Source organism: Albidovulum aestuarii (assembly GCF_029961185.1).
In the GTDB taxonomy this organism is placed as follows: domain Bacteria; phylum Pseudomonadota; class Alphaproteobacteria; order Rhodobacterales; family Rhodobacteraceae; genus Albidovulum; species Albidovulum aestuarii.
The window spans coordinates 1-56,307 of sequence record NZ_JASBQQ010000004.1 but is presented as its reverse complement, the minus strand read 5'-3'; the positions used below and the strand labels follow the sequence as shown (position 1 = coordinate 56,307).

The window sequence follows — 56,307 nt, the reverse complement described above, 5'->3', positions numbered from 1 at the left end:
CGACCGGCGCGAATACGAGCCTCGTCTTCGTGCCGCCCCCCTTTGCGGCGGACAGCATCATGGAAGCGGCCGATGGCGGCATCCGCTACGCGGTCTGCGTGACCGACGGCATCCCGGCACAGGACATGATCCGGGTGAAGCGTTACATGTACCGCTACCCGAAAGAGCGCCGCATGGTGCTGACCGGGCCGAACTGCGCGGGCACGATCAGCCCGGGCAAGGCGCTTTGCGGCATCATGCCGGGCCATATCTACCTGCCCGGCCATGTCGGTATCGTTGGCCGTTCAGGCACGCTTGGCTATGAGGCTGCCCAGCAGCTCAAGGATCGCGGCATCGGGGTTTCGACCTCCGTCGGCATCGGTGGCGACCCGATCAACGGCTCTTCGTTCCGCGATATCCTGGAGCAGTTCGAAGCCGATCCCGACACCCATGTCATCTGCATGATCGGCGAGATCGGCGGACCGCAGGAAGCCGAGGCGGCGGAATACATCCAGAACCACATGACCAAACCGGTCATCGCCTATATCGCGGGTCTGACCGCGCCGAAGGGCCGCACGATGGGCCATGCCGGTGCGATCATCTCGGCCTTTGGCGAAAGCGCGTCAGAAAAGGTGGAAATCCTTTCGGCGGCGGGTGTAACCGTGGCAGAGCATCCCTCGATCATCGGCGAGACGATCGCGCGGGTAATGAAGAAAGAAGCGGCCTGAGGAGACTTCACGATGACGAAACCCAGAGTGCTTGTCACGCGGCGCTGGCCCGAAGCGGTCGAGGCAAAGATGGCCGAGGTCTTTGACCTGACCATCAATCGCGACGACCGGCCTCTGGGGCCGGATGACATAAGGGCGGCGATGGCCGATTACGACGCGGTTCTGCCGACCGTGACCGACCGTCTGCCCGCCCCGGTCTTCGATCTGCCCAAGACCCGGACCCGCATCCTTGCCAATTATGGTGTGGGCTTTGCCCATATCGACACCGAGGCCGCGAAATCGCACGGCATCGCGGTGACGAACACGCCCGACGTGCTGTCGGAATGCACCGCCGATATCGCCATGACGCTGATGCTGATGGTGGCCCGGCGGGCGGGCGAGGGTGAACGGGAACTGCGCGAGGGGCGCTGGACCGGCTGGCGGCCCACGCATCTCATCGGCACCAAGGTGTCGGGCGCGACTTTGGGCATCATCGGTTTTGGCCGCATCGGTCAGGCGATGGCGCAGCGCGCCCATCATGGGTTCGGCATGAAGATCCTGGTCCAGAACCGGTCCAAGGTCGCACCAGAAATCCTGGCCCGCTACAACGCGGTGCAGGTCGACACGGTCGAGGACCTCTTGCCGCAATGCGATTTCGTCTCGCTCCACTGCCCCGGCGGTGCTGCGAACCGGCACCTGATCAATGCGCGCAGGCTGGACCTGATGAAGCCGACGGCCTTCCTGATCAACACCGCGCGCGGTGAGGTCGTGGCCGAACACGCGCTGGCGCAGGCCCTTTGGTTCGGTACCATCGGCGGCGCGGGGCTTGATGTCTTTGAACGCGAGCCGCTGATCCACCCCGACCTCAAGGATGCCGACAACCTCGTCATGTTGCCGCATCTGGGGTCCGCCACGCGCGAGACGCGCGAGGGGATGGGAATGCGTGTGCTGCAGAACCTTCAGGACTTCTTCGAAGGCCGGGAGCCGCAGGACCGGGTGGCCTGAGCGATGGGCGCCGCACCGGACCTGCAGCGGGCAGAAGACGGGCGCGGCGAGCCGGACTATGCGGCAGAGCTGCGCCGTGAACTCGGGGCGCTGTGGCGGAATGTCATCCGCCGCCGCGCGCCACAGATCGCCGACCTGATCGACACGGGCGAAGCGCCGCTTCCCATGGGCGAGGACAGTATTCCCTGCCTTCAGGCGATCAATATCTGGTTCCAGCTGCTGAAGATCATCGACGAGAATGCCGCCATGCGCGACCGCCGCCAGACCGAGGCGCGCGACGGTGCGGCCGCGGTCGAGGGCAGTTTCGCCAAGGTGCTGGCCGAGAATGCGGCGGGGCTGAATGCCGCGAGTTTCACCGCGCTCGCCGACCGGCTGTCGGTCGGCCCGACGCTGACCGCCCACCCGACCGAGGCGAAACGGGTCACGGTACTGGAAATCCACCGGCGCATCTACCGGCTGCTGGTGGCGCTTGAAACCCAGCGCTGGACCCCGCGCGAGCGCGAGGACCTGCTGTTAGATATCGAGGGCGAAATCGACCTTCTGTGGATGACCGGCGAATTGCGCCGCGAGCGGCCGAGCCTGAAGGACGAGATCGAATGGGGCCTGCAGTTTTTCCGCGACAGCGTCTTTGACGCGGTGCCGCAACTCTTCGAACGTTTTGCCACCGCTAAGGAAAGCCATTTCGGCAAGGCGGGCGAGGTAAAGCCCTGCATCCGGTTTCATTCCTGGATCGGCGGCGACCGCGACGGCAATCCGAATGTGACGACGGACATGACGCGTCTGGCTGTCGGACAGGCGCGGAAAGCTGTGTTGGAACGCTATCTTGCCGGGCTGGGCGCGGCGTCGGCACGGATCAGCATCAGTTCGCTGATCGTAAAGATCCCACCCGCGACCGAGGCCCGCATCCGCGCAGTCATCGCGCGGGGGGCATCGCCCGAAGCCTCTGAAAAGCGCAATCCGGGCGAGGTCTTTCGTCAGGCCCTGACCGCCATGGCGGACCGTATCCGGGCGACCCTTTCCACCGCGCCGGGCGCTTATCGCGCCGCCACGGATTTCGTCGCCGACCTCGCCACGGTCGAGGCGGCGCTGATCGAGATCGGCGCGGCCCGGGCGGCGGAGCGGCATGTGCGCCCGATCCGATGGCAGGCCGAGGCCTTCGGCTTCCGCACCATGACGCTCGACATCCGCCAGAACTCGACAGTGACGACCGCCGTTCTGGCCGAGATCTGGGGGCTGAGCGGCCCGGCGCCGGATTATGGCAGTGCCGACTGGTCGGCGCGGCTGAGGCGCGAGATTGCCCTGCCCGACCTTGCATGGCCCGACCGCGCGCGTCTCAGCGCCAATGCCAATGAGTTGCTGAACCTCCTTGGTCTCATGCGCGAGATCCGCCATGGCGACGACCCTGATGCGGTGGGCCCGTTCATCCTGTCGATGACAAGGTCCAGCGACGATATCCTCGGCGTTTACCTGCTGGCACGCTATGCCGGGTTTGGGGCCGAAAAGATCGACCTCGCCGTGGTGCCGCTGTTCGAGACGATCGACGACCTGCGCGCAGCCCCTGCGGTCTTTGACGACCTCCTTTCGGTTCCGGTCGCCCGCCGCTCGATCCGCAGCAATGCGGGGACGGTCGAGGTCATGCTCGGCTATTCCGACAGCAACAAGGATGGCGGTTTCGTCTGTTCGACATGGGAATTGGAAAAGGCGCAAAGGCGGATATCGCAAACGCTGGCGCGGCACGATCTGCAACCGGTCTTCTTCCATGGCCGTGGCGGATCGGTCAGCCGGGGCGGGGCGCCCACCGAACGTGCAATTGCCGCCCAGCCCTTCGGCACCATCAATGGCCGCCTGCGGCTGACCGAACAGGGTGAGGTCGTGTCGTCGAAATATGCCAATCGCGGCACCGCGCTCAATCAACTGGAGCTTCTGGCCGCCTCGGTCCTGTCGCATTCGCTGGCCACGGTGAAACCGGTTCCGAACCCCGAACATGACGACGCGCTGGAGGCGCTGGCCGGCATGTCCCAGGCGGCGTATTCGAACCTGCTGCACCGGCCGGAATTCATGCAGTATTTCCTGCAGGCGAGCCCGGTCGAGGAACTGGCGATGCTGCGCATCGGCTCGCGCCCCGCGCGGCGGTTCGGCGCGGGTGGGCTTTCGGACCTTCGCGCTATTCCCTGGGTCTTTGCCTGGTCGCAGAACCGGCATCTTCTGACCGGCTGGTACGGGTTCGGCAGTGCCATCGCCTCATTCCGGCAGGTGCGCGGGGCCGAGGGCGACCGGCTTCTGGCCGAGATGTTCACGCGCCACAAGCTCTTCCGGCTGATTGTGGACGAGGTGGAGAAGTCGCTGTTGCTGACGGATATGGAGGTCGCGGCGCGCTACGCTTCACTTGTGGAAAAGGACGCTGTCCGCGATGCGATCTTTGGGGCCGTCGGGGCGGAATACGACCGGTCCATCGCCGCGATCCGGTTCCTGACCGGCAGCAAGGAGGTCGGTGCACGGTTCCCGATGATGCTCGGCCGGTTCGAACGGGTCCGGCCGCAGCTGGACCGGATCAACCGGATGCAGGTGGCATTGCTGGGCGAGGCACGGTCAGGTCATGCCGCGCGAACCACGGTGCCCCTGATGCAATCGATGAACTGCATCGCCGCCGGTCTCGGCTGGACCGGCTGACCGGCTGCCGGTCAAGGGCGCGGCTTGCCCTTCCACGTCCCGAGCCAGGCCCTGAACCGGCCCCAGACTCCCCGCGCGCGGCCAGCGGCGGCGTCGGCACGGTCCTCGACCCCATCCCAGGCTTCGCTCACATCTTCCAGCACCGGGTCGATGGAGCGTTCGCGGAACTGCAGCCACATGCGGCGCAGCACCAGAAGGATCACAGCAAGGAAAACGAAGAAGAAGATGTTGAACCACGGGATGATGGTCGCATCCGGCCCGTCGACCGGCTTGATCGAGATCGCATTAGGAAAGGCCGAGAAGTAGACGATGCGCCAGCCGTAATGGGTGACAGAGACCCATTGTGGGGCGGCGGCGGTTGATTTCAGATCCTCCGCCTCGGTCTGCAGGTTGGCGGTGTCGAACTTGAAGTAAGGCGGCCAGGACCAGCTTGTATCCTCATTGCGGTAGACCATCGGCTTGCCGTTGGCCTTGACCGTCTGGATGAACTGCACATCGCGGTTGACGAGCGTGCCGGACTGATCATCCGGGCTCGACCAGAAAATGCGGGTCCAGTCGTTCAGGTCCTGCCGTTCCTGATAGGTGTTCACCACCCGCACGATGTCATGCTGCGGCAGCGTGTAGTGGAAGAACCCGATCACGGTCAGCGCCAGAAGCGTCAGGATCGTCCATTTCGCGTATTTCATAACCGCCACCCCCGGGCTCAGTTCGTCAGATAGATCAGCACCAGCACGGCGAGCGTGGGCACCACATAGACCAGCCAGATCAGCTTGGCCCGCAGGCTTTTCTCGTAACTCTTCATACCGGCCTCGATATAGGCATCGCGGGTAGCGGATTCACCCCCGCCCTGCTCGGCGTCCCATTCCTTTTCCAGCCGTTCGCGTTCCACCGATCGAGAATAGACCGACAGGAGCCAGTACATGATCGTCATGGCGATGAGGCCGAAGACGGCGAGGCGGACAAAGGCGATCATCTGCGGTCCTTCCTGACAGACCCCCAGGGGCCGACGGCATCGACGATATCCTTTTTGCGGCTGGTCCGTCGACTCCACGGTCCGGCTTCGACCACCACCCCGGTATCGGCCATGCCCGGCTCGGGCCCGAAGAGGTCACGCCGCGCGCCAGCCTTGTCGATCTGGTATTCCCGTTCGAGGTAGTCGGCGACGAAGGCCTTCTTCGCCTCGGGCCAGGACCGGTAGAGGTCGTAGAAAAGCTCCTTGTGGCAGATGTAAAGCTGGCGCACGTCCAAGGGCGAAAGCTCTGCCAGAAGCATGTTCACCAGATCGCGGTCGGCATGGGGCTTGGCGCGGAGCGTGTAGAAATAGGCCGGATGCATCGCGGTGATGCGCGGGAAGCGGCCGCCGGTTTCGACCCATCTGAGCAGTTCCGCGAGCCCCCGGAACTCCTCGGGCAGCCGCGACCCCATGCTGGCCGCCGCCTGCCTCAGATCGCGGCGCGAGCCATGGCCGATATCGAGGCCAAGCTCCGCCGCCGCCGCGACCACGATGAAATCCATCTTCTGACGCAGAATCGCAGCGGCATCGGCGCCGCGCGCCTCGTGGATCGGCTCCACAAGGTCGTTGATGTCGAGAAGCTTCGCCACCTGATTGCGGTCGGACAGGTCAAAGACATAGGTGACCGGCAGCGCACCGAGCTTCTCCTTCGGCCCGACGGAAAGTGCTGCCGGATGCTCCACATCGCGGAAGATATAAAGCCCGCCGAAATGCGCGGTCCAGAAGTTGCCCTGATCAAAGCTGGTGGCCTTCAGCGACACGGGGTTCCGCGTCACATCGCCGGTCTTTTCGGCGAGCTGGATCATCTCGCCGATCAGCACGTCATCCCACCAGGCGTCTTCCTCGGTCCGGAAGCGGTCGATGAGGCCCGAGAGCTTCTGCCCCTCGGCCACATGATTACCGGTCGTATCGGCGACAACGGTGATGCGGCGGATGTCGAACAGCCGCTTCGGCTCGTTCAGGTCGTAGACGGTGTTCTCCAATTCCCCCGCCACCGCATCGCGGGCGGTCAGGGTGAAAAGCTGCGCCTCGTTCTCCTCGATGAAGCGGGTGAGGATGCCGCGCGAGGTGGAGAATTTCGCGTTGAGAAGCGGCGCGGTCTTCTGGTCGGTGGTCAGGAGGATGAACTGCCGGTTGCAGCCATTGGCGTTGAGGTAAAGGTGATCGCCCAGTTCATCCCCCACCTCGGGCGAATAGCCCGAGATGTCGATGTGGAAATCGGCAAGCTTCGTCTCCTTCCCCGTCAGTGCCTTCAGCGCGCGGTTATAGCGCTCGACCAGCGCCGGGCTCTCGACGGGCACGAGATTGCCGAACATCAGGCCCTTTTCGATAAGGCGTTTCAATGTTCCGCATCCTTTCCAAATGGCGCACCAAAAGCTCCTCCGCGCCTCCCCTCCCCCTCGTGGGGAGGGGATGGGGGTGGGGGGCACGCCTCCAGCGCATCCAGAACCACCTGCATCACACCGTCCATGTTTCCGTCAATCTCGTTGTTCCAGAACCGCAGGACCGTGAAGCCCTGCGCCTCGAACCAAGCATCCCGCGCCTGATCCCTCGGTCCACCATGCCCACCGCCATCGACCTCGATAACCAGCCGCCTGCCGAACTCGGCGAAATCCGCGATGTAAGGTTCGACCGGCGCCTGTCTGCGAAAATGGGTGCCAAGCATCCGGTTCACCTCACGCAGTTTCGGCCAGAGTCGCCGCTCCTGTGGGGTCATGTTCTTCCGAAGCTCACGGGCGTTTGCACGGGTATGTGCGGCAATGCGAGTCACGACGTAGCCCCCCACCCCCATCCCCTCCCCACAAGGGGGAGGGGAGGTGCAAGACTAGCCGCGCCGTGGGGTACTACCCTCATCATTATCTACCTGAAGACGAGGCGATGCGCGTTGCCACCCATTTCACCAACAAACTGGCCAGTATCCCAAGCAAACCAAGTGTTGATATTTCTACTCCTGTTTCAAAGAAGTATGCCGCACCTCCGGATGGGTTTGCGGCCAACGCGGAAAGCACCCCTGCTTGTTGAGATATGTGGAACGCAAGCGAGACTAGGGCAGCAAACACCCACAGCACTACGGCGCTCAGGATCGTAGCTAGAAAATACTTTGAGTAAAACCTCCCAAGCAAGCGAAGCGCGACTCTCGCCATCCACCAACCAGATGCCAAGAATGCCAAGCTGAACAAGAGAAAGTTCGTCGGTTCCTGATACCAGCTTTCTATCACCCCTTCCCCTCCAGATACCGCCTTTTGGCCTCCTCCATCCGGCCCATCTCGCGCACCGCATTCTCGATTGCGACCTCGTCGGACTTGTCGGCATAGCGGAATTCCGAATCCGCGTAGCGGTTGATCTCCTGCACCACCATCTCGACCGTGATGGGCTTGCGCAGTTCGGAAATCATCGCCTTCTTCTCGTCGTAGGGTTTGAAGAGGAAGAGGTCCGGTTCCTCCATCCACTCATCCGGCAGTTCGAAATCCATCGCCCGCACCTTCACGGCGTCGGTGATGTTCTTGATCGCGCGGCCGGTGAAACGTTCGTCGGCCTCCTGAATGGCCTTGAGATAGGTGCCCAACTTGGCAATCGTATCCAAGGCACCGATCCGCCCCTCGACCTCGCGCCAGACCGCCTTCAGCCCGTCCTCATGCGGCACCGAATGGCCGTCGAAACTGGCCGCTACCGCCTTCTTGATCTCCTGCGCGGCATAAAGCTCATGCTCGCCCATCGGGATCGCATGGTTCTTGCCCAAAAGGAGCGCGAGGATGTCGATGTAATCCTCACGCGTCTGGGGGCCATCGACGAGGAACCGCGCCCCGGCCCGCTGGCGAAGCGCGTCATCGACGTTCTCGGGGTAGTTCGAGAACATGCCGAAGGTGCAGTTGCCGCGCACAACGGTGTTCGCCCCGGCAAAGGCCTCCATCAGCACCGCCGTGATTTCCTGCTGCCCGGCGCTCGACTGCCGGTCGCCGCGCTTGCCCGCCACCTGGTCGATATCGTCGACCGTGCCGAAGCCGATCACGGCAGGGTCCATCACCCCGTTGATGAAGGCCTTGGCATTCTGCCCCGACTTGCCCTGATAGCTATCGACATTGTCGATGGAGAGGTTGGCGTAGCGGAACGGGTAATTCGCGACCTTGCAGTAATCGTTCAAAAGCCCCGCCATCATCTGAATGAGCGTCGTCTTGCCCGTCCCCGGCTTGCCGTCGCCCATGAAGGTGAAGATGAAGCCGCCCATCTCGGCGAAGGGGTTCAGCTTGCGGCTGAAATCATAGGCCATCAGCATCTTGGCAAGCCGCAAAGCCTGATACTTGGCGATATGGTTGCCCACGACCTCATGCGGCTTCTTGAAGGTCATGACGAGGGTGGAACCCCGCGCTTTTCGCGCCGGTTCAAAGCCCGAGATCGGGAAATCGTCCGCCTCGACCCGGTAATTGGCGCCGATGAACGCCTCCAGCCGGGGGGCGGAGGCGGCGCGCAGCTTGACCTTCTGCATCAGCTGTTCGGCATAGGCGAGGATCGTGGCGATCAGCGTCGCCTCATCCTTGGCAAAGACCGCGATATCCTGATCCAGTTCCCAGAGCGCGCCATGCAGCGCCAGTTGCGCGTTGTCGGTCAGCACCTCCTCCACCGCGCCGATTTCGACCGAGACCTCGCTGGCCTTCTCGGCCAGAAGAAACGCTGTCGCATTGGCGAAGACCGACAGTACGACCAAAGCTTCGGCGGTCAGCAATTCGGTGAATTCATTCGCCCGCGATGCAGGCAGGCGGTTCTCGAGATTGGCCTTCTTCAGTTCGACGAGGCCGGTCTGACCCGAAAACGCCTCGCCCATCGCCAGCGCGATCGACAAGGACCGGCGAAGCGCATGGGCCGCCGCCGCCTGCAGGGGGGATGTCAGCGGATCATCGTCATCGGTCGTCGCCATCCGGTCGATCAGCCGCACGCCCTCGGTCCGGGCCATCGACCGGGTCACGAGGCCGGGCGTCGTGGACCGGAAGCGCCGCTGCATCGCCGCCACGTCGGGCGATTTTTCCGGCCCCGTCACCGTCAGCTTCGGCTGCGCCAGACGCGGGGCGTGATCGACGCCCATCAGCATCTCGGTCGCCGCCATGTAGTGCGCCCGGATTTCCTCTTCCTTCAATTCCATCTCATTCTGCGGCGCGCTCATCGAATTCCCTTATGCTTCTTCATTGCAAAAATACTCCACGGGGGTCCGGGGGTGTGAAACCCCCGGCCGCTATCCGTAAACCAGCACCCTGCCCTCCTTGCCGACCACGAATTTCCGCATGTCGCGGAACCCGGCGGGGTCCTTCTCGGCCAGAACCTGAAATGGTCTTTGCGGCAGGATCAGCGACCGCGTCACCCGCGTCGCCCCCGTCTCCACCCCGCGGCCGGAGAACGGGTCGAGCTTGAAGACCTCGCGTTCGATATCGGTGAACCAGCCCTTCTCGACCTCGACACGTTCGCTTTCCAGCTCTTCCATGGTCCAGGCGAGCGCCCAGTCCTCGCCCTTGGGCGATTTCGCCTCTTCCAGTACCTCGCGGATCGGCCCGGTCTGGAGCGTGAAGGCGCTGGAATACATCGGTCCCAGATGCAGCCGCCTCAGCCGCTTGGGGTGCAGGTCGTCGAAATCGGTGTCAAACCCCTTGGCGATGGTGATCAGCTTCAGCCCCCCCACCGACTGCGCCATCAGATGCGCCTGTGCGGCGGGCCAGCGGCGTTCGTCGAGGGGCAGCGCCTTGCGGCCCGAATCCACCACCTCCATCAGATAGATGACGGGGACGTTCAACTGGCTGTCATAGACACCCCAATGCACCAGATATCCGCGCCGCCCGCCCGAGACATCGGCGATCCACTGCGCCTGCGGATGCATCTGGGGGAAGTAAAGCCCGCCCTTCTGCAGGGCCTCGTAATAAAGCCGCTGCGACATCGCATATTGCAGCCGCGTCGGCACAACGCGCTCGCCGACGATCTGGCGGATCATCTCGTCCTTCAGCTTTGCGGCGTCTGGCATGCCGTCGAGATGCCGCGCCGCCTGCGCGGTATCGTTGGCCATCGTCACCAGTTCCTGAAAGATCGGAAATCCGCTTTCATGCAGGTCGATGGTCAGATGCTTCTGCCCGATCCCGTCGAGCCGGCCCGAGACGAGGTATTTCAGGCTGAGCGCCTTGAAGGTCGCGGCAATGGCGCGGACGTAACCCTCCAGCACATCGCTGTCCATGGCGGAAAAGGCGCGGTCCTTCTCCATCTCCTCCGCGACCCCGGTCAGGCGGCGGGTGATCCCCTCGAACTTGGCGAAATAGCGCCGCGCGGCAAGGTCGTCATCGAGCGCCTTGTGGTCGGTGGTCAGGTCAAGTTCGGGCACTTACCCACCATACAGGTTCTTGTCATGCTTCTCGACGATCTCTTGGAACCGCCGGGCGAAGCGCTCGTCGGCCTTGGCCTTCTGCTCCAGCACCTTGCGGGCAAAGACCATCTGGTCCTCATGCGCCTCCATCATCTCGGCCATGCGGGTGTTGGTCGCGACCCCGATCCCGGCCATGGCCGCCTGAGCCTCCTGATCGGTCTTGACCCCGATCTCGTTGATCTTGTGGGCCACATCCTGCTGCTGCGCGGTCTTCAAGCTTTTCGTCAGCGCGTCATAAAGCACGACCCGCTGCTTGGTATCGGTCTGCAGCTTGTTGATCAGCACCATCTGGGTCGCGGCCTGATTTTGCAGGGAGTCCACCCAGGTCTTGCCCTTCTCGATATAGCGCTCCAGCGTCTGGGATTTGGCGAGCTTCACCTGCTCATCCTGCACCATCGCGTTGTAGCGCTTGTTCAACTCGGCTAGCTGGCTTTCCAGCTGCGTGCGCTTCGCCGCATCCTGTTCGACGCTGATCGCGTTTTCAATCTTGATGATCTCCGGGTCGAGTTTCTGGATATCGGCGCGCAAACCTTCCAGCGTGCTCACCGTCACCTCGCGCTCCGACAGGGTCTCGGTCAGGTTCGCCTCGACCTTGTCCTTGTGCTGGTTGAGGACGTTGAGCTGGCCTTCCAAGAGTTTCACGATCACGTCGGACTTGCCGATCAGATCCTGCAGCTTGTCGTCGATCGACGCGCCGCGCAGGCGTTCCTGCCGCATCGATTCCGACTTGCCCTTGGAGAAGATGCCGACGAAGCTTTCCCAGCCCGTCTTGTTGCGCATCTCGTCGAAATCTTTCGAGAAGCCAGCCGTGACATCGTCGAGCCCCATGATCAGTTCGGCGATATTCGCGTTCATGATCTCGGCATGGGCATGGACGTCATCGAGCGTCGCATTCTCGATATCTATGGACACGTCGTCGCCGGTCTTGAGCTTATTGCGCGCGGTTTCGATCCGGCTCGTCAGTTCCGAAATCTTGGCCTGCGCATCGGCGACCTGTTTCTGGCTTTCAAGAATCTGGGCATCGAAATCGGACATGGGCGCTCCCTGATGTTAAACCTATTTACAATGATGGGGATGCTCGGGTCTTTTGTCATCCCCCCGGTTGTCGAAATCGTTATCGCAAAAACCAAACGCGGCGTCATCCCGCAATATCTGTCCGCCGAATTGTCGTTGCGGCATGGGGGACAGCGGGGCTAGCCTTGCGTCATGCCCGCCGATCTGACCGCCCGCCTGTTCGCCGAGATCGCCGCCCGCCGCGGTGATCTGGTCCGGCTGACGCAGGACCTGATCCGCATCCCGACGGTCAATCCGCCGGGGCGGAATTATCTGGAGATCTGCGAATACCTTGCCGAGAGGCTCGGGCGCGCGGGATTCAGGGTGGACCTGGTCCGCGCCGAGGGTGCGCTTGGCGATGCGCCCGCGCATCCCCGCTGGAACCTCGTCGCAAGGGCCGAGGGCGGCGGCGCGGGGGACTGCGTGCATTTCAATTCGCATCATGACGTGGTCGAGGCAGGCCATGGCTGGACCCGCGATCCCTTCGGGGCGGAGCTGGAGGGCGACCGCATTTACGGGCGGGGGGACTGCGACATGAAGGGGGGCCTGGCCGCGTCGATCATCGCGGCCGAGGCCTTCATCGCCGCCTGCCCCAACTATCGCGGTGCGATAGAGATCAGCGCCACGGCGGATGAGGAATCGGGGGGCTTTGGCGGCGTCGCCTACCTTGCCGAACAGGGCTGGTTCGCGCCCGAACGCGTGCAGCATGTCATTATCCCCGAACCCCTGCACAAGGACCGCATCTGCCTTGGCCATCGCGGCGTCTGGTGGGCCGAGATCGAGACGAAGGGGCGGATCGCCCATGGCTCCATGCCCTTTCTCGGCGATTGCGCGGTCCGTCACATGTGGGCGGTTCTGGCCGAGATGGAGGCGGTGCTCTTCCCGCTTCTCGCCACGAAGCGCACCGAGATGCCGGTCATTCCGGGTGGCGCCCGGCAACCCTCGCTGAACATCAACGCGATCCATGGCGGCGCGGCCGAGCAGGCCGAGGACTATACCGGCCTGCCCGCGCCTTGCGTCCCTGACCGCTGCCGCATCACCATCGACCGGCGCTTCCTGATCGAGGAGGATCTGGCCGGGGTCAAACGCGAAGTCGCGGCGCTGATGGAGCGGGTGAAGGCCGCGCGCCCGTCCTTCGACTACGAGATCCGCGACCTGTTCGAAGTTCAGCCGGTGATGACGGAACGGGACGCGCCGGTTGTCAGCACGACGGCAGCGGCCATCGAGCGTGTTCTGGGGCGGCAGGCAGACTATGTCGTTTCTCCCGGCACCTATGACCAGAAACATATCGACCGGATCGGGCGTCTGAAGAACTGCATCGCCTATGGGCCCGGCATCCTCGACCTGGCCCATCAGCCCGACGAATGGATCGGCATTCAGGACATGGAAGACGCGGCCCGCGTCATGGCGCTGGTCCTTGCCGACCTTCTCGCGACCTGACTTCTTCTTGGCCAAAATACTCCGGGGGGTACGGGGGGCAGCGCCCCCCGCGGGTCCGGGCCGCAAGGCCCGGACATACTTTAAACCGCGATATTGTCGATAAGCCTGACCTCGCCCAGCATCGCCGCAGCGAGAAGCCGGGCCGGACGATCGAGGCTGGTCACGGTCTCCAACGTTTCGGCGTCGCGCAGGTCGAGATACTCGACCGAAGCGAACCCCGCCGCCAGGATCGCCTTCCGTGCCGCACCAAGCGCGGCATCGGCAGAGGCCCCACCCCGGATCGCCGCGGCTGCCGTCTGCATTTCCCGGTGAAGCGCCGGGGCGATGGCACGCTCTGCCGCCGTCAGCCGCACATTGCGCGAGGACATGGCGAGCCCGTCTTCCTCGCGGATCGTCGCGCAGGGAATGATCCGGGTCGGGATATTGAGGTCGCGCACAAGCCGTTGCACGACCTGCACCTGTTGCCAGTCCTTCTCGCCAAAGAACGCCCGCCCTGCCTGCGTCATGCCAAAAAGCTTGGTCACCACTGTCGCCACACCATCGAAATGGCCGGGGCGGAACGCGCCCTCCATCGGTTCGGATACGCCCGACACCGAGACCTTGGAGGCAAAGCCATTGGGATAGACCTCTTCCGGGCCGGGCGCGAAAAGCACATCGACCCCGTCCGCCTCCAAGAGCGCCAGATCGTGCGCCTCGTCACGCGGGTATTTCTTCAGGTCTTCGGGATTATTGAACTGCATCGGATTGACGAAGATCGTCACGATCACCCGGTCGGATTGCTTGCGCGCGGCGCGGGCGAGGCTCAGATGCCCATCATGCAATGCGCCCATCGTCGGCACAACACCCACCAGCGCGCCTGCGCGATTCCAGCCCGCCACCTTCTCGCGCAGAGCTTCTGCGCTCCGGATCACGTCGGTCATTTGCCAGGGGCCTTGTCGCCGAAGACATGTTCGGGCGCCGGGAAGGTCCGCGCCCGGACCTCGGCCGCATAGGCGGCGATGGCACGGTCGGCTTCTTCGCCGAGTTCGGCATAGCGTTTCACGAATTTCGGCCGGAAGGCGGTGAAGAGCCCCAGCATATCGTCGACCACCAGCACCTGACCGTCGCAATCTGCCGAGGCACCGATACCGATGGTCGGAATGTCGATGGCCTGCGTGATCTCACGCGCCAACGCGTCGGGCACCTTTTCCAGAACCACGGAAAACGCCCCGGCCCGCGTAACCGCCTCGGCATCACGGCGGATGCGTGCCGCATCCTCGCCGCGCCCCTGCACGCGATAACCGCCCAAAGTATTCACCGCCTGCGGCGTCAGTCCGATATGAGCCATGACCGGAATGCCGCGCGCGGTGAGGAAGGCGATGGTTTCCTCCATGTGCACGCCGCCCTCAAGCTTGACGGCCGCAGCGCCGGTTTCCACCATCAGCCGCGCAGCATTGCGGAAGGCCTGTTCCGGCCCTTCCTCATACGAGCCGAAAGGCATGTCGATGACGAGCATCGACTTCGACGTGCCGCGTGCGACCGCCTGACCATGCAGGATCATCATCTCCATCGTCACGCCCAGCGTCGAGGGCAGGCCATGGATCACCATTCCAAGGCTGTCGCCGACAAGGACGATATCGCAATGTGGATCGACAAGCCGGGCGACCGGCGTCGTATAGGCGGTCAGGACCACCAGTGGCGTGCCGCCCTTACGCGCCCTGATATCGGGCGGAACCGGCCGCTTCACTTCACCCGTCGCACTCATACCGCCCTCCTTCGCAGTCGCAGAAAAAGGATAGCCGCAACGCAGCATCATTTCCAGCTTCGTGTTCGCGCTACTATACGCCGCCCGTCGAGCGGGTCCAGCAAAGGCTTGTGCCCCATTGCCTTTGCAACGGGCAGAGGGCAGATCTTGCCACCGTGCCCCAACAGGAAAGACAATCATGCCCAATTTCCTCCGCCTGACCCCCGACGCCGCCGAGGCCGAACACGATGCCCCCGCACCAGAGAAACTGATTTCAGGCGATCCGCGGTTCACTACCTGGAACGCCGAGGAAATCGACGGTCTTTATTGCGGCATCTGGGAAGCAACGCCGGGTAAGTGGCGCATTTCGTATGACGAGTGGGAGTATTGCCGCATTCTCAAGGGGCGTTCGGTGATCACTTCGGATGACGGCACCGAATATCCGCTCACCGCCGGCGACAGCTTCATCCTGCGCCCGGGTTTTTCCGGCACCTGGGAAGTGATCGAAACGACGCGGAAGGATTACGTGATCCGGCTTTAACCCGCAGTGTCGTCCAGCGCGCCATAGATTGTCTCGGGCGAGACGATCTTGGGCGGCAGTTCCATACCGCGATTGGCCATCGCCTCCCCCTCGATCCGCACGGACTCCTCATACGTGCGGATCACCACGTGGGTGCCGAGCGGGATGCGGTCATAAAGGTCGATGATGTCCTGATTGAAGAGGCGGATGCAGCCCGCCGACCCGGAATTCCCGATCGAGCCGAGATCGTTGGTGCCGTGAATCCGGTAGTACGTGTCGCGTGAGCCGGAATAGAGATAGAGCCCGCGCGCGCCGAGAGGGCTCGCCAATCCGCCCGGGATGCCATTGGCGAAGGGGCCATAGACCTCGGGCTCACGCCGGAGCATGTTCGCCGTGGGCTGCCAGCCCGGCCATTCCTCCTTGCGGCGGATAGTGGTGCTGCTGCGCAGCGTCTTGCCCGCGCGCCCGACGGCGATCGGATAGCGCCAGGCGCTGCCGTCGTCGTTCACCAGAAAGAGGAACTTCGCAAAGGGGTCGATCTCGATCACCCCGGGGGCCTGATCGCCGGTATAGGCGACGAGCGCGCGGCGGTTCACGCCTTCAAGATACTCGGAGGGCACGCCGGGCAGGAGATACTCGCCGTCCGCCACCGGGCCATAACCTTCGACGAAGTTCGACTGGGTGACATCGGCGCCGATCTCCTCGAAGACTTCACCCGACCGGGCGCAGCCCGTGAGTGCGCCTGCTACGGCCAAAGCGGCAAAACCCCGCCGCGTCATCGTAATCCCGCCCATGTGCCGCCTCCCCGGACTGTTCGCGTGCCTATCGAGTAGCAGCGCCTGCACGTTCTGCCAACGCCGATACCGCTCACATGACCGAGGTGTTGCGATTCCGCCGCCAGGCAGATGTTCAGCCAATAGCAAACCGTGAATGTGCAGTGTGAGCCCAAGCAGGAAGCACTCAAACACGTCGGAATGAAAGAGGGAAGGCCCTGAACCTGTTCTCCCGCAAACTGACGGAGAATGGTATGTGTAACGTGATTGTGTAGTCTGTTGCGAGCAAACTGACCGCGCGTTGCCGAGAAGGGCCTATCAATGAACAAACCATCGGTCACTCCCGAAGAGATTATTGAGTTCTGGTTTCCCGAAGGCTCAGCGCCGGAGCTCAAGGAGCACCTTGACCTTTGGATGTGGCGCATGCGCGGCGGCGCGAACGAGGAAGTTATCAAGAGGTATTCGGACATCACACGGATGGCAGCGGAGGGAGAGTTCGATCATTGGGCTGAAACTGCTGTGGGTCGTTTTGCGTTGATAATTATCCTGGACCAGTTTCCACGAACTGTGTGGGCAGGCACGGCCAAAGCGTTCTCCCAGGATCCAAAGGCGCTGCGCCTTTGCCTCGACGGGTTCAAAAACGGGCATTTCGATGCGCTTGAACACGTATGGTACAAGACCGCCTACAAAATCCCGCTGGAGCATTGTGAATGCCCGGACCATCTTTCAAATCTGGATCGCGCGGTGGCCATTGCTGAGGCCCTTGCTGAAGAAGCGCCCGAAAATCTGAAGGAGGCATACCGAAGAGGTTCGCAGCAACCCAAACTCCACCGGGCGGTCATTGCAGCATTCGGCCGTCATCCACATCGGAACGACGTCTTGGGCCGGGAGTCTACCGATGCCGAGCGCGCCTACCTGGCAAACGGCGATTTTCCACATCAGACAGATCTCAGGAAACAGTACGGGGATCTGCTGTGAGGACCGCAGAAGCGCATGAGCCGCCTTCCCGAAAAAGGCGCCGCGAGAGCGGCGCCTTTCCAAAATGATCAGCCGACCACGTTGAAGTCCGGCCCGTAGGGATATTTGGTGATATCCTCGTTGCCGTCCTCGGTGATGACGAGGATGTCGTGCTCGCGGTAGCCGCCCGCGCCTGGCTGGCCTTCGGGGATGGTCAGCATCGGCTCCATCGAGATCACCATGCCGGGTTCCAGCACCGTGTCGATATCCTCGCGCAGTTCCAGCCCTGCCTCGCGACCATAGTAGTGGGAAAGCACGCCGAAGGAATGGCCATAGCCGAAGGTCCGGTATTGCAGAAGCTGACGCTCTTTAAAGAAGTCGTTGATCTTCGCCGTTACCTCGGCGCAGGAGACGCCGGGTTTCAGGAGGCTCATCCCGTATTCATGGGCGGCGACGTTGGCTTCCCAGATCTTCAGGGACGCCGCATCGACCTCGCGCACGAACATCGTGCGTTCAAGCGCGGTGTAGTAACCCGAGATCATCGGGAAGGTGTTCAGGCTGAGGATATCGCCGACCTGACATTCGCGCGACGTTACCGGGTTATGGGCGCCGTCGGTGTTGATGCCCGACTGGAACCAGACCCAGGTGTCACGGTATTCGGCATCCGGGAAGCGCTTGGCGATCTCCATTTCCATCGCGTCGCGGCCTGCCATGGCCACGTCGATCTCGCGCGCACCGACCTTGACCGCGTCGCGGATCGCATAGCCGCCGACATCGGCGACATTCGCGCCATGCTTGATGAGCGCGATTTCGGCCGCAGATTTGTGCATGCGCTGTTTCATCGTCGCGGGGGCGATATCGACCGTCTTGGCAGGTGTCAGGAAGGCTTTCAGCTTGTCGGACTGAAGAAGCGTCAGGTGGTCGGCCTCATAACCGATGGTCTTGCCCGGACCGGTCACCGACAGGATCGCGCGCCAGTAATTGTCGCGCTGCCAGTCGGTATAGGTGATGTTGTCGCCATGGCTGCGCCGCCAGGGCTGGGCCGCGTCGATGCCCGCCGAAATCGTCACATCCTCGGTCGCGGTGACGACGAGGGCGTAGGGCCGCCCGAAGGAGCAGTAGAGGAAGCCGGAGTAGTAGGCGATGTTGTGCATCGAGGTGAGCACGACCGCATCGACGCCTTCCGCGTCCATGATGGCGCGCAACCCGCCCAGCCGCTGATCGTATTCCGACGCGGCGAAGGGCAGGACCTTGTTGCCCTGATGAAACCGGTATTGCTGGGGACGTTCCGTCATTTGTTCAGACCTCACATAATGGGGTCCGGCCAGTGGCACGGGAACCCCGAAAGGTCCCGGCGTACAGGACTGCGGCGGATTTCTCCGCAAGCGGCGGGGCGGCTGCCCCTGCGGCGACGCCATCGCCACGGGCTCGGGCGCTGTCTAGCGCATCGCACGCCGTGGGGGCTAGTCCAAAAACGACCCCGGCTGGTGTCGCCTGTTGGACACCGCCCCGGTACTTGGTTTTGACGGACCAGATGAAATCATCCGCCAGAAGGGCTAACTGTAAGGAAGCCGGGGGCGCTGCCCCCGGACCCCCGGAGTATTTCAGGACAGAAAGTGAGGCTTTGATGAGGGTGGTCAATCTTGCAGAAAAGCTCGCCATGTTCGACACGCACTGGGACCCGAAGGTCGTGGCCGGATACAACGGCAATGACATCATGGTGGTGAAGTTTCAGGGCGCGTTTCCGTTTCACGACCATCCCGATACCGACGATTTCTTTCTGGTGATCGAGGGCGAGGTCATGCTGGATGTCGGGGACGAGACGCATGTGCTGAGGGCAGGCGAGTTGTTCGTGGTGCCGAAAGGCATCCGCCACCGGCCGCGCGCGGAGAAGGAGGCGAAGGTGATGCTGATCGAACCAAAGGGGACGCCGAATACCGGAGATGCGGCGACAGCCTCGGCCAAGGCGCATATCTGATGCGTCCGGGGCCGCGGAACCTGATCACCGATGTCGCCGGGCTGAGGGTCGGCAATGCCTCGGATGATCGCCTTCGATCGGGCGCGACCGTTCTGCTGGGCGACCGCCCCTTCGTTGCCGGGGTCCATGTCATGGGCGGCGCGCCCGGCACACGGGAAACCGATCTTCTGGCGCCGGACAAGCTGGTGGCCGAGGTCGACGCGCTGGTCCTGTCCGGTGGTTCAGCCTTTGGCCTCGACGCCTGTTCCGGCGTTGCCGATGGGCTCCGCGCGGCGGGGCGGGGATTTGCTGTCGGCGATCAAAAGGTGCCCATCGTGCCGGGGGCGATCCTTTTCGATCTGCTCAACGGCGGCGACAAAGGCTGGGCGGAGAACCCTTACCGCGCGCTCGGTCGCGCGGCCTTCGACGCGGCGGATGTGAGCTTCGGTGTAGGCACGGCTGGGGCCGGGACCGGGGCTGTGACGCATGACCTGAAGGGTGGGCTCGGCTCAGCCTCGGCTGTGCTGGAGAGCGGCATCACGGTGGGGGCACTGGTTGCTGTCAACGCCATCGGGTCGGTCACCGCAAACGGCGGCCCGCAGTTCTGGGCGGCCCCGTGGGAGATCGGAGCGGAGTTCGGCGGGCTCGGCCCTGCCGTGGCGTACGATCCCGCGGCCGAACCAGTTCTATCGAAACAACTGGGTGAGGCCACAACCATCGCCATCGTCGCCACCGATGCGGCGCTCGACAAGGCGCAGGTGACACGGATGGCCATTGCGGCGCATGACGGGATGTCCCGCGCCATCGTGCCCGCCCATACACCTTTCGACGGCGATCTGGTCTTTGCCGCGGCGACCGGCGCGCGCGCCCTGACCGATCCCCACACCGACGCGTTCCTGATCGGCCATGCCGCCGCCTGCTGCCTTGCCCGCGCCATCGCCCGCGCGGTCTTTGAGGCCAATGCCCGGCCGGGCGACCGCGTCCCGACATGGCAAACGCGGTTCGGGCGTAGCTGAAGCGGCAATGGCAGGGAGGGGGGCAGCCTATCCGATGAGCGCGGCCATCAGTGGCGTGTCCGGCCCTTCCAGCCCCTCGATAACGTCAAAATGGTGCCGCCCGGCATCGACCGTCACCGGACAGGCCCATGAATTGCCGAGCCTGCGGGCCTGATCTAGGAAGGACGGGCGTTCGGCGCCGCCGACCCAGACATGGACCGGCACGCCGGAACGGCGCGTGAGAAGTGCGGGGCTTTCAGCCGCCGCCTCGGCGCGATCCAGCCGGAAGTCGTCGTTCATTGAGGTCTCGATCAGCGGGCGCAGATCGGTCAGGGGGGAGATCGGCACGGAACGGGTGAGCCGTGCGGAGAGGGCGTCGGGCAGCGCGATATCGCGGCACACCATCCGCGCGGCCAGATGTCCACCCGCCGAATGCCCCGTCAGGACGATGGGACCCGCCACCTCTGCCGCCATGATGGGGAGGCTCGCGGCAATCTCGGCGGTGATGGCGCTGATCCGTGCGCCGGGGGCAAGCGTGTAGGCGGGTATCGCACAGGCCCAGCCACGCGCGATCGCTCCTGCCGCAAGATGCGAGAAATCGCGCGGGCCGAAGGCGCGCCAGTAGCCGCCATGGATGAAGACCAGAAGCCCCTCGGGCTTCCCCTTGGGCAGGAAGAGGTCGAACCAGTTCCGCTCACCCGTGCCATAGGGCAGGCCAAGCCGGGCCCGTGCGCCCAGCGCCGCACGGAACTGTGCAGCCTTTTCCGCCCAAAGCGGCGGATAGGCCTCGGCCCCCTCGATATATTTGCCATTCGCAAAGGCATCGTCATAGCGCATGGAAGGTCCTCCGCCGCCATGCATCGCGCGCTTTCGCGGTTTTTGCAATGTTGGCGGTGTTCCGGCCGGCTTACCTGCGGGTGATCAAAATTTTCTGCGGGCGCTGAATATTTTAAGTTTGCATTCCGCCCCCCGGCAGGCTTAACAACGATCGTCCCGGCCCGGCCGGCTCTAAGAAAGGAGATTCCCATGCTCGATTCCGTCACCGACCTCCGCGCCCTTCTGAAGGACCCGACGCTTCTGGCGACCAAGGCCTATGTCGCAGGCGAATGGATCGACGCCGATGACGGCGCGACGTTCGAGGTGATCAACCCCGCCCGTGGCGACGTGATCTGTTCCGTGCCCGATCTTGATCGTGCCGAGACCGCCCGCGCCATCGCCGCCGCTGACAAGGCGCGCCACGAATGGGCCGCCCGCACCGGTAAGGAGCGCGCCGCCGTGCTGCGCAAGTGGCATGACCTGATGGTCGAGAATGCCGATGACCTTGCCGCGATCCTGACCGCCGAGATGGGCAAACCTCTGGCCGAGGCGAAGGGCGAGGTCGTTTATGGCGCGTCATTCATCGAATGGTTCGCCGAAGAGGCCAAGCGCATCTACGGCGAGACGATCCCCGGCCATCAGCGCGACAAGCGCATCACCGTGATCAAGCAGCCGATCGGGGTGGCGGCCTCGATCACGCCGTGGAACTTCCCCAACGCGATGATCACCCGCAAGGCGGGTCCCGCGCTTGCCGTGGGCTGCGGTTTCGTGGCACGCCCCGCCGCCGAGACGCCCTTGTCGGCGCTCGCCATGGCGGTGCTGGCCGAACGTGCAGGTGTGCCCGCCGGCGTCTTCTCGGTCATCACCTCGAAGAAATCCTCGGCCATCGGCAAGGAGTTCTGCGAGAACCACGCAGTCCGCAAGCTGACCTTCACCGGTTCGACCGAGGTTGGCCGTATCCTGCTGCGTCAGGCCGCCGATCAGGTCATGAAATGCTCGATGGAGCTAGGCGGCAACGCGCCGTTCATCGTCTTTGATGACGCCGATCTCGACAAGGCGGTCGAAGGCGCGATGATCTCCAAGTTCCGCAACAACGGCCAGACCTGCGTCTGCGCCAACCGCATCTATGTGCAGGCGGGTGTCTATGACGCCTTTGCCGCGAAGCTGTCGGCCGCTGTCGCCAAGCTGAACGTGGGCGACGGTCTGAAGGACGGTGTCACCACCGGCCCGCTGATCAACGAAGCGGCCGTCGAGAAGGTTGAGGAGCACATCGCCGACGCGCTCGCTGGCGGCGGCAAGGTCGTCACCGGCGGCAAGCGCCACGCCCTTGGTGGTACCTTCTTCGAACCAACCGTCGTCACCGGCATCACGCCCGCGATGAAGGTTTCGACCGAAGAGACCTTCGGCCCCCTCGCCCCCCTCTTCAAGTTCGACACGGAAGAGGAAGTGATCGCGCTGGCCAACAACACGATCTTCGGCCTTGCTTCCTATTTCTACGCCCGTGACATCGGCCGCATCACGCGGGTTCAGGAAGGGCTGGAATACGGCATGGTCGGCGTGAATACCGGTCTGATCTCGACCGAGGTCGCGCCCTTCGGTGGCGTCAAGCAGTCGGGCCTTGGCCGTGAAGGCAGCCATCACGGCGTCGAGGACTATCTGGAGATGAAATACATCTGCCTGTCGGTCTGATACCGGCGGTGATATCCAGAATGGGCGGGGTTGTCCCCGCCCGTTTGCATTTCAGTGGCTCAGAACCAACCCGCCTTTCGGAGCGCTGGTTCGAACGAACGGCCGACCGGAATCTCGGCGCCTGATTTTGTCACGATTGTCCGCTTGCGGTTTTCCAGCCGCACGCTGTCGACCGCAGCGCGCGAAACCCACCATGACCTGTGAACCTGCATGCCGTCCGTACCGGCAAGATCCTCTGCCGCGTCGCTCATCCGGTACAGGACAAGTCCGCTGCCATCGTCAGTATGAACGCGCAGATAGTGGTCCTCCATTTGCAGGAAACGGATGACACCATTGACGCCTTCGGGCTGTCGACGGAGCAGGTTGACCGCGGGCAATTGCGGCGAGGCGGGTGGCGGCGTTCCGGGATGATCTGGAAACCGGGACACAGCTTCGGAAGCGGCGCGGCTCAGCAGCGGCCAACGTTCTATGAACACATACTGGATGAGCGAGAAGACCGTGTTGATGACAGTGACGTTCAGATAGGTCACCCAGGGTGGCGGCAAGCCCGCGCGCGGGGCGAGGATGCTTTCCATCAGCCAGCGCACTTCGAAGGTCAAAGGTACGGCTCCGATAAGGGATGAGGCGATGAGCAGGCTCCAGCCGGGGTAACGATCCGCCCCGAATGAGGCACGCACACCGCGCGCGATCAGGATCATCTGCAACCACCCGGCGGTCACCGAAACCGTCCAGAACAGGGTCAGGTCCGTCAGGTCGGCCCCCGCGCGCACTGCATCGCCCGCCTGCCAGACCATGAGGGCCGCAGTCGCCGCAATCGCAATCACATAGCGCAGCGCGACGCTTCCAAGCAGTCCTGCCGCGCCGGATCGCGGGGAGATCCCATCACGGTTCACGCTTCGCGAACCGTACCATCGCCTAGTTTCGCGAAACAACCTTCTCATCTGACGAACCCGTGCTCGAAATCCGAGCGGGTCCGCAGCAGTCATGTCGTCGCCACGACGCACTTGAAAGGACAACAGATGAATCAATCACTTATTCCGGGTCTGATACTGGCACTTGCGACCGCACTGCCGGTGACCGCGGGAGAAATCAGTCTGACCATCTCCGGTTTTGCGGACAGTTCCGGCATGGCCCGCATCGTCCTGATGGAGGGTGAAGCAGGCTATCGCGGTGAGATACCGGTGGTGCGCATCGTCTCGGTGCCGATCCACGATGGTCGCGCCGTCTGGGCTGCGGACGACATTCCGTCTGGCCGCTACGCGGTCATCGCGCACCATGACAAGGATGCGGATAGCGAGCTCAACCGTCCGTTCCTTGGCCTGCCGCAGGAACCTTACGGCTATTCGAACGGCACCTGGACGAGTCTTGGCCTGCCTCAATGGGAGGAGGTCGCGTTTGACATCGGTGAAGCGCCCGCCCGGCAGGACATCCATCTACGCATGAACGTTTTCGCGGCTGTTTCGCAGATGATGCTGATCGGACTCCCGGCTCTGGTGGCGATCTTCGGCGGGCTGGCGCTTTTCCGAAAGCTCCGTGGCCTTCGCCTGCCAATCTGATCCATCAATGAAAGGACCCACTATGAAACTCGCTTCCATCACACGCGCCGGCGCCGCCGGGCTGATCCTCTCCGGGGCCGCGCTCGGCTATTCCTATATCGCGCATCCCCATCACATGAGCGCCGGGACGATCGCGTCGTCGGGCTGGATATTCATTCACGCGCTTTTCGCGCTCTCGCTGGTGCTGGGCCTTCTTGGCACGACTGCCCTTTATGTCCCGACCGCCCTCAGGGCTGGAAAGCTCGGCCTGACCGGGTTCGTGATGCTGTTCGTCGGGATGATGATGATCTTCGGGCTGGATTACTACGAGGTGCTGATCGCGCCATTTCTCGCAATGAACTATCCGGAGGTCATTCAGGATCATGGCGCAGGCGATGCAATGGGGCCGGTGGCGGTTTTCTTCCCGCTGGCCGGGATTCTGACCGTTGCCGGTTACGCCATGCTCGGCATTGTTTGGCTGAGGATTGGCGTCGTCCCACGCTTTGTCGGGCTCGCGCTGGCGTTGACCGCAATGGCTTTCGGCGTCGGCTTGAGCCCGGCCGGCGGTCTGGCGCTGGCGCGTCTGACGGCGGCCGGTTTCGGTTTGGCGCTGATGGCGGTCGGTATTCACGCCATGCGGCGTGGTTGGTCAGTGGTGGCGGATGCGCAAGATGTGCTGCCCGGTTAACCGTTGTCGTTGGATCGGTGCGGCAAGTCGGCCCCCCTATGGCCGCGTGACATAATGGACCGCCGGGCCCCTCGCCCGGCGGTCATTCTTTGTGTACGGAGGTCCCATGACCCAACCGTCCCGCCGCACCCGTTACCTAAGCCTTGTGGCCCTTGCGGGCTTTGTCGTCCTGACACTTGGCACCACCGCCTGGGCCGCTGCGGCCTTGTCGGTTCACTTCGCGGGTGCCCTTCTGATTGCCTTTGAGGCTGCGCTGATCGCCGCCGCTTTGACCACGCTCGCCCTGCGCTTCCGGTCGCGAAGGGCGGGTTTGGCGGGCCTCGCGCTCATCGCGGTAATCATCGGCGGCTGGTACATGACCATCCAACCCTCAAACGACCGCGACTGGGCCGCCGATGTCGCCCGCGGCGTCACCGCCGAGATCGCGGGCGACCAGGTCACATTGCACAATGTCCGTGCCTTCGACTGGCAGGATCGCGACAGGGCCGAGGAACACTGGGTCACGCGGCACTACGAATTGACGAAGCTCGACAGTATCGACATGTTCACCTCGGTCTGGGACAATCCCGACATCGCCCACCTTCTGGTCAGCTTCGGCTTCAGCGATGGCCAGCATGTCGTCTTCTCGGTCGAGATACGGCGCGAAGCGGGTGAGGAGTTCGAAATTCTTGGTGGTTTCTTCCGCAAGTTCGAACTGGTGCTGATCGCGGCCGAGGAAAACGATATCGTCAAATTGCGCACGAACCACCGCAAGGAAGACGTGCGCCTCTATCCGGTCCGGCTGGATCAGGCGCGGATGCGCGAGATGTTCCTGACCTATACAAGTTTCGGCAACGCGCTGGCCGAGAGCCCGGAGTTTTACAACACGATTACCGACAATTGCACGACGACGGTCTATCAACTCGCGAAACTGGTCGCGCCCGAAATGCCGCTCGATATCCGGCTGGTGAAGTCAGGGCTGCTGCCAGAATACCTCGATGAGATCGGCGGGCTCCGCGATGAGATCGCGATGAGCGAGCGCCGCAGCCGCGGCGCGATTACTGCACGGGCGCAAGAGGTGCCAACAGGCGCCGATTTCTCGGACTGGATTCGCGCAGGACAGTGAATATCCGAAACGTGTCATGCGCAGGCGATATCTTCTGGCGTCATTCCCGCAATTCGTCGCGCGCCACGCCCCAGAGCGCGGTCTTCTCGACCCAGCCCTTGGTGCCGCCTGCCGCGATCCGGCACCAGTCGGGCCCGCATTCGCCAAGACGCCCGATCACGCCGGTCACGGCCTCGGCAACCACCGGCCCCTCGGGATCGGGGCGGCTGCGCAGCGCGGCCCGGTCTGTTGCGACGCTGACGGTGCGTGAACCGGAAAGCAGGCTGTAATAGATCCAGCCACCCTGCCCCTCCTGATCCTCGACCCGGCGCCAGTGTCCGAACTCGGCCGTCACGAGAAGCGGCATGTCGCGGTGGCGGAACACCCAATCAATGCGGTGGCTGAGGCTCGGTCCGCGCCGCACATTGCCCTCGGCTGCCTTCAGCGACACGAAACGCGGCAGCGGCAGATTGGTGACGGGGCCGCGGGCGCCATCGCCGTTCGGAGCCGTGAAACCGGGCGTCGCCAGCCCGGCGCAAAGCGCGATCTGGGCAAGGAACGCCCGAAACTTGTGTGACTTGGTCATGCCTGCCTGCATCGTCTGCCCGTTTTTCGCCCAAGCCTGAAGGGCGCTGTCATTCGGGGCTTGTGGCCCGCCCCGTTGCGCCCATACTTTGCCAAGAGAAACGCCGGTTTGGAAGAGAGGAGAGCATCCGATGGGATCACAGCGTCTGAGTGTTGTCGTCACGCGACGCTTGCCCGAGGTCGTCGAGACCCGGATGAAGGAATTGTTCGATGTCGAACTGCGCGACCCCGATACGCGGATGAGCCGGGATGAGCTTGCCGCCGCGATGCGACGGGCGGATGTGATCGTGCCCTGCGTGACCGACCATATCGACGCCAACCTTCTAGCGCAGGCGGGCGACAAGCTGAAGCTGATCGCAAACTACGGCGCGGGCATTGACCATGTCGACGTTCAATCCGCCCGTCAGCGCGGCGTTCTGGTGTCGAACACGCCGGGCGTTGTGACCGAAGATACCGCCGACATGACGATGGCGCTGATCCTCGCCGTGACGCGCCGCATCCCCGAGGGGCTGGCCGTGATGCAGTCGGGCAACTGGCAGGGCTGGGCCCCCACAGCCTTCATGGGCGGGCGCGTCGGCGGGCGGCGTCTGGGAATTCTCGGCATGGGCCGGATCGGCACGGCCGTGGCGCGGCGCGCCCATGCCTTCGGCATGCAGATCCACTATCACAACCGCAAACGCCTGCGCCCGGAACAGGAGGCCGAGGTTGAAGCCACCTATTGGGAAAGTCTCGATCAGATGGTCAGTCGGATGGATGTGCTGTCGATCAACTGCCCGCACACGCCTGCAACCTTCCACCTGATGAACGCCCGACGCCTGCGCCTGATGAAGGAAGGTGCGGTGATCGTGAACACCTCGCGCGGTGAGGTGATCGATGAAAATGCGCTGACCCGGATGCTGCGCGCGGGCGAGATTGCGGGCGCCGGTCTCGATGTGTTCGAGCACGGGCACGAGATCAATCCCCGCCTGCGGGCGCTGCCGAATGTCGTCCTGCTGCCGCATATGGGCTCGGCCACGCTCGAGGGCCGGACCGAGATGGGTGAGAAGGTAATCATCAACATCAAGACCTTCGCCGACGGTCACCGGCCGCCCGATCTGGTGGTGCCGTCGATGCTGTGACACACCCTCCGGCCCGCCGGATTCTCAGGTCCACACTTTCTTCAGGCGGAGGCCACATTTCGGTCGCGTTCGGCTGCGAAACCGTTGATTGAATTGATTTAACGGAGCAGCCTATGTCCAAGGTATTTCTTGGTGCGTTCGTCGCCATCGCAGGAATTGCCGTCGGTGCCGTGGACTATGTCAATCAGGCCCGCCGGGCGGAAAGCACATCGGGCGCTTTCGGGGCGACAGACTATCTGAAGACCATCACCGGTCGTTTCGGCGATCATCAGGCCGCACTCGCTGCCGAGACGGAACGCAACCGCCTGCGCGGCATGGACCCGCGCGACCATCTGCCCGAAGCCCCCGAGGGCTGGACGCGGACCGATTGGGACGCGGGGGCCGAGGCGTTGTTTGGCGGGCGGTACGACCTGCAGAAGGATGATTTCGCGCCTGACGAGCTGAAGAATGATCCCATGCTGAAGGCACTCACCTCCGCTGGAAAGGCGCTCGTCGATGCACAGGATGCGAGCGAGGTCTATGTCTATCAGAAACCCGGCGCTGTCATTGCGATGCGATTGACCCGTCTTTCGCCGGAACCCGGTGGTTTCAGCGGGATGGCGATGCAGATGGCGGCCAACAATATCGAGGCGATGTCCGGCAAGAATGGCTATGCGATTGTACAGGGCGTCACCTACCGCGAGGAACTCGGTCTTTTCGGCGCGCAAGCCATGGAGCGTGACCATATGGTTGTCACCGGCCAGATCGGAAAGGAACTGCGCATTTCGGTGCGGGCGCTGGCAGAGGACGAGGATGTCCTGACGCTGCTCAACCTGATCGACTATGACCGGCTGAATGCAATGCTGAGCGAACCGCTGCCGGGCATCGGGTCCAACGCCCCCGTGATCGCGGAAGAAGATCAGAAGGCAGAGGCACAGCGCCGGGTCGCCGAGGCTTCGCGGCAACAACGGATCAGGGCGCGCGCCGCCGATATCGACCTTCAGATGGCCGCGCTGGAGATCAACCGGCGGCACGGGCGGCTTGACGATGAGCAATACGAGGCCGCGAAGGCGCGCCTTGACGCGGCGAGCCAGGCGCTGCGTGACGAAGCTGCCGCTCCTCCTGTCGTGGTCGAGGAAAAGAAAGCCGAAGTCGAGCCAGAGGCACCGCAAGAGACCCAGCTGGCCGCAGCGGACGCTCCGGCAGCAGAAGCGCCTGCAGCGGGTGGTGGAGGCATCATGTCGATGCTGAGCGGCCTGTTCGGTGGCGGCGGGTCGAAAGCCGAAGCCGCGCGCCCGGCCGAGGTGAAGGTCAACCGGGGGGCATTCGGAAACTGCAGCGAACTTGGCTCCGCCAAGCGCTGCACGATCGGCGACTAGAGCGTCAGGATCGTCGATCCGGTGGTCTTGCGCGCCTCAAGCGCACGGTGCGCCTCGGCCACCTGATCGAGCCGGAAGTGCTGCCCGATCTCAATCCGCACCGACCCCGACGCGACCTTGGAAAAGAGCCTGCCGGCCATCTCCTGACAGGTCGCATGGTCGGCGATATGGGTGAAAAGCGTCGGACGGGTGATCTTCAGCGATCCGCGCGAGGCCAGCGCCAGGAGATCCACCGGCGGCACGGGCCCCGAGGCGTTGCCGAAGGAGATCATCATGCCAAGCGGGCGGAGCGAATTGAGCGAGCCTTCGAACGTGTCCTTGCCAACCGAATCCATCACCACATCCACGCCGCGCCCGTCGGTGATCTCACGCACCCGTTTGGCAAAATCCTCGGTCCGGTAGTTGATCGCGTGTAGGGCGCCGTGGTCGAGCGCCATCTGGCATTTCGCGTCCGATCCGGCGGTCGCGATCAGGTTGATCCCTTCCGACCGCGCCCATTGGCAGGCGATCAGCCCCACGCCGCCCGCGCCCGCGTGGAAAAGAACCCAGTCGCCATTCGCTATGGGTGTCGTGCGGTTGAAGAGGTAATCAACCGTCAGGCCCTTCAGCATCATTGCTGCGCCTTCCTCGAAGGAAATGCTGTCGGGCAGGGGACAGACCTGCGCGGCGGGCATGACGCGCGCCTCGCTATAGGCGCCGGGCGGTTGGCTGGAATAGGCGGCGCGGTCGCCGGGCTTGAGATGGATCACGCCCTCACCCACCGCTTCGACGACGCCGGCCGCCTCCATGCCGAGCGCGGCGGGCAAGGCAAGCTTGTAAAGCCCTTCGCGCTGATAGACGTCGATGAAGTTCAGCCCGCAAGCCTTATGCGCAATCCGGATCTCTCCGGGCCCCGGTTCGCCCACCGGACGGTCTACGATTTTCATCACTTCCGGCCCGCCATGAGCCTCGATCACAACCGTCCGCGCCATCCTGGCCCCCTCTTGTTGACACCGCACGACCCTAGGCAGGCGAGCGCCCGGGGTCGAGGGGTTTTGCGCCGGATTTGCGGTCAAGCACATCAGCGACAGGTCGGCATGTCGTTTTTCCGTCGCTTTAGGTCGGGCTGACATTTCCTCGTTTTTGCGGCTCTGGCAGATAGGGGCCAGAAAATACACCCGAGGAGTCGGCCCGATGAAAACCCATGTCAAAGCCCTTGTCGTCGGCGGCGGTGCCGTCGGAGCTGGGATCGCCTATCACCTGGCCAAGGCAGGCTGGGATACGATGCTTCTGGAGCGGGACGAGCTGACCTCGGGTTCCACCTGGCATGCTGCCGGGCTTCTGCCGCTGTTCAACATGAGCTATGCCACCACGCATATCCACAAATACTCGGTCGACTTCTACAAGTCGCTTGAGGCGGAGACCGGTCTCAATGCGGGCTTCTACGTCGTCGGCAACCTGCGCATGGCGCAGACGCAGGAACGCATGGACGAATACATGCTCTATTCCTCGGTGGCCGAGACCGCTGATGTCTACCACGAGTTCCTGACCCCCGCGCAGATCAAGGAGCGCTGGCCGCTGGTGCGGACCGAGGACCTGAAGGGCGCGATCTTCCATCCGCAGGACGGTTATATCAACCCGGCCGACGTCACCCAGGCGATGGCCAAGGGCGCGCGTCAGCTTGGCGTCACGATCGAGCGCAAGTGGCAGGTCGATGGCTATCAGTGGACCGGTTCCGAATGGAAGGTCACCTGCACCAAGATGGTGGAAAAGGGCGGCAACCTCGTGCCCAGCGAGGAGCAGGTGGTGATCACCGCCGAGCATGTCGTCACCGCGACCGGCAACCACGCCCAGCGCACTGCCCGGCTTCTGGGCATCAAGATCCCGGCGATCCCGGTCGAGCACCAGTATATCGTGACCGAGCCGGACCCGATGCTGCAGGAATACCGCAAGAACAACCCCGAGCACCCGGTGCTGCGCGATGCCGACGCCAAGTGGTATGTCCGCGAGGAACGAGGTGGCTGGATCCTCGGCCCCTATGAGCGCAATGCGCCCGCCCGCTTCCTCTACGACGTGCCGGAATCGTTCCGTGCCGACCTCTTCCCGCTCGATCTGGAGCGGATCGAGGAAGAATACATGTCGATGATCCACCGGATCCCGTCGTCCGAGACCGTCGGCCTCAAGGACGATTTCAACGGCCCGATCTGCTACACGCCGGACGGCAACCCGCTGGTCGGCCCCGCGCCGGGTTTGCGCAACATGTGGCTGGCCGAAGGCTTCTCTTTCGGGATCACCGCCGCGGGCGGCACCGGCTATTACCTTGCCCAGATGATGGTGAACGGAGAGGCCGAGATCGACATGGCCTCGCTCGATCCGAAGCGCTACGGCTCGTGGATGACGACCGAATATGCGGCGCGCAAGAACGAGGAATGCTATGAACATGTCTTCATCCTGCACCACCCGGACGAAGAGCGCGAAGCCTGCCGGCCCTTGCGCACCGCGCCGGTCTATGATCGCCAGAAGGCGCTTGGCGCGCAGTTCGGTCAGGTGAACGGCTGGGAACGCCCGAACTATTACGGCCCGAAGGACGCGCCCGAGTCGTTCGACCACGATTCGCGCAGCTTCCGCCGTGGTGGCTGGTGGCAATATGCCGTGGATGAGGCCAAGGCGATCCGCGAGACCGCGGGCCTGATCGACGCGACCGCCTTTACCAAGCACATCGTGCGCGGTCCGGGCGCGACCGCCTTCCTCGACTGGTTCACCTGCAACGCCCTGCCGAAGATCGGCCGCATCAACCTGACCTATGCGCTGACCCCCACCGGCACGACGCGGACCGAATACACGATCGTCCGCAACGGCGAGAACGACTATTACCTCGTCTCCGCCGGTGCCTGGACGGCCTATGACGCCGACTACCTGAAGAAGTCGATCGAGGATTTCATCGCGAATGGCGGTGCGCATGTGGATATGCATGACGTCACCACCCAATGGGGCGTCTTCGCCATCGCCGGTCCGAAGTCGCGCGACATCCTGAAAGAGATCATCAAGGATGCCGAGCCGGAGACCGCGCTGTCGAACAAGCGCTTCCCCTGGCTCTCGGCCCGCAAGATCGAACTTGGCATGTGCCCGGTGAACGCGATCCGCGTGGCCTATACCGGGGAGCTTGGCTGGGAACTGCACCACCCGATCGAGATGCAGCGCTACCTCTGGGATCTGCTCTTGGCGGCCGGTGAGAAGCACGGCATGAAGCTCGTCGGCGCCCGCGCGCAGAACTGGTTGCGTCAGGAAAAATCCTACCGCGCCTTCGGCACGGAACTCGGCCGCGATGCGACCCCTGCCGAGGCTGGCCTCGACCGGTTCATCGACCTCTCGAAGGACTTCCAGGGTAAGCAGGCGATGATCGACACCGGCGTGCGCTTCAAATGCGTCACCGTGCTGATCGACGGGCCGGAGGACACCGATCCGTGGGGCAAGGAGGCGCTTCTTGTCGATGGCAAGAAGGTCGGCCGTCTGACCTCGGGTGGCTACTCGGTCGCCTTCGGCAAGCAGATCGGCATGGGCTATGTCAGCCCGGAACTGGCCGAGGTCGGCACCAAGCTGAAGGTGCGGATGCTGCGTCAGGAATGGGATGCAATCGTCGTCGAGGACAGCCCGTTCGACCCGTCGAACGAACGCATCCGCGTCAACGGCTGATCGGACCATGTTTCCAAGTAAAGGCCCCGCTTCGGCGGGGTCTTTTCGTTACAGCCGGCCGGTAATCTTCCGCAGCCACCATCGTGTTCCGACGAACAGGAACCGCCAGTCGGAAAAGAACTCCGGCGGCTTGCACTCGATCGCGTGGCCGATGAACTGGAGGACCCATCCCAGTATGAACAGCCCCGCCGCCCATGGCCAAAGCATCGGCCATGCGAAGGCCAGAAGGCCCAGAATGATCGAGATGACGATCATCGGAATCCCGAAACTGTGCGTCAGCTGATTCCACCGGTTCTGGTGGCTCTGCTTGTACTGGTCGACCCAGTCGTCCCAGCTGCGCCCCTTCATCAGCGACATGGCGTCGATCTCCCGGTCTTGGCTTACCCGTCCCTGTCGAAACTAGGCTCCATCCCGCGATCTGATCAATCCAAGTTGCGGCTGACGTGGCGGCAGATTATTTCGCGGCCGATTCCAGTTCATCCCAGCAAGCAAGCGCCGCGGCCGAATACATCAGCGTTGGCCCGCCGCCCATCTGGATCGCCATCGCCAGTACGTCGCCAAGCTCCTCCCGTGTGGCTCCGGCCTTCATCAGCGCCTCGACATGGAAGTTGATGCAGGGTTCACAGCGCAAGGCCACCGCCATGCCGAGCGCCACGTATTCCTTTTCCTTGATGCTGAGCGGCCCGTTTTCCTTCACCGCGTTCGACAGCGTCGTGAAGCCCGCCGTCGCGGCGGGAATAGTCTTGTAGAGCGCGCGCAATTCGGTGCGCGTCTGGTCGATCTGGCCCTTGTAGCTCATGTCAGTCTCCGCATTGGTTTGGCGGCAGGTTTGACATGGGGCGAGCGCGGCCGACTTTGACTTCAGTCAAATTCATTCAGTATTTTGAATGTGACTCGACTTCAGAGCCGCCGACGCATCAGCCAGGCGGACCAGTCCGCCTCGGTCCCGGCAAAGGCGTTGAGGTCGGCTTGCCCGGAAATGCCCTGCACCACGCCGGTGCCGGTATATTGCCAGAAGGCCCAGCTTTGGCCGGGGAACTTCTGGCGCGGATGGCCGGCGACCGACCGCAGCCAGAATTCCTCACCCCTCAGTTTCCACAGCTCATTGTCCTGCCAGAAATCCACCGCTGTATAGATCAGCGGGCGCTGGCCGTAGCGCGCGCCGACGATACGCTGGAAGGTCAGGATCTCGGCCCGCAGGACCGCCGGATCGGGGCGGGTGCGGCAGGTGCGGGACTGGTGGTTCCATTCAACATCCAGAACCGGCGGCAGGGCGCCGGGCGTGTAGGGCACGTTGGCGATGAACCACGCCGCCTGCTCTTCGGCCGAACGGCAGAGGTAGTAGAAGTGATAGGCTCCGCGCGGGATGCCTGCACGCGCTGCGCCCTGCCAGTTCTGGGCGAAGGCCGGATCGGCATGGTCACCGCCCTCTGTCGCCTTGATGAAGGCGAAAGCCACATCAGATGCGGCGACGCGGTGCCAGTTGATATCGCCCTGATAACGCGACACGTCGATACCGTGGACCGGGTGATGCGCGGGCGTGATTCCACGCCAGTTATAGGGGTCGATATCGCTGAAACGGTGCGGAATGCCGTCAACCCGGCCTCCACCGCAGGCTGCAAGCCCGCAGACCATCGCCAAAGCCAGAATCCGCCCGATCCGTCCCATTCCGCCCTCCTGCCCGGGGTCTTGCCTGTTTCGTTCAGGATGTCACGAAAAGCGGTTTGGCGAAAGGGCTTCTACCATAGCGCGATCAATGTCCGGTATTCGCCCGGCGATCAGGTCGGCGGCAAGCTGGCTGGCCGCGGGCGCGGACTGGAACCCGTAACCACCCTGCCCGGCCAGCCAGAAGAACGAGGGCTCGACCGGATCGGGACCGATCACCAGTACCCTGTCGGGCGCAAAGGTCCGAAGCCCCGCCCATGAAGCAATGAGCCGCGTCACGGGTTCGGTCACCATCGCCTGATAGCGCGCGATCCCCTCGGCCAGAACCATATCTTCGGCCCAGGCATCATGCGGATGGGTCGGGTCCTCCTCGGCGGGCGACACGATCAGCGCACCTGCATCGGGTTTCGCGTACCAGCTTTCGCCTGCCCCGAAGATCAGCGGCCAGCGCGCAGGGTCGTGGCCGCCGGGCGCGGGAATACGGGCCATCGACCGGCGGAGCGGCGTGAAACCGATGGGCCGGATACCGGCCATTCCGGCAACCTCATCGGCCCATGCCCCACTGGCATTGACCAGAATGCGGCCTTCGAAGCTCCCTTTCTTCGATTCCGCCCGCCAGTGGCCGCCCGTCCGGAAAATCGCCGTCACGCGCGCGCCGGTGATGATCTCTGCCCCGTTCGCCCGTGCCTCACGCGCAAAGGTCTGGATCAGCAGGTCGGTGTCGATGTCTTCGGCATGGGCGCCAAAAGCCGCACGGTCGAGCCGCGCCGGATCAAGGACCGGCACCATGTCGCGCGCCACATCGGTTGTGATCTCCTCTAGCCCGAGCGCCTCGCGATCGGCGTCGAAAGCCGCGCGCTCCTCCTGCGTCGCCACCAGCAACATGCCGCGCGGGCTGAGAACGCCCGTACCCCGCAGATGGGTGCCGCCCGCCCGCGACAGCGCGACAACCGGCGCGAGGCCGTAATTCGGCTCATATAGTGCGGCAGAGCGGCCGGACGTGTGATAGGCGAGGTGATCCTCGGCTTCCAGCAGCACGACCTTGCCCAGATGCGACAGCCGCGCGGCGGCCGAGACCCCGGCAATGCCGCCGCCGATGATCAGGAAATCTATGCTCACGCTGCGGGTTCCAGCAGGCCACGCCCTTTCAGAAGCGGCTCCACCCCCGGCATCTTGCCCCGGAATGCGGTGTAAAGCGCATCGGCCTCTTCCGATCCGCCCGCCGACAGGATGTGTTTTTCAAGCCGTGTCGCGGTGTCAGCATCGAAGGCGTCCCCCGCCTCACGGAAGGCCTCAAAGGCGTCGGCATCCATCACCTCGGACCACATGTAACTGTAATAGCCCGAGGAGTATCCGTCTCCCGAAAAGACATGGGCGAAATGCGGGGTCGCGTGGCGCATCCGGATCGCGTACGGCATACCGATGTCGTCCAATACCTGCGTCTGAACCGCCATCGGATCGGCCGGCGCGGCCCCCTCGTGGAAAGCCAAATCGACGAGCGCCGAGGCGACATATTCGACCGTTGCAAAACCCTGATCATAGGTCGATGCCGCCAAGAGCCGGTCGCGGAGTGCAGCGGGCATCGGCTGGCCGGTCTTTGCATGGCGGGCGTGCTTGTCGAGCACTTCGGGCACTTCCAGCCAGTGTTCGTAAAGCTGGCTCGGCAGCTCGACGAAATCGCGCGCCACCGAGGTGCCGGAGATGAGGCTGTATGTCACGTCCGACAGCATCTGGTGCAGCGCATGACCGAATTCGTGGAAAAGTGTGCGCGCATCGTCCCAGGACAGAAGCGCGGGTTCCCCCATTGCCGGTTTCGCGAAGTTACAGACATTGACGACGACAGGTCGTTGGTCGCCGCCAAGCTTGCGCTGTTCGCGGAAGGCGGAACACCAGGCGCCCGACCGCTTCGACGACCGCGCGAAATAGTCGCCGATGAAGACGGCGATATAGCGACCGTCGCGCGTCACCTCCCAGGCCCGCGCATCGGCATGGTAGAGAGGCACGTCCAGCGGCCGGAAATCCAGCCCGAAAAGCCGGTTCGCACAGTCGAAGGCCGCCTCGGTCATCGCGTCCAGCCCGAAATAGGGCTTCAGCTCACCCTCATCGAGGTCATGTTCGGCCAGCCGCCGTTTCTCGGAGTAATAGCGCCAGTCCCAGGCTTCCAGATCGCCGTTCACGCCATCCGCATGCATCATCCGGGTCAGCACTTCGGCGTCGGCCTGCGCCTTGCCGCGCGCCGGTGCCCAGACCCGCATCAGTAGGTCGCGCACCGCGCCCGGCGTCTTGGCCATCTCGGGCTCCAGCTTGTAGGCCGCGAAACTTTCATAGCCCAAGAGCTTCGCACGCTCCTCCCGCAGCTTCAGGATCTCGGCCGCTAGTGCCCGGTTGTCGGTCGCCCCGCCATTCGCGCCGCGCGCCACCCAGGCCTCATAGGCCTTTTCCCGCAGATCGCGGCGCGGCGAGAACTGAAGGAACGGCACCACAAGCGAGCGGCTGAGCGTCAGCACATGGCCCGGCTGCCCGCGCTCTTCGGCAGCGGCTTTCGCCGAGGCGATGACGAAATCCGGCAGGCCCTCCAGATCGGCCTCGGCCAGCGGCATCCACCAGTCACGCTCATCGGCGAGAAGGTTCTGGGTGAAGGCGGTGGACAGGACCGCCAGCCGCTCTTTCACCTCGGCCATGCGGCCCCGCCCCGCTTCGTCCAATGCCGCGCCGGCGCGGACAAACATCCGCCGGTAAAGCTCCAGCACCCGCGCCTCTTCCGGCGACAGGCCCAGCGTCCCGCGCGCCTGCCACAATGCCTCGATCCGCGCGAAAAGGGCTGCATTCATCGTCACTTCGGATGAAAACGCCGCCATCTTCGGCGCGAGGTCGCGTTGCAGCTCTTCCCGCTTGGGCGTCGAATCCGCGCCTGCAAGATTGTAAAACACGCCCGCCACCCGGTTGAGCGTTTCCTCCGCAAGTTCCAGCGCCTCGATCGTATTGGCGAATGACGGTGCCGCCGCATCCCCGGCAATGGAAGCGATATTGGCGCGGGCGTCGGCAAGGGCCGCATCGAAGGCCGGTGCGAAGTCGCTGTCGCGGATCGCGGCGAAGGGCGGCAGGGCGAAGTCGCCGGTCCAGGGCTCAAGCAGTGGGTTGGTCATAGGGATCTCCTTTGCCGGGAAAGCTATGCGCGCGATTTGTCAAAGACCAGAACCCGCCCCCACTTTCTGTCCGGAAAATACTCCCGCCAGAGGCCGGGCCGAGGGGGGCTCAATGCCCCCCGAGGTCCGACACCCCGCCGCAGACCGCACAGCCGGGGCTGCGCTTCAACGCGATGTGGCGGCTATCGCCGTAAAGAGCGTCATAGATCAGCATCCGGCCACGCAGGCCCTCGCCCGCTCCGGTGATCTCCTTGATCGCCTCGACCGCCATTATGGAGCCGACAACACCCGGCAGGGCGCCCATGACGCCCGCAACCGCGCAGGCAGGGGCAAGGCCATCGGCGGGACGGTCGGGAAAGATGCAGGCATAGCAGGGGGCACCCCGCGCCGGGTCGTACAGGCTGATCTGGCCTTCCCACTGGGTGATCGCCGCAGAGATCAGCGGCTTCTTCGCCGCCACGGCGGCGGCGTTGACCATGTAGCGCGTGTCGAAATTGTCCGACCCGTCGAGGATCAGATCGTAGTCGGCAAAAAGCGTGGCCGCCTCACCCTCCCCCAGCCGCCGGTTATAGGGCTTTACCGCAATGAAGGGGTTCAGTGCCTTCATCGCCGCTTCGGCTGAAAAAACCTTCGGCTGGCCGATCCTCGCGTCGGTGTGGATTACCTGCCGCTGAAGGTTGGAGTTTGACACCTCGTCATCGTCGATCACGCCGATCGTGCCCACCCCCGCCGCCGCGAGATAGAGGAGCGCCGGTGAACCGAGCCCACCCGCGCCGATGACCAGAACCTTCGCATCCTTCAGCCGCCGTTGACCCATGCCGCCCACTTCACGCAGCACGATATGGCGGGCATAGCGGTCTAGCTCGGCTTCCGTGAATGGACCCGACGACACGGGCGCAGCGGCGCTACTCTCCGCCATCACTCTCAAACGCACCAGCAAGCCGCGATAGGACAGCCCCGCTGCCAGAGCGACGCCCAGCGCCGCCCATGGCCGCCAGTCGTCGCCCAAAGCCGCGCGCATCGCATTTCCCTCGGGCAGCAAAAGAAGCGCCAGCATTACCCCGGCCCAGAGAAGCCCGAGCATGGCAAGGATCATCCGCCCCGGCAGCCGCAGGATGAGGCCAAGTGCCCCCAAAGCCGCCGCGATCAGAAGGACGCTCATTGCCGCCCCGTGGAACCGAACCCGCCCGTTCCGCGCGCGGTCTCACCCAGCGCATCGGCGGTCTCGAAAACGGCCTGCACAACGGGCGCCACGACCATCTGGGCGATGCGATCGCCATGGGCGATGGTAAACGGCTCAGACCCGAGATTGATCAGCAGAACCCCCAGGGGCCCGCGATAGTCGCTGTCGATGGTGCCCGGCGTATTCGGGAGCGAAATACCGTGTTTTAGGGCCAGCCCGGAGCGCGGCCGGATCTGCATCTCGAACCCGACCGGAATCTCGACCCTGAGCCCGGTCGGCACGATCCGCCGCTCCATCGGGCTGAGGACAAAGCCCGCCGCCCGAATCTCCCCGGGCAGGTTCGCACGGATATCGGCGCCAGCCGCGCCTGCCGTCTCATAAGACGGCAAGGGCACCGCAGGGTCGGCCCAATCCTCGCGCAGAACCCGGATCGTCGGGATCATCGCCTGCCCCTTCTTCTTGGCCAAAATACTCCCGCCGGAGGCATCCGCCCTATCCATCGGCGCCCAAAGCCGCAGCGATGCGCGCGGCCAGCCGCCTTGCGACCTCGTCCTTCGGCAGACGCGGCCATTCCTCGGCCCCTTGGGCACTGATCAGTGTCACCGCGTTCTCGGTCCCGCCCATGATGCCCGTCGCCGGGCGCACGTCATTGGCGACGATCCAGTCGCAATGCTTGCGCTCCCGCTTGGCGGTCGCGTGGGCGACCACGTCATCGGTCTCGGCGGCAAAGCCCACGACCAGCGCGGGGCGGCCCTTCTTCATCTGCGATATCGTTGCGAGAATGTCGGGGTTCTCGGCGAAATCCAGCGCCGGGGCCTTGCCCGACCCGTCCTTCTTCATCTTCGATCCCGACGCATTCGCCACCCGCCAGTCGGCCACGGCGGCGGCGCAGATGACCGCATCGGCGGGGAGCGCCGCCTGCACCTCCTCCAGCATCTGCCGTGCGGTCTCGATCCGGACCACCTCAACCCCGCCCGGCGGTGGCACAGCGGCGGGCCCGGTCACGAATGTCACCCGCGCACCAAGGTCCCGCAAAGCCCGGGCCAATGCGGTTCCCTGCGCGCCCGAAGACCGGTTGGCGATATAACGCACCGGGTCGATCGGCTCATGCGTCGGACCGGAGGTCACGACCACATGGCGGCCCTGCAAGGGGCCGTCGCCCATCATCGCCTCGATCCCCGCGACGATCTCCAGAGGCTCCGCCATGCGCCCGGGCCCGTATTCGCCGCAAGCCATGTCGCCCTCATTCGGGCCGACGAAGCGGATGTCATCGGCGCGCAGGGTCGCGATATTGCGTTGCGTGGCGCGGTGCAGCCACATCCGCACATTCATCGCCGGTGCGATCAGCACTTTCTTGTCGGTCGCCATCAGAAGGGTGGAGGCAAGGTCATCCGCATGACCGCCCGCCATCTTCGCCATCAGATCGGCGGTGGCGGGCGCCACCACGACCAGATCGGCGGCGCGGCTAAGCTCGATATGCCCCATCTCTGCCTCGTCGGTCAGATCGAAAAGGTGGCGGTAACATTTCTCACCAGCCAAGGCGGCAACCGACAAAGGCGTCACAAACTCCTCACCGGCTTTGGTCAGAACGGGCGTAACCGCCGCGCCCCTTTCCCGCAGCCTCCGGATCAGGTCGAGCGCCTTATAGGCCGCAATACCGCCACCGATGATCAGAAGAATGCGCTTTCCCGACAGCATGGAGGCCTCGCTTGCTTGGGTTCCCAAGGATTAGGTCGCCCCCGCCCGGATGACAAGCCGCCCACATCATCACGGATCGTGATGGGACATCGAACGAAGATGAACGTGACGCGGCCCGGCGGCCACGCTAGCAAGCGGAAAACGGAGGCACACATGACCTATCACCTCGCCATTGGCGATCGGTCCTATTCCAGCTGGTCGCTGCGCGGCTGGCTCCTGTTCGAGAAATTCGGCATCCCGGTGAAGTGCCATACCGGCGTGCTTTACACCGACGACTTCCAGCGGTTGTTGTCGGAATTCGCCCCCGCCCGGCTTGTCCCTGCCGTCCGCACGCCAGAAGGCGAGGTGATCGGCGAAAGCCTCGCCATCGCCGAGACTTTGGCCGAACGGCACCCCGAGGCCGGGCTCTGGCCCGAGGACCCGGCCGCCCGTGCCATGGCCCGCTATATGGCGGCTGAGATGTGCGCGGGTTTTGGCGCGCTGCGCGGCGATTGCGCCATGAACCTGCTTCTGAGCTATGAGGACAGCAAACCGCGGGCGGAGGTTCTGACCGACCTCGCCCGGATTGAACTCATCTGGACCCGCGCCCGCGACCGGTTCGGCGCGGAGAGCCCGTGGCTCTTTGGCCGCTACACGGCGGCGGATGCGTTCTTTGCCCCAGTGGCCACGCGGATCGCCACCTACAACCTACCCGTTTCGAACGCGGCTATGGACTATGTGAACGCACACCTCGCCGATCCCTCGTTCCGCCGCTGGCGGGCGATGGGCAAGGCGCAGAACCTGATCCAGCCGAGCTACGCCAAGCCCTATGCCGAACGGCCGTGGCCCGGCCCGGTGCCGCTGGCCGCCAGAATCGCCGATGGCCCGTCAGAGAACACCGCCTGCCCCTATTCCGGCGATCCGGTGACCGATTACCTCGCGCTCGATGGCAAGGTCTGGGGCTTCTGCAACCCGTTCTGTCGTGACAAGACGCTGGCCGATCCCGAAGTCTGGCCTTCCTTCATGGCAATGGTGGCGCGTTAACCATTCCTAAACCACGCCCGGAGTAGCCGTTAACCAAGTTGAAGGGGACGGCTCATGGTGGCGCGCACCTATACGGTGGCTTTCGAAGGGGTGGAGGCGCGCATTGTCGAGGTGCAATGCTCGGTCGCGGCCGGGATGCCCGCCTTCGCCGTCGTCGGCCTGCCCGACAAGGCGGTCAGCGAAGCGCGCGACCGGGTGCGCGCCGCACTGACCGCGATGTCGATCGCGCTGCCCTCGAAACGGATCACGGTTAATCTCTCGCCCGCCGACCTGCCCAAGGAAGGCTCGCATTTCGACCTGCCCATCGCGCTGGCGCTTCTGGCGGCCATCGACATCCTGCCACGTGAGGAAGTGGAGGCGACGGTGGCGCTCGGCGAGCTGTCGCTCGATGGCCGTCTGGTGCCGGTGATCGGTGCGCTGCCCGCTGCGATGGCAGCGGCCGAGGAGGAACGGACGCTGCTGTGCCCCAAGGCCTGCGGGCCGGAGGCCGCCTGGGTCGGCGCGACGCCGGTGATCGCGGCGGGAACGCTGGCAGACGTGCTCCGCCACTATACCGGCCAGTCACCGATCACGCCTGCATCGCCGGGCGAGGTGACGCGCGATGAGGCCGCCCGCGACCTGCGCGATGTGAAGGGGCAGGAACGGGCGAAACGGGCGCTGGAGATCGCGGCGGCAGGGCGGCATCACTTGTTGATGGTCGGCACGCCCGGTTCGGGCAAGTCGATGCTGGCCGCGCGTATGCCTGGCATCCTGCCACCGCTCACAGCACCCGAGGCGCTGGAAACCTCCATGATCCATTCGCTGTCGGGGCTGTTGGACGAAGGCGGGATCAGTCGCACGCGGCCCTTCCGCGAGCCGCATCATACCGCCTCGATGGCCGCCATCGTCGGCGGCGGCAGGGGGGCGAAGCCGGGGGAGATCAGCCTGGCGCATAATGGCGTCCTCTTCCTTGACGAGTTCCCCGAATTCCCCCGCGCGGTGCTGGAAACCCTGCGCCAGCCGATCGAGACCGGCGACGTCGTTGTGGCCCGCGCCAATGCCCATATCCGCTATCCCTGCCGCTTCCTTCTGGTCGCCGCCGCCAATCCCTGCAAATGCGGCTACCTGACCGATCCCGCCCGCTCCTGCGCCCGGGTCCCGCAATGTGGTGAGGACTATCTGGGCCGCATCTCTGGTCCCCTGATGGACCGGATCGACCTGCGTGTGGAGGTGCCGCCCGTGGCCTATACCGACCTCGACCTGCCGGATGGCGGCGAAGCCTCCGCCACCGTCGCCGACCGGGTCGCCGATGCGCGCGACAGACAGACAGCCCGCTTTTCCGGTCATGCCGCTATTCGCGTCAATGCCGATGCAGAGGGGCGTTTGTTGGAGGACGTCGCAAGCCCCGATACCGAGGGGCGCGAGTTGCTCGCCAAGGTGGCTGAACGCTTCGGCCTCTCAGCGCGCGGCTATCACCGCATCCTGCGCGTCGCGCGCACCATTGCCGATCTGGATGGCTCCGAGGGGGTGCGCAAACCCCATGTCGCCGAGGCGGTCAGCTACCGGCTGAGCGTGCAAGCCGGGCGCTGATTCCGCCCCCGCCCGCATCATAATATCTCACCGAAAAATTGCCGAATTTTCAGAGAATATTCGTGTCACGCCCGCTTCGCCTCGATCGCCTCCCAGATCTTTGCCGCCGTATTGGTGCCGTCGAACCGTTCCAGTTCCTGAATACCGGTGGGCGAGGTCACGTTGATCTCGGTCAGCCAGTCACCGATCACGTCGATGCCGACGAAGATCTGACCCTTCTCGCGCAGGGTCGGGCCGATTGCAGCGCAGATTTCCCTGTCGCGCTCCGTCAGGCCGATCTTTTCGGGACGTCCGCCAACATGCATGTTCGACCGGGTTTCGCCTGCGGCCGGAATGCGGTTAATCGCGCCGACCGGCTCACCATCGACCAGGATGATCCGCTTGTCGCCCTTCACCACGGCAGGCACGTATTTCTGCGCGATCAACGGCTCGCGGTTGATGCCGATAAAGAGCTCGTGCAGCGAGGCAAGGTTGCGGTCATTCGGGTCCAGCCGGAAGACGCCCGCGCCACCATTGCCGTAAAGCGGTTTCAGGATGATATCGCCGTGCTCGGCCTTGAACTCACGGATCGTCTGCAGGTCCCGCGCGATCAGCGTCGGCGGGGTCAGATGCGCGAAGTTCAGAACCAGCAGTTTCTCAGGGTAATTCCGGACCCAGAAGGGATCGTTCACGACAAGCGTCTTTGGGTGGATCATGTCCAGAAGATGCGTGGTGGTGATATAACCCATGTCGAAGGGCGGGTCCTGCCGCAGCCAGACCACGTCCATCGTGCCGAGATCAACCTCAGCCTCGGCCCCCAGCGTGAAATGATTGCCCTTCTCACGCCGCACCTCCAAGGGCCAGCCCCGCGCCAGAACCCGCCCCTCGCGATAGCTCAGCCGCCCTGGCGTGTAATAGAAAAGCGAGTGCCCGCGCGCCTGCGCCTCAAGCGCGATGCGGAAAGTCGAATCGGCGTCGATATTGACGCTTTCGATTGGATCCATCTGGAAGGCGACTTTCAGGGACATGTACCGGGCCTTTCTGCTTCAACCATTGCGATTGATGGCCGAGCCGGGCGCGGGATGCAATCCGCGATCAGGGACCGAGCGCATTCTCGACGATTTCGATCTGCCCCTGACCATCGATCAGAGCCACGTCGAAGCGCATTTCGCTGTCCTGTCCTGCGGGCTCCGCGGCGACGAATTCCAAGGCGGCGGCACGGATTCTGTTGATTTGGCGCGCGCTAAGCCGTTCGGCGGCCAGACTATGCGTCTGGGCACGTTTGACCTCGACGAAGATCAAGCCTGACCCGTCGCGCAGGATCAGATCGATTTCGCCAGCCTTGCCGCGCCACCGGCGCGCGGCGACTTTTCGTCCCGAACGCACGTATTGCGCTTCCACCTGCTCCTCGGCTGCCATACCGGCGGCGTGGGCAATCGCCCCTGTCAGCCGTTTCCGGCGAGTTTCAGCGCAATCTGGTAGACTTGGCGGCGCGGTAAATTCAGTGCCTGCGAGACGATAGTCGCCGAATCTTTGATCGAATGGCATTCCATTGCCTCCCTCAGAGCGGCCTCAATATCAGCCGGTTTCGCGGATTGAACACCCGCCCGGTCGATAACGACCACAATCTCGCCCTTGACCGTCCGGTCCGCATAGGCCCCGATCAGATCCTCGATCGTGCCGCGCGTGACCTCCTCGAACTTCTTGGTCAACTCGCGGCAGATTGCAGCTTTCCGGTCTGCCCCGAAGACTACATGGATATCCGTTAAGAGTGCCTGAAGGCGCTTAGGGGATTCGTAGAGGATCAGCGTCGCCGGTATGGTTGCGAGTTCCTTCAGCCATGTCCGCCGCTGTGACCCGGAGGACGGCGCGAAGCCGGCGAACAGGAACCGGTCCGAGGGCAGGCCCGAAACGGTCAGCGCCGCGAGAACCGCAGAAGGGCCGGGGGCCGAGATGACCTGATGTCCCGCCGCGATCACCGCGCGTCCAAGCTGAAAGCCGGGATCGGCGACAAGGGGCGTCCCCGCCTCTGATGCATAGGCGACCGATTTGCCCTCGGCCAGGGCCGCCAATATGCGTGGCCGCACACGCTCGCCGTTGTGATCGTGATAGGCTAGAAGAGGCCGGTCGCCCAGCGCAACACCATGAATATCCATCAAATGGCGCAGGCTGCGTGTATCCTCGGCGGCAATCACATCCGCGCTGGCCAGAATGTCGAGCGCACGCAATGTGATGTCGCGCGCCGCCCCGATCGGCGTGGCGATGAAGTACAGTCCGGGGCCGAGGGGATGCCTTTGGCCGGTCATCGCCGTCCTTCCTGCTGATGCGTTTACTTCGCGCCAGAGACCGCTTAGTCTCGCCGTCGCTTCCATCGCCCCGTGACCGAGCCAAGGATTGTACCATGTTCGCTGTTTTCACCAGCCGCCGCAAGGCGTTGACCCGCGCCGCATTGCTCGCGGCAGCATTTGTCGTTACCGCCTGCGTCCCCTCGACTTCCAGCCGCGGACCCGCGCTTGACCCCGGCGCGCCGGTTCAGGTCGCGCTGATTTTACCCGGCGGCAGCGGCAATTCGGGTGACGAGGTGCTGGCGCGCAACCTGAAACAGGCGGCTGATCTGGCCATTGCCGACCTTCAGGGCGTGCAGATTGATCTGCGGGTTTACAATGCCGGTTCCGATCCCTCGGTGTCGGCCGCGATGGCGCAGCAGGCGGTTCAGGAGGGCGCGCAAGTCATCCTCGGCCCGGTCTATGCCGAGGCTGCCAATGCCGCTGGCCTCGCCGTGCGTGGCTCCGGTGTCAACGTGCTCTCCTTCTCCAACAACACCGACATTGCCGGCGGCAACGTCTTTGTCCTAGGCCCAACCTTCCAGAACACCGCGAACCGGCTCGTTTCTTACGCGGCGCGTAACGGCAAAGGCCGGATCATGGTCGTCTATGACCAGAACCCCGCAGGCGCCCTTGGCAAGCGTGCGATCGAAGCGGCCGCCGCACGTTCCGGGGCTACTATTACAGGGTCCGAGACCTATGCCTTCTCCCAGCAGGGCGTGATCGACGCCGCCCCGCGGATCGCCAGCGCCGCCAAGGCCTCGGCATCCGATGCAGTGTTCTTCACCGCCGATACGGCGGGCGCGCTTCCCCTGCTGGCGCAGCTTCTTCCCGAATCCGGCCTCCGGTCGAGCGATACTCAGTTCATAGGCCTGACCCGCTGGGACATCCCGACCGCCACGCTTGCAATGCCCGGCGTACAGGGCGGCTGGTTCGCGCTGCCCGACCCAACCCTTCAGGCACAGTTCCAGTCGCGCTTTACCAGCGCCTATGGCGACGTGCCCCACCCCATCGCAGGGTTGGCCTATGACGGAATTGCCGCCATTGGCGCGCTGGCCAAGCAGGGTCGGCCCGACGCCTTCTCTGCCGCCTCGCTCACGCAAGGCGCGGGCTTTGCCGGCGTGAGCGGCGTTTTCCGCCTGCGCGCCGACGGCACCAATGAACGCGGCCTCGCCATCGCGCAGGTCCGCAACGCGCAGATGGTGGTAATCGATTCCGCCCCGAGAAGCTTCAGTGGCGCCGGGTTCTGAGCAGGTCCTGCGCGGGCCGGTCGTCGCCCTTCCCGCCGGTATCGGCGCGCATCCGATATTCGATACCGAAAGGTTCGTGGCGGGGCTCCGCCCGGACCTCGTTGGTGCAGAGGACACAAGGGCGCAGCGCACCCTGATCGTGCAGGCGCTTGCCGCCGCGCGGCGAGAGGCCTTGGATGCCATTGCCGCAGATTTTGCAACTCATCCCCGCGCCGCGCGGGCGACTGTGAATGCTTACGCCACGCTGACCGATGCGATGGTGCGGGTGGTCTTCACGTTGGTCAGCGAGGTCCTGCATCCCCGCGCCAACCCGACCGAGGGCGAGCATATGGCGGTGATGGCGGTCGGCGGTTATGGCCGGGCCGAGATGGCGCCGCAATCCGACATCGACCTGTTGTTCCTCACCCCTTACAAGATGACAGCCTGGGCCGAGAGCGTCATTGAATCGATGCTGTATGTCCTGTGGGACCTCAGGCTGAAGGTCGGCCATGCCAGCCGCACGGTGAAGGATTGCCTGCGGCTGGGGCGAGAGGATTACACGATTCGCACAGCCCTTCTGGAACGGCGCTATATCTGCGGACATCACGACCTTGCTATCAAGCTGCGCGACAAGCTTCGCAACGAGCTGTTCAAGGGCACCAGCACCGAGTTCATCGAGGCAAAGCTCGCCGAACGGGCGGACCGCCACAAGCGGCAGGGCGGCCAACGCTACGTGCTGGAGCCGAATGTCAAGGAGGGCAAGGGCGGCCTGCGCGACCTTCAGACGCTCTACTGGATCGGTAAGTATATCCATGCCGTCCGGCAGGCGGCCGAACTGGTCGATCAGGGGCTGCTGACGCGTGATGAGTACCAGACCTTTGCGGCGGCCGAGGACTTCCTCTGGGCCGTGCGCTGCCATCTGCATCTGATCACCAAACGCGCGCAGGACCAGTTGACCTTCGACCTTCAGGTCGAGGTGGCCGCGCGGATGGGATACACCGATGCGGGCGGGCGCCGCGCCGTCGAACATTTCATGCAGGACTATTTTCGCCACGCGACGCATGTGGGCGAATTGACCCGCGTCTTTTTGACCGCGCTGGAGGAACGCCACGTCAAGAAAGAAGCGATGCTGGCGGGGCTTTTGCGCCGCAGCCGCCGCAAAACCCGCGAAGGTTTCCGGCTGGAGCGCGGCCGGATCAACATCGCCGATCAAAAGGCTTTCCTGAAAGACAAGCTGAACCTGCTCCGGCTTTTCGAGGAAGGTATCAGGACCGGCAACCTGATCCACCCAGACGCGATGCGCGTTGTGACCGCGCATCTCGATATGATCGACGACGACATGCGCGAGGACCGCGAGGCCGCGCGCATTTTCCTCGACCTGCTCCTGAAACACGGCAACCCCGAACGCGCGCTTCGACGAATGAACGAACTTGGCGTGCTGTCCGCCTTCATCCCCGAATTTGAACCCATCGTCGCGATGATGCAGTTCAACGTCTATCACAGCTACACGGTGGACGAGCATACGATCCAAACGATCTCCACCCTCGCCCAGATCGAGCGCAAGGAACTTATCGAGGAACTGCCGCTTTCCTCGTCCATCCTTGAAGAGGGCGTGAACAGGCGGGTGCTCTACGTCGCGCTTTTGCTTCACGATATCGGCAAGGGGCGGCCCGAGGATCATTCGATCCTCGGTGCGCAGATCGCGCGCAAGGTCGCGCCACGGCTGGGATTGAACGCCGAGGAATGCGAGACGGTGGAGTGGCTGGTTCGCTACCACCTTTTCATGTCCGACATGGCGCAGAAACGCGACATATCTGACCCGCGCACGGTCCGCGACTTCGCCAAGATCGTTAAGACGAAGAAGCGGCTCGACCTGCTGACGGTGCTGACCGTCTGCGATATTCGCGGGGTTGGGCCCAATACCTGGAACAACTGGAAGGCCATGTTGCTTCGCCGTCTTCATGCCGAGACGACGGACGCGTTGGAGGGAGGTCTGGAAACCCTCAACACCGGCAAGCGGGAGGCGGAGGCGAAACGTGCACTGAGAGAGACGCTGGCGGACTGGGACCCGAAGGATATCCGTAAGGAAACCGGGCGGCATTACGGGCCCTACTGGCAGGGTCTTGCCACCGAAACCCAGGCTGTCTTTGCGGCGCTTCTGAAGGACATTCCCGACGACGCGATCCGTATCGACATCAAGCCCGACCCAGACCACGACGCGACGCGGGCCTGTTTCGCGCTGGCCGACCATCCCGGCATCTTCTCACGCCTCGCGGGTGCGTTGGCGCTGGTGGGCGCCAATGTGGTCGATGCGCGCACCTATACGTCAAAGGACGGTTATGCGACGGCGGTCTTCTGGGTGCAGGATGCCGAGGGTCATCCCTACGAGGAGGCCCGCCTGCCGCGCCTGCGCGCAATGATCGAAAAGACGCTGAAGGGCGAGGTCGTGGCCCGTGACGCGCTGAAGGATCGCGACAAGATCAAGAAGCGGGAGCGGCAGTTCCAGTTTCCGACCCATATCACCTTCGACAATGAAGGATCGGAAATCTACACGATCGTCGAGGTCGATACCCGCGACCGGCCGGGCCTGCTCTATGACCTGACACGGACGCTTGCCGCCAACAACATCTACATCGCAAGCGCCGTGATCGCGACCTATGGGGCGCAGGTCGTCGATGCGTTTTACGTGAAAGACATGTTCGGCTTGAAACTGCATACGAAACCGAAGCAGGACAGCCTGGAAAGGAAACTGCGCCAGGCCATCACCGAAGGCGCGGAGCGGGCGAGAGCAGAATGAAACCGATCCGTCTGATCCGGGGCTTCCTCACCGTCGGGGCCTGGACGTTGCTGAGCCGTATCGCAGGATTCGCGCGTGACGTCCTGACGGCTGCCTATCTCGGGACCGGGCCGGTGGCCGAGGCGTTCCTCGTCGCCTTCACGCTGCCCAACATGTTCCGCCGATTCTTTGCCGAAGGCGCGTTCAACACCGCGTTCGTGCCGCTCTTTTCGAAGAAGCTGGAGGCCGACGAGGACCCCAAGGGATTTGCCGAGGACGCGATGTCGGGCCTTGCCTTCGTCGTGCTGCTGGTTTCGCTGATCGCGATCGTGGCAATGCCGTGGCTGGTACTGGCCATGGCGGGCGGCTTTGCCGGTGATGAGCGATTGCCGCTGGCGATCGAATACGGGCGCATCTGCTTTCCCTATATTCTTTTCATCTCGCTCACCGCACTCCTCTCGGGTCTGCTGAATGCCGGCGGCAGGTTCATCGCCGCAGCAGGCGCGCCGGTCCTTCTCAACATCATTTTCATCGCCGCGATGCTGACCGCCAATTGGGCAGGCTGGGACATGGGGCTGACCATGGCCTGGGCGACGCCCGTGACCGGGTTTGCCCAGCTCGCGCTCGTCTGGTTCGCGGCGGCGCGGATGAGATTTGCGCTGAAGCTGAAGCGGCCCCGGATGACGCCGGACCTGAAGCGGCTGCTGACCATCGCCGGCCCTGCCGTCCTCGCTGGCGGCGTGGTGCAGATCAACCTCCTCGTCGGCCGCCAGGTCGGCAGTTTCTTTGAAGGCGCAATTGCCTGGCTGTCCTACGCCGACCGGCTTTACCAATTGCCGCTCGGCGTCGTCGGCATCGCCATCGGCATCGTTCTGCTGCCCGACCTGTCGCGCCGCCTGAAGGCCGACGATACGTTCGGCAGCCGCTACGCCCTGTCGCGCGCGACCGAATTCGCGCTGTTCCTGACTGTGCCCGCAGCCGTTGCTCTGGTGGTGATCCCGCTTCCGCTGATCTCCGTCCTTTATGAACGCGGCGCTTTTGACGCGACTGACACAGCACAAACAGCATTCGCGCTTGCGGTCTACGGCGCTGGCCTGCCCGCCTTCGTGCTTCAGAAGGTGCTTCAACCGCTTTATTTCGCGCGGGAAGACACCCGCACGCCCTTCCGCTTCGCGCTCTGGTCAATGGTGGTGAACGCCGTACTTGCCATCGGCCTTGCGCCCTTCCTCGGCTTCATCGCCGCCGCCCTCGGCACCACGCTTGCGGGCTGGGCGATGACCTTCCAGCTTTGGTGGGGAACCCGTGGAATGGGCGAGGCCGCGCGCGCAGATGACCGGCTGCGCACCCGCCTGCCCCGCACCATCGCCGCATCGGTTGTGATGGGTGTGGCGCTCTGGGCGCTTGACTATGTGCTGGCAGATCAACTGAGCGCCCATGGGCACCGGTACTGGGCGCTCGCGGTACTGGTTCTGGGTGGCATGGCCGTCTACGGCCTAACGGCCTACCTGCTTGGCGCCTTCCGCATCTCGGACTTTCGTTCCGGCCTGTCGCGTCAGCGCTGACGGATCACCCGCATCAGGTGAGCGAACCCACCCGGCACGACGAGGAATGAAAGCCCGAACCCCGCCGCGAAACCGGCCAGATCGGCCACCCAGTCAGGCTTGCCACCGAAAAGCGCGCCGAAGACAAGCTGGATACCCAGCAAAAAGGCGATCAGCGTGAAGGCGCGCGCGCGGTTCGCATGTTCCGCCCCAAGTCGCGCCCAGAGGATGAAAGTGAAGGCCCCGATCAGGCCATAGGCCCCGGGATAGGCGCCGAAAAGCCATGTCGTCAGCCCCGGCACCAGAGAATAGACCACGCCTCCGGCGACGGTGGCCGCCAAAAACACCGCCAGCACCGCCCAGCCGCGAAACACCTCACCCACGAACTTGCCAAGCGCGAGGATGAAAACCATCGCCAGAAGCGCGTGGGTGAAGCTGCCATGCACCAGCGGATACGTCAGGAACCGCATCGCGAAATCGGCATTGAACCCGCCGCCCTGCAGCATCTGATCCAGCATCTGCGGCTCAAGCGCCCAGTCCTGCGCCATGGCGTTGCGCCAGCCGATCCCCGACCGGCCACCGGCCAGCCCCAGAATGCCGGCATTGATCCAGGCCTCCATCGCAGCCAGCGGCAGCACGATCAGCCAGACGACGCGCGGCAGCGGGTTGACCGGCCGCTCATCATATCCCGGACGCATTGCCCCTCCCCATGTTGACGCTGCCCCTGCCCTGCGATACGCGAACAAAACTAGAATTTCCAGCCGAACCTATGGGGACAGTCATGACCGACGCGGCGCAGTCCAAATTCACTCCGCGTGTTTTCTCGGGCATCCAGCCCACGAACCACCTGCAACTGGGCAATTACCTCGGCGCAGTGAAGCGGTTTGTGGAGATGCAGAACAGCGGCATCGAGACGATCTATTGCATCGTCGACCTCCATGCGATGACGGTCTGGCAGAACCCGGCCGACCTTACCCGCGCCACACGGGAACTGGCGGCGGGTTACATCGCCTCGGGGCTGGACCCCAGGCGCTCGATCCTCTTCAATCAAAGCCAGGTTCCGGGTCATGCCCAGCTTGCCTGGATTTTCAACTGCGTCGCGCGCATGGGCTGGATGGGCCGCATGACACAGTGGAAGGACAAGACCGCCGGGAAGGATGCCGAGAAGGCGTCGCTTGGCCTTTTCGCCTATCCGTCGCTGATGGCGGCGGACATCCTGCTTTACCACGCGACGCATGTCCCGGTCGGCGAGGATCAGAAGCAGCATCTGGAACTGACCCGCGATATCGCGATCAAGTTCAACCATGACTACAAGGTCGATTTCTTCCCGGTGACGGAGCCGGTGATCGAAGGTGCCGCGACCCGCGTCATGTCCTTGCGCGACGGGTCGAAGAAAATGTCGAAATCCGACCCCTCGGATGCGAGCCGGATCAACCTGACCGACGACGCCGACACGATCGCGCAGAAGTTCCGCAAGGCGAAAACGGATGCCGAGCCGCTGCCCGAGACCGTCGAGGGGCTGAAGGACCGGCCTGAGGCCCGCAACCTCGTCAACATATATGCCGCCCTTTCGGAAGTAACGCCCGAAGTCGTGGTGTCGGAATTTGCCGGAAAAGGGTTCGGGGCGTTCAAACCGGCCTTGGCTGATCTGGCCGTGGCCAAACTCTCACCCATCGCCGATGAGATGACGCGGCTGATGGCCGATCCGGCCGAGATCGACCGCATCCTCGGCGACGGGGCCGACCGCGCCAATGCCATCGCCCAGCCGATCCTCGAGCAAACCTACGACATTGTCGGGCTGATCCGCTCGCGCGGCTGAACCGGGGCGGGAATCGTCACACGGGTGATTCAATAACGGGGCAGCATCGCCGCGTCCGGTGTTGTCTATACTGCCTGTCCCCGAGGCGACGATGTTCCGGACGCAGTGCGGTCACTGGTCCCCCCGTACAGACCCGCAGGCCCCCGGACGCGCTCCGGGGGCCTATGCATTTTCGCACACCATCACTGCGATATCGGATCTTCTGTGCAAAACACGAATAGCGTAAGATGAGCCTGTCACATAAGAGGATCTGTCATGACCTACACCGCCCCGCCCGGCACCCGCATCGGCCATGTGCATCTCAAGGTCGCCGACCTTGACCGCGCGCTCGGGTTCTATTCCGACCTGCTAGGCTTCACCCTCATGCAGCGCTACGGCACCCAGGCCGCATTCCTCGCGGCCGGGGGCTACCACCATCACATCGGCCTCAATACCTGGCAATCAAAGGGCGGCACACCCCCTGCCCCCGGCCATACCGGCCTCTTTCATACCGCGTTTCTCTACCCCGACCGTGCAGCGCTCGCGTCCGTGCTGAAGCGGCTGGTCGAGGCGAACTACCCGCTGGATGGCGCATCGGATCACGGTGTGAGCGAGGCGATCTACATCACCGATCCCGACGGCAACGGGGTGGAACTCTACCGAGACCGGCCCGAGGAGGAATGGCCGCGCGATGACGAGGGCAACCTCAAGATGGTGACCGAACGGATGGACCTGAACGGGCTATTGGCTGAGCTGAACTAGCTGTTCACAATATCGCTGTGATAACGGCGAAGCAAAAGTAGCCCGGCAGTCAGACACAGCAGCGACACGGCAAAGAGATAGGTCGTGGAAATATATGTGCCTTCGTAAGTAGGATATATCCCCTTACGAACCTGTCCGACGACATGAACAAGCGGGTTGTACCAAAGCACGTCTGCGTAGGGACGTGGGACGTTGTCGAAAACAAAGAACACGCAGGAAATAACGAAAAGTGGTCGATTCAGGATAGCCCAAGTCCGCTCCCATACCGGATACATCGACAACAAAAAGCAGTTAAGCGTTCCGACTCCAAGACCCAAGGCCAGCGCCATTAGAAGACCAAGGCAAATGGCAGGAATGTCTAGAATAGCGTCAACCCGAAACAGGGTGATGATCGACGTGACGACAATACCGAAGACCAGCACCTGAGTAAGACCATTCAGCAAGAAGCGCGCGACGAGCGCATCAATGAAAGTGACACCGGGATAGAAGAGCAACGGCTTTGAGAATCTCAGAGCGACAGACACCTTCTGGCTGATGTCAACGTATGCAAGGAATGGAAGCAGTCCCGAAGCATAGAATAGTGGAAAGCTGTTACCGACCGGCGGAGCCTTGAATGCAAGGGAAAAGACGACGGACAGCAGAAGAAGGCCAGCCGCGGGCTCTAGGACTGCCCACACATATCCAAGCGCTGACTTTCCATACGTCGTCGACATCTCGCGCAGAACCAGCGCCGAAACAGTACGCAAGGTTCGAAACGATGTCGGCTGCTGTACAAGCGGGGAGCGATCTGTCATTGAATCTGGATGAGCCAGCGCATGGAACTTGGCGTGCTTACGAAAGGCGGAACGCGCGGCACCATAGCAGAAGGAACCTTCATTGAAAGAGCAAACCAATGAGGGACCCGCAACCGGTCCATTCGTGACGCAACCGACCGCTTCTAAAAAAGAACGTATCGCCGACGGTGTCACACAAGCGCGACTTCGGCTTCGTCATCGAGGAATGCTGATACTATTCGCGGTTTGGGTCGTCCTGCCCCTAATCGTCGCAGCCTTCTATCTGTATTTCATTGCTGAGGACCAGTATGAATCTCGGGTTGGTTTCTCGGTGCGAAAGGAAGAAACAAGCTCACCAGTAGAATTGCTCGGAGGAATTACCGAGCTTAGCGGCAATAGCTCCTCTGACACCGACTTTCTCTACAAGTATATCCGCGGCCGACAGATGATGTTGTCGGTCGATGCCAAGCTGAACCTCAGAGAAGTCTACACCAGACCCGCTGATCCCGTATTCGCGCTAAAACGTAACGCCAGTGTCGAGGAGATGGAGGATTACTGGAGCCGCGTGGTCAAGGTGTTCTACGACACTGCGGACGGCTTGATTGAGGTACGCGTAGTAGCCTTCTCACCCGAGGATGCAAAGCGCATCGCTCAGGAGATTTTCGACGAAGGCAGCCGCAAGATCAACGAGCTAACGGCCATTGCGCGCGACGACAGTACGCGCTACGCCGAAATCGAACGTGACCGGGCGATAGAGCGCCTCAAGGTTGCGCGCCAAGCCTTGACGGCCTTCAGGATCCGGACGCAGATCGTCGACCCAGAGGCCGATATCGAGGGGCGCATGGGGCTTCTGAACACGCTGCAGACGCAACTTGCCACAGCGCTCATCGACCTTGATCTCCTCTTGAACAACACTAATCCGGGCGACCCGCGGATTGTTCAGACTCAGCAACGCATCGAGGTTATCGAAGACCGCATCTCGGAAGAACGCAACCATTTCTCAACCTCCAGTGCTAGCGCTGACATCCCCTACTCCTCGCTCGTCGGTGAGTACGAGGGGTTGCTTGTGGACCTTAAATTCGCCGAGGAAAGCTATATCGCAAGCCTGGCAGCGTACGAGGCTGCGTTCGCAGAAGCCCAACGACAATCGCGATATCTCGCCCCCTACGTTTCGCCGACGTTGGCTGAAATCTCCGAGTTTCCGCAGCGGGCCACGCTGCTTGCACTGACAGGCGGATTCCTATTTATCACTTGGGCAATTGCCGTACTCATCTTCTATTCGATCCGGGACAGAAGATGATTTGCCTGAAGGCTGTTTCCAAATCCTTCGTTCAGCGCGGCACAACAACCGTTGTGGCAGACCGTATCAACGCAACCTTCCCGTCCCGTACCCCAGTGGCGCTTTTGGGAAGAAACGGCGCCGGCAAGTCCAGCCTATTGCGCATGATTGCTGGCACTATGCTACCGGACTCCGGCCAGATCATCGCGTCTGGCACAGTATCGTGGCCTGTAGGCTTCGCGGGTAGCTTTCATGGAGATCTGACCGGCTTGCAAAACACGCGTTTCATTGCAAGGGTCTATGGCATCGACTCCGATAATTTGGCGGAGGCGGTTCACGACATGTCAGAACTCGGCAAACACTTTTATCTTCCGGTTGGCACATACTCTTCAGGGATGCGCTCACGACTGGCCTTCGCGATTTCGATGGGAATCGATTTTGACACCTATCTCGTCGACGAAATCACGTCTGTGGGGGATGCCGCGTTTAAGCAGAGAAGCGAGCGTATTTTTGCGGAACGGCTGACAAGGAGCGGGGCAATAATCGCGACACATGCCCTGGGCATGGTTAAGCGGCTTTGCCTCCACGGCGCCGTTCTCGAGGCAGGCAAGCTGACCTACTACGACAATGTTGACGAAGCGATCCAACACCATCAGGCGGTCATGACAATGCCCGCCTGATAACAGATAATACAAGCCCCCGTCAGACGAAGATAAAATCAGTCTGATCGATATCGCCGATGCTGACGCCATCGAGCGTGATGACGTGGCCGTTATAGTCGATCTCGACCCCGCCCGTCACGGCCGTCACGCCCAGCGCCGCGAACTTGCC

53 protein-coding genes (1 of these 53 only partly in view) are annotated in these 56,307 nt (G+C 63.4%); 25 read left to right on the top strand and 28 right to left on the bottom strand.

The features are described 5' to 3' along the window. The 3 genes in view from sucD to QKW60_RS10985 are tightly spaced (at most 12 nt apart) and all read left to right on the top strand, a layout consistent with a single transcriptional unit that may run on beyond the window. Positions 1-707, top strand: partial view of a succinate--CoA ligase subunit alpha gene (sucD, locus tag QKW60_RS10995; RefSeq protein WP_282368767.1) — the 3' portion only. The gene continues 187 nt to the left of window position 1, outside the view; the window shows 707 of its 894 coding nt (coding positions 188-894); the start codon falls outside the window, past its left edge; its stop codon occupies positions 705-707. 12 nt (positions 708-719) lie between these two features. Next, complete coding sequence (locus QKW60_RS10990) at positions 720-1,691, top strand: 2-hydroxyacid dehydrogenase (protein WP_282368766.1); 972 nt, start codon at positions 720-722, stop codon at positions 1,689-1,691. A 3-nt stretch (positions 1,692-1,694) separates the two neighbouring features. Further along, positions 1,695-4,361, top strand: coding sequence for a phosphoenolpyruvate carboxylase (locus QKW60_RS10985; protein ID WP_282368764.1), 2,667 nt, complete (start codon positions 1,695-1,697; stop codon positions 4,359-4,361). 11 nt (positions 4,362-4,372) lie between these two features. Here the strand turns inward: QKW60_RS10985 and QKW60_RS10980 are convergent, their stop codons facing one another. From QKW60_RS10980 to QKW60_RS10965, 4 genes are read right to left on the bottom strand one after another with little or no spacing between them, the layout of a single operon-like run. Next, positions 4,373-5,047 (bottom strand): DUF1523 family protein, encoded by a 675-nt coding sequence (locus tag QKW60_RS10980; protein ID WP_282368763.1) that lies wholly within the window; start codon positions 5,045-5,047, stop codon positions 4,373-4,375. A 17-nt stretch (positions 5,048-5,064) separates the two neighbouring features. Next, positions 5,065-5,334, bottom strand: coding sequence for a hypothetical protein (locus QKW60_RS10975; RefSeq protein ID WP_282368761.1), 270 nt, complete (start codon positions 5,332-5,334; stop codon positions 5,065-5,067). Beyond that, positions 5,331-6,716, bottom strand: coding sequence for a DUF6638 family protein (locus tag QKW60_RS10970; RefSeq protein ID WP_282368760.1), 1,386 nt, complete (start codon positions 6,714-6,716; stop codon positions 5,331-5,333). The genes QKW60_RS10975 and QKW60_RS10970 overlap by 4 nt, the downstream gene beginning before the upstream one ends. Next, a complete protein-coding gene (locus QKW60_RS10965) occupies positions 6,713-7,165 on the bottom strand; it encodes an endonuclease domain-containing protein (RefSeq protein WP_282368758.1) in 453 nt (150 codons plus the stop codon). Before QKW60_RS10965 ends, QKW60_RS10970 begins: the two co-directional genes overlap by 4 nt. An 86-nt stretch (positions 7,166-7,251) precedes the next feature. Here QKW60_RS10965 and QKW60_RS10960 point away from each other — a divergent pair, with 86 nt between their 5' ends. After that, positions 7,252-7,395 carry a hypothetical protein gene (locus QKW60_RS10960; RefSeq protein ID WP_282368756.1) on the top strand — a complete coding sequence of 48 codons (144 nt, stop codon included), beginning with the start codon at positions 7,252-7,254 and terminating at the stop codon, positions 7,393-7,395. 193 nt (positions 7,396-7,588) lie between these two features. Here QKW60_RS10960 and QKW60_RS10955 read toward each other — a convergent pair whose 3' ends face one another. The 3 genes from QKW60_RS10955 to QKW60_RS10945 all read right to left on the bottom strand — a co-directional run bounded on the left by QKW60_RS10955 (position 7,589) and on the right by QKW60_RS10945 (position 11,803). After that, positions 7,589-9,529, bottom strand: a complete 1,941-nt coding sequence (locus QKW60_RS10955; protein ID WP_282368754.1) for an AAA family ATPase — start codon at positions 9,527-9,529, stop codon at positions 7,589-7,591. Between the two features lie 69 nt (positions 9,530-9,598). Further along, positions 9,599-10,726 (bottom strand): hypothetical protein, encoded by a 1,128-nt coding sequence (locus tag QKW60_RS10950; protein ID WP_282368752.1) that lies wholly within the window; start codon positions 10,724-10,726, stop codon positions 9,599-9,601. Then, positions 10,727-11,803, bottom strand: a complete 1,077-nt coding sequence (locus QKW60_RS10945) for a GumC domain-containing protein (protein WP_282368750.1) — start codon at positions 11,801-11,803, stop codon at positions 10,727-10,729. Between the two features lie 171 nt (positions 11,804-11,974). Between QKW60_RS10945 and QKW60_RS10940 the strand changes: the two genes are divergently transcribed. Beyond that, positions 11,975-13,261, top strand: a complete 1,287-nt coding sequence (locus QKW60_RS10940) for an acetylornithine deacetylase/succinyl-diaminopimelate desuccinylase family protein (protein WP_282368748.1) — start codon at positions 11,975-11,977, stop codon at positions 13,259-13,261. A gap of 80 nt (positions 13,262-13,341) precedes the next feature. On the opposite strand, the gene panC is transcribed toward QKW60_RS10940, so the two are convergent. Both panC and panB read right to left on the bottom strand, forming a co-directional pair. Further along, positions 13,342-14,181 (bottom strand): pantoate--beta-alanine ligase, encoded by an 840-nt coding sequence (panC, locus tag QKW60_RS10935; protein WP_282368746.1) that lies wholly within the window; start codon positions 14,179-14,181, stop codon positions 13,342-13,344. Continuing rightward, complete coding sequence (gene panB / locus QKW60_RS10930; protein ID WP_282368745.1) at positions 14,178-15,005, bottom strand: 3-methyl-2-oxobutanoate hydroxymethyltransferase; 828 nt, start codon at positions 15,003-15,005, stop codon at positions 14,178-14,180. Before panB ends, panC begins: the two co-directional genes overlap by 4 nt. Before the next feature lie 178 nt (positions 15,006-15,183). Between panB and QKW60_RS10925 the strand changes: the two genes are divergently transcribed. Next, a complete protein-coding gene (locus QKW60_RS10925) occupies positions 15,184-15,525 on the top strand; it encodes a cupin domain-containing protein (protein WP_282368743.1) in 342 nt (113 codons plus the stop codon). Here the strand turns inward: QKW60_RS10925 and QKW60_RS10920 are convergent. After that, positions 15,522-16,298, bottom strand: a complete 777-nt coding sequence (locus tag QKW60_RS10920; RefSeq protein WP_282368741.1) for a L,D-transpeptidase — start codon at positions 16,296-16,298, stop codon at positions 15,522-15,524. The genes QKW60_RS10925 and QKW60_RS10920 overlap by 4 nt on opposite strands. Before the next feature lie 300 nt (positions 16,299-16,598). Between QKW60_RS10920 and QKW60_RS10915 the strand changes: the two genes are divergently transcribed. After that, on the top strand, positions 16,599-17,255 hold the full coding sequence (locus QKW60_RS10915) for a DUF924 family protein (protein ID WP_282368739.1): 657 nt from the start codon (positions 16,599-16,601) through the stop codon (positions 17,253-17,255). A gap of 68 nt (positions 17,256-17,323) precedes the next feature. On the opposite strand, the gene QKW60_RS10910 is transcribed toward QKW60_RS10915, so the two are convergent. Next, the gene (locus QKW60_RS10910) at positions 17,324-18,529 is read right to left on the bottom strand and encodes an aminopeptidase P family protein (protein ID WP_282368737.1); all 1,206 of its coding nucleotides are present in this window, start codon (positions 18,527-18,529) and stop codon (positions 17,324-17,326) included. 332 nt (positions 18,530-18,861) lie between these two features. Between QKW60_RS10910 and QKW60_RS10905 the strand changes: the two genes are divergently transcribed. Both QKW60_RS10905 and QKW60_RS10900 read left to right on the top strand, forming a co-directional pair. Then, a complete protein-coding gene (locus tag QKW60_RS10905) occupies positions 18,862-19,212 on the top strand; it encodes a cupin domain-containing protein (RefSeq protein WP_282368734.1) in 351 nt (116 codons plus the stop codon). Beyond that, the gene (locus QKW60_RS10900) at positions 19,212-20,207 is read left to right on the top strand and encodes a P1 family peptidase (RefSeq protein ID WP_282368733.1); all 996 of its coding nucleotides are present in this window, start codon (positions 19,212-19,214) and stop codon (positions 20,205-20,207) included. Before QKW60_RS10905 ends, QKW60_RS10900 begins: the two co-directional genes overlap by 1 nt. A 27-nt stretch (positions 20,208-20,234) precedes the next feature. Here QKW60_RS10900 and QKW60_RS10895 read toward each other — a convergent pair whose 3' ends face one another. After that, positions 20,235-21,023: an alpha/beta hydrolase gene (locus tag QKW60_RS10895; protein ID WP_282368732.1), complete on the bottom strand. Its 789-nt coding sequence runs from the start codon at positions 21,021-21,023 to the stop codon at positions 20,235-20,237. Positions 21,024-21,212: 189 nt separating this feature from the next. Here QKW60_RS10895 and QKW60_RS10890 point away from each other — a divergent pair, with 189 nt between their 5' ends. Beyond that, entirely contained in the window at positions 21,213-22,691 is a 1,479-nt protein-coding gene (locus QKW60_RS10890; RefSeq protein WP_282368731.1) for an NAD-dependent succinate-semialdehyde dehydrogenase, read from the top strand. Between the two features lie 59 nt (positions 22,692-22,750). Here QKW60_RS10890 and QKW60_RS10885 read toward each other — a convergent pair whose 3' ends face one another. Then, on the bottom strand, positions 22,751-23,584 hold the full coding sequence (locus tag QKW60_RS10885) for a LytTR family DNA-binding domain-containing protein (RefSeq protein WP_282368729.1): 834 nt from the start codon (positions 23,582-23,584) through the stop codon (positions 22,751-22,753). A gap of 126 nt (positions 23,585-23,710) precedes the next feature. On the opposite strand from QKW60_RS10885, the gene QKW60_RS10880 reads away from it, so the two are divergent. The 3 genes from QKW60_RS10880 (at position 23,711) to QKW60_RS10870 (ending at position 26,019) form a co-directional block, all read left to right on the top strand. Beyond that, on the top strand, positions 23,711-24,247 hold the full coding sequence (locus tag QKW60_RS10880; RefSeq protein WP_282368727.1) for a DUF2141 domain-containing protein: 537 nt from the start codon (positions 23,711-23,713) through the stop codon (positions 24,245-24,247). A 22-nt stretch (positions 24,248-24,269) separates the two neighbouring features. Further along, positions 24,270-24,914: a hypothetical protein gene (locus tag QKW60_RS10875; protein WP_282368725.1), complete on the top strand. Its 645-nt coding sequence runs from the start codon at positions 24,270-24,272 to the stop codon at positions 24,912-24,914. A gap of 106 nt (positions 24,915-25,020) precedes the next feature. Beyond that, a complete protein-coding gene (locus QKW60_RS10870) occupies positions 25,021-26,019 on the top strand; it encodes an Lnb N-terminal periplasmic domain-containing protein (protein ID WP_282368724.1) in 999 nt (332 codons plus the stop codon). A gap of 40 nt (positions 26,020-26,059) precedes the next feature. Here the strand turns inward: QKW60_RS10870 and QKW60_RS10865 are convergent, their stop codons facing one another. Continuing rightward, on the bottom strand, positions 26,060-26,584 hold the full coding sequence (locus QKW60_RS10865) for an SH3 domain-containing protein (protein WP_282368723.1): 525 nt from the start codon (positions 26,582-26,584) through the stop codon (positions 26,060-26,062). 130 nt (positions 26,585-26,714) lie between these two features. Here QKW60_RS10865 and QKW60_RS10860 point away from each other — a divergent pair, with 130 nt between their 5' ends. Together QKW60_RS10860 and QKW60_RS10855 are read left to right on the top strand one after the other, a co-directional pair. Then, entirely contained in the window at positions 26,715-27,701 is a 987-nt protein-coding gene (locus QKW60_RS10860; RefSeq protein ID WP_282368721.1) for a 2-hydroxyacid dehydrogenase, read from the top strand. Positions 27,702-27,814: 113 nt separating this feature from the next. Continuing rightward, a complete protein-coding gene (locus QKW60_RS10855; RefSeq protein ID WP_282368720.1) occupies positions 27,815-29,059 on the top strand; it encodes a hypothetical protein in 1,245 nt (414 codons plus the stop codon). On the opposite strand, the gene QKW60_RS10850 is transcribed toward QKW60_RS10855, so the two are convergent. Then, entirely contained in the window at positions 29,056-30,030 is a 975-nt protein-coding gene (locus QKW60_RS10850; RefSeq protein ID WP_282368718.1) for a quinone oxidoreductase family protein, read from the bottom strand. The genes QKW60_RS10855 and QKW60_RS10850 overlap by 4 nt on opposite strands. A 202-nt stretch (positions 30,031-30,232) precedes the next feature. Between QKW60_RS10850 and QKW60_RS10845 the strand changes: the two genes are divergently transcribed. Beyond that, positions 30,233-32,731, top strand: a complete 2,499-nt coding sequence (locus QKW60_RS10845) for a GcvT family protein (RefSeq protein ID WP_282368716.1) — start codon at positions 30,233-30,235, stop codon at positions 32,729-32,731. 48 nt (positions 32,732-32,779) lie between these two features. On the opposite strand, the gene QKW60_RS10840 is transcribed toward QKW60_RS10845, so the two are convergent. From QKW60_RS10840 to coaBC, 8 genes are all read right to left on the bottom strand, one after another. Next, positions 32,780-33,088, bottom strand: a complete 309-nt coding sequence (locus tag QKW60_RS10840; protein ID WP_282368715.1) for an Mpo1-like protein — start codon at positions 33,086-33,088, stop codon at positions 32,780-32,782. A 97-nt stretch (positions 33,089-33,185) separates the two neighbouring features. Then, positions 33,186-33,530, bottom strand: a complete 345-nt coding sequence (locus QKW60_RS10835; protein WP_282368713.1) for a carboxymuconolactone decarboxylase family protein — start codon at positions 33,528-33,530, stop codon at positions 33,186-33,188. A 101-nt stretch (positions 33,531-33,631) separates the two neighbouring features. Beyond that, complete coding sequence (locus QKW60_RS10830) at positions 33,632-34,399, bottom strand: glycoside hydrolase family 25 protein (RefSeq protein WP_282368712.1); 768 nt, start codon at positions 34,397-34,399, stop codon at positions 33,632-33,634. Between the two features lie 42 nt (positions 34,400-34,441). Then, positions 34,442-35,515 carry an NAD(P)/FAD-dependent oxidoreductase gene (locus QKW60_RS10825; RefSeq protein ID WP_282368710.1) on the bottom strand — a complete coding sequence of 358 codons (1,074 nt, stop codon included), beginning with the start codon at positions 35,513-35,515 and terminating at the stop codon, positions 34,442-34,444. Beyond that, positions 35,512-37,542, bottom strand: coding sequence for a M3 family metallopeptidase (locus QKW60_RS10820; RefSeq protein WP_282368709.1), 2,031 nt, complete (start codon positions 37,540-37,542; stop codon positions 35,512-35,514). Before QKW60_RS10820 ends, QKW60_RS10825 begins: the two co-directional genes overlap by 4 nt. Before the next feature lie 109 nt (positions 37,543-37,651). Next, positions 37,652-38,704 (bottom strand): HesA/MoeB/ThiF family protein, encoded by a 1,053-nt coding sequence (locus tag QKW60_RS10815; RefSeq protein WP_282368708.1) that lies wholly within the window; start codon positions 38,702-38,704, stop codon positions 37,652-37,654. Continuing rightward, on the bottom strand, positions 38,701-39,168 hold the full coding sequence (gene dut, locus QKW60_RS10810) for a dUTP diphosphatase (RefSeq protein ID WP_282369063.1): 468 nt from the start codon (positions 39,166-39,168) through the stop codon (positions 38,701-38,703). The genes QKW60_RS10815 and dut overlap by 4 nt, the downstream gene beginning before the upstream one ends. Positions 39,169-39,217: 49 nt before the next feature. After that, positions 39,218-40,423 carry a bifunctional phosphopantothenoylcysteine decarboxylase/phosphopantothenate--cysteine ligase CoaBC gene (gene coaBC, locus QKW60_RS10805; RefSeq protein ID WP_282368707.1) on the bottom strand — a complete coding sequence of 402 codons (1,206 nt, stop codon included), beginning with the start codon at positions 40,421-40,423 and terminating at the stop codon, positions 39,218-39,220. A gap of 153 nt (positions 40,424-40,576) precedes the next feature. On the opposite strand from coaBC, the gene QKW60_RS10800 reads away from it, so the two are divergent. Further along, positions 40,577-41,446 carry a glutathione S-transferase gene (locus tag QKW60_RS10800; protein ID WP_282368705.1) on the top strand — a complete coding sequence of 290 codons (870 nt, stop codon included), beginning with the start codon at positions 40,577-40,579 and terminating at the stop codon, positions 41,444-41,446. 54 nt (positions 41,447-41,500) lie between these two features. Next, entirely contained in the window at positions 41,501-43,015 is a 1,515-nt protein-coding gene (locus QKW60_RS10795; RefSeq protein WP_282368704.1) for a YifB family Mg chelatase-like AAA ATPase, read from the top strand. Positions 43,016-43,080: 65 nt separating this feature from the next. On the opposite strand, the gene gshB is transcribed toward QKW60_RS10795, so the two are convergent. From gshB to rsmI, 3 genes are all read right to left on the bottom strand, one after another. Then, positions 43,081-44,022: a glutathione synthase gene (gshB, locus tag QKW60_RS10790; RefSeq protein ID WP_282368702.1), complete on the bottom strand. Its 942-nt coding sequence runs from the start codon at positions 44,020-44,022 to the stop codon at positions 43,081-43,083. A 67-nt stretch (positions 44,023-44,089) separates the two neighbouring features. Further along, complete coding sequence (locus QKW60_RS10785) at positions 44,090-44,413, bottom strand: YraN family protein (protein ID WP_419762676.1); 324 nt, start codon at positions 44,411-44,413, stop codon at positions 44,090-44,092. A gap of 26 nt (positions 44,414-44,439) precedes the next feature. Then, positions 44,440-45,300, bottom strand: a complete 861-nt coding sequence (rsmI, locus tag QKW60_RS10780; protein ID WP_282368701.1) for a 16S rRNA (cytidine(1402)-2'-O)-methyltransferase — start codon at positions 45,298-45,300, stop codon at positions 44,440-44,442. 95 nt (positions 45,301-45,395) lie between these two features. On the opposite strand from rsmI, the gene QKW60_RS10775 reads away from it, so the two are divergent. Genes QKW60_RS10775 through murJ form a run of 3 tightly spaced genes read left to right on the top strand, consistent with a single transcriptional unit; the run spans position 45,396 to position 50,885 of the window. Continuing rightward, on the top strand, positions 45,396-46,568 hold the full coding sequence (locus QKW60_RS10775; protein WP_282368700.1) for a penicillin-binding protein activator: 1,173 nt from the start codon (positions 45,396-45,398) through the stop codon (positions 46,566-46,568). Next, positions 46,552-49,344: a [protein-PII] uridylyltransferase gene (locus QKW60_RS10770; RefSeq protein WP_282368698.1), complete on the top strand. Its 2,793-nt coding sequence runs from the start codon at positions 46,552-46,554 to the stop codon at positions 49,342-49,344. Before QKW60_RS10775 ends, QKW60_RS10770 begins: the two co-directional genes overlap by 17 nt. Then, positions 49,341-50,885, top strand: coding sequence for a murein biosynthesis integral membrane protein MurJ (murJ, locus tag QKW60_RS10765; RefSeq protein WP_282368696.1), 1,545 nt, complete (start codon positions 49,341-49,343; stop codon positions 50,883-50,885). The genes QKW60_RS10770 and murJ overlap by 4 nt, the downstream gene beginning before the upstream one ends. Here the strand turns inward: murJ and QKW60_RS10760 are convergent. Then, positions 50,876-51,562, bottom strand: a complete 687-nt coding sequence (locus tag QKW60_RS10760; RefSeq protein ID WP_263738959.1) for a rhomboid family intramembrane serine protease — start codon at positions 51,560-51,562, stop codon at positions 50,876-50,878. The two genes, murJ and QKW60_RS10760, sit on opposite strands and share 10 nt — an antisense overlap. Before the next feature lie 83 nt (positions 51,563-51,645). Between QKW60_RS10760 and trpS the strand changes: the two genes are divergently transcribed. Next, positions 51,646-52,683, top strand: a complete 1,038-nt coding sequence (gene trpS, locus QKW60_RS10755) for a tryptophan--tRNA ligase (protein WP_282368691.1) — start codon at positions 51,646-51,648, stop codon at positions 52,681-52,683. A 255-nt stretch (positions 52,684-52,938) separates the two neighbouring features. After that, a complete protein-coding gene (locus QKW60_RS10750; protein WP_282368689.1) occupies positions 52,939-53,424 on the top strand; it encodes a VOC family protein in 486 nt (161 codons plus the stop codon). On the opposite strand, the gene QKW60_RS10745 is transcribed toward QKW60_RS10750, so the two are convergent. After that, positions 53,421-54,218 (bottom strand): ABC transporter permease, encoded by a 798-nt coding sequence (locus QKW60_RS10745; protein ID WP_282368688.1) that lies wholly within the window; start codon positions 54,216-54,218, stop codon positions 53,421-53,423. The genes QKW60_RS10750 and QKW60_RS10745 overlap by 4 nt on opposite strands. An 82-nt stretch (positions 54,219-54,300) precedes the next feature. On the opposite strand from QKW60_RS10745, the gene QKW60_RS10740 reads away from it, so the two are divergent. Continuing rightward, positions 54,301-55,497 (top strand): KpsE/RkpR family capsule polysaccharide export protein, encoded by a 1,197-nt coding sequence (locus QKW60_RS10740; RefSeq protein WP_282368687.1) that lies wholly within the window; start codon positions 54,301-54,303, stop codon positions 55,495-55,497. Next, entirely contained in the window at positions 55,494-56,156 is a 663-nt protein-coding gene (locus tag QKW60_RS10735) for an ABC transporter ATP-binding protein (RefSeq protein ID WP_282368685.1), read from the top strand. The genes QKW60_RS10740 and QKW60_RS10735 overlap by 4 nt, the downstream gene beginning before the upstream one ends. Positions 56,157-56,307: the final 151 nt, after the last annotated feature.

Excerpts from the sequence above, each read along its gene's own strand:
- QKW60_RS10990 (WP_282368766.1), top strand. The coding sequence starts at position 720 with ATGACGAAACCCAGAGTGCTTGTCACGCGGCGCTGGCCCGAAGCGGTC.
- QKW60_RS10985 (WP_282368764.1), top strand. The coding sequence starts at position 1,695 with ATGGGCGCCGCACCGGACCTGCAGCGGGCAGAAGACGGGCGCGGCGAG.
- QKW60_RS10980 (WP_282368763.1), bottom strand. The coding sequence starts at position 5,047 with ATGAAATACGCGAAATGGACGATCCTGACGCTTCTGGCGCTGACCGTG.
- QKW60_RS10975 (WP_282368761.1), bottom strand. The coding sequence starts at position 5,334 with ATGATCGCCTTTGTCCGCCTCGCCGTCTTCGGCCTCATCGCCATGACG.
- QKW60_RS10965 (WP_282368758.1), bottom strand. The coding sequence starts at position 7,165 with ATGGGGGTGGGGGGCTACGTCGTGACTCGCATTGCCGCACATACCCGT.
- QKW60_RS10960 (WP_282368756.1), top strand. The coding sequence starts at position 7,252 with ATGCGCGTTGCCACCCATTTCACCAACAAACTGGCCAGTATCCCAAGC.
- QKW60_RS10955 (WP_282368754.1), bottom strand. The coding sequence starts at position 9,529 with ATGAGCGCGCCGCAGAATGAGATGGAATTGAAGGAAGAGGAAATCCGG.
- QKW60_RS10945 (WP_282368750.1), bottom strand. The coding sequence starts at position 11,803 with ATGTCCGATTTCGATGCCCAGATTCTTGAAAGCCAGAAACAGGTCGCC.
- QKW60_RS10940 (WP_282368748.1), top strand. The coding sequence starts at position 11,975 with ATGCCCGCCGATCTGACCGCCCGCCTGTTCGCCGAGATCGCCGCCCGC.
- panC (WP_282368746.1), bottom strand. The coding sequence starts at position 14,181 with ATGACCGACGTGATCCGGAGCGCAGAAGCTCTGCGCGAGAAGGTGGCG.
- panB (WP_282368745.1), bottom strand. The coding sequence starts at position 15,005 with ATGAGTGCGACGGGTGAAGTGAAGCGGCCGGTTCCGCCCGATATCAGG.
- QKW60_RS10925 (WP_282368743.1), top strand. The coding sequence starts at position 15,184 with ATGCCCAATTTCCTCCGCCTGACCCCCGACGCCGCCGAGGCCGAACAC.
- QKW60_RS10920 (WP_282368741.1), bottom strand. The coding sequence starts at position 16,298 with ATGGGCGGGATTACGATGACGCGGCGGGGTTTTGCCGCTTTGGCCGTA.
- QKW60_RS10915 (WP_282368739.1), top strand. The coding sequence starts at position 16,599 with ATGAACAAACCATCGGTCACTCCCGAAGAGATTATTGAGTTCTGGTTT.
- QKW60_RS10910 (WP_282368737.1), bottom strand. The coding sequence starts at position 18,529 with ATGACGGAACGTCCCCAGCAATACCGGTTTCATCAGGGCAACAAGGTC.
- QKW60_RS10905 (WP_282368734.1), top strand. The coding sequence starts at position 18,862 with ATGAGGGTGGTCAATCTTGCAGAAAAGCTCGCCATGTTCGACACGCAC.
- QKW60_RS10900 (WP_282368733.1), top strand. The coding sequence starts at position 19,212 with ATGCGTCCGGGGCCGCGGAACCTGATCACCGATGTCGCCGGGCTGAGG.
- QKW60_RS10895 (WP_282368732.1), bottom strand. The coding sequence starts at position 21,023 with ATGCGCTATGACGATGCCTTTGCGAATGGCAAATATATCGAGGGGGCC.
- QKW60_RS10890 (WP_282368731.1), top strand. The coding sequence starts at position 21,213 with ATGCTCGATTCCGTCACCGACCTCCGCGCCCTTCTGAAGGACCCGACG.
- QKW60_RS10880 (WP_282368727.1), top strand. The coding sequence starts at position 23,711 with ATGAATCAATCACTTATTCCGGGTCTGATACTGGCACTTGCGACCGCA.
- QKW60_RS10875 (WP_282368725.1), top strand. The coding sequence starts at position 24,270 with ATGAAACTCGCTTCCATCACACGCGCCGGCGCCGCCGGGCTGATCCTC.
- QKW60_RS10870 (WP_282368724.1), top strand. The coding sequence starts at position 25,021 with ATGACCCAACCGTCCCGCCGCACCCGTTACCTAAGCCTTGTGGCCCTT.
- QKW60_RS10865 (WP_282368723.1), bottom strand. The coding sequence starts at position 26,584 with ATGACCAAGTCACACAAGTTTCGGGCGTTCCTTGCCCAGATCGCGCTT.
- QKW60_RS10860 (WP_282368721.1), top strand. The coding sequence starts at position 26,715 with ATGGGATCACAGCGTCTGAGTGTTGTCGTCACGCGACGCTTGCCCGAG.
- QKW60_RS10855 (WP_282368720.1), top strand. The coding sequence starts at position 27,815 with ATGTCCAAGGTATTTCTTGGTGCGTTCGTCGCCATCGCAGGAATTGCC.
- QKW60_RS10850 (WP_282368718.1), bottom strand. The coding sequence starts at position 30,030 with ATGGCGCGGACGGTTGTGATCGAGGCTCATGGCGGGCCGGAAGTGATG.
- QKW60_RS10845 (WP_282368716.1), top strand. The coding sequence starts at position 30,233 with ATGAAAACCCATGTCAAAGCCCTTGTCGTCGGCGGCGGTGCCGTCGGA.
- QKW60_RS10840 (WP_282368715.1), bottom strand. The coding sequence starts at position 33,088 with ATGTCGCTGATGAAGGGGCGCAGCTGGGACGACTGGGTCGACCAGTAC.
- QKW60_RS10835 (WP_282368713.1), bottom strand. The coding sequence starts at position 33,530 with ATGAGCTACAAGGGCCAGATCGACCAGACGCGCACCGAATTGCGCGCG.
- QKW60_RS10830 (WP_282368712.1), bottom strand. The coding sequence starts at position 34,399 with ATGGGACGGATCGGGCGGATTCTGGCTTTGGCGATGGTCTGCGGGCTT.
- QKW60_RS10820 (WP_282368709.1), bottom strand. The coding sequence starts at position 37,542 with ATGACCAACCCACTGCTTGAGCCCTGGACCGGCGACTTCGCCCTGCCG.
- QKW60_RS10815 (WP_282368708.1), bottom strand. The coding sequence starts at position 38,704 with ATGAGCGTCCTTCTGATCGCGGCGGCTTTGGGGGCACTTGGCCTCATC.
- dut (WP_282369063.1), bottom strand. The coding sequence starts at position 39,168 with ATGATCCCGACGATCCGGGTTCTGCGCGAGGATTGGGCCGACCCTGCG.
- coaBC (WP_282368707.1), bottom strand. The coding sequence starts at position 40,423 with ATGCTGTCGGGAAAGCGCATTCTTCTGATCATCGGTGGCGGTATTGCG.
- QKW60_RS10800 (WP_282368705.1), top strand. The coding sequence starts at position 40,577 with ATGACCTATCACCTCGCCATTGGCGATCGGTCCTATTCCAGCTGGTCG.
- QKW60_RS10795 (WP_282368704.1), top strand. The coding sequence starts at position 41,501 with ATGGTGGCGCGCACCTATACGGTGGCTTTCGAAGGGGTGGAGGCGCGC.
- gshB (WP_282368702.1), bottom strand. The coding sequence starts at position 44,022 with ATGTCCCTGAAAGTCGCCTTCCAGATGGATCCAATCGAAAGCGTCAAT.
- QKW60_RS10785 (WP_419762676.1), bottom strand. The coding sequence starts at position 44,413 with ATGGCAGCCGAGGAGCAGGTGGAAGCGCAATACGTGCGTTCGGGACGA.
- rsmI (WP_282368701.1), bottom strand. The coding sequence starts at position 45,300 with ATGACCGGCCAAAGGCATCCCCTCGGCCCCGGACTGTACTTCATCGCC.
- QKW60_RS10775 (WP_282368700.1), top strand. The coding sequence starts at position 45,396 with ATGTTCGCTGTTTTCACCAGCCGCCGCAAGGCGTTGACCCGCGCCGCA.
- murJ (WP_282368696.1), top strand. The coding sequence starts at position 49,341 with ATGAAACCGATCCGTCTGATCCGGGGCTTCCTCACCGTCGGGGCCTGG.
- QKW60_RS10760 (WP_263738959.1), bottom strand. The coding sequence starts at position 51,562 with ATGCGTCCGGGATATGATGAGCGGCCGGTCAACCCGCTGCCGCGCGTC.
- trpS (WP_282368691.1), top strand. The coding sequence starts at position 51,646 with ATGACCGACGCGGCGCAGTCCAAATTCACTCCGCGTGTTTTCTCGGGC.
- QKW60_RS10750 (WP_282368689.1), top strand. The coding sequence starts at position 52,939 with ATGACCTACACCGCCCCGCCCGGCACCCGCATCGGCCATGTGCATCTC.
- QKW60_RS10745 (WP_282368688.1), bottom strand. The coding sequence starts at position 54,218 with ATGACAGATCGCTCCCCGCTTGTACAGCAGCCGACATCGTTTCGAACC.
- QKW60_RS10735 (WP_282368685.1), top strand. The coding sequence starts at position 55,494 with ATGATTTGCCTGAAGGCTGTTTCCAAATCCTTCGTTCAGCGCGGCACA.